Annotated in this window: 54 protein-coding genes and 1 pseudogene (2 of these 55 only partly in view); 18 read left to right on the forward strand and 37 right to left on the reverse strand. The window is 59.4% G+C overall.

The window, feature by feature from the left end:
• The 22 genes from nuoN to AC1UK9_RS11130 form a co-directional block, all read right to left on the reverse strand.
• Positions 1-441, reverse strand: partial view of an NADH-quinone oxidoreductase subunit NuoN gene (gene nuoN, locus AC1UK9_RS11025; RefSeq protein ID WP_007920173.1) — the 5' portion only. 1,023 nt of this gene lie to the left of the window's left edge; the window shows 441 of its 1,464 coding nt (coding positions 1-441); its start codon is at positions 439-441; its stop codon lies beyond the left edge, outside the window.
• A 7-nt stretch (positions 442-448) separates the two neighbouring features.
• Positions 449-1,981 carry an NADH-quinone oxidoreductase subunit M gene (gene nuoM, locus AC1UK9_RS11030; protein ID WP_025108989.1) on the reverse strand — a complete coding sequence of 511 codons (1,533 nt, stop codon included), beginning with the start codon at positions 1,979-1,981 and terminating at the stop codon, positions 449-451.
• A 39-nt stretch (positions 1,982-2,020) separates the two neighbouring features.
• A complete protein-coding gene (gene nuoL, locus AC1UK9_RS11035; protein ID WP_473015220.1) occupies positions 2,021-3,874 on the reverse strand; it encodes an NADH-quinone oxidoreductase subunit L in 1,854 nt (617 codons plus the stop codon).
• Positions 3,871-4,179 carry an NADH-quinone oxidoreductase subunit NuoK gene (nuoK, locus tag AC1UK9_RS11040; RefSeq protein ID WP_003180046.1) on the reverse strand — a complete coding sequence of 103 codons (309 nt, stop codon included), beginning with the start codon at positions 4,177-4,179 and terminating at the stop codon, positions 3,871-3,873. Before nuoK ends, nuoL begins: the two co-directional genes overlap by 4 nt.
• Positions 4,180-4,182: 3 nt before the next feature.
• Positions 4,183-4,683 (reverse strand): NADH-quinone oxidoreductase subunit J, encoded by a 501-nt coding sequence (nuoJ, locus tag AC1UK9_RS11045; RefSeq protein ID WP_025108991.1) that lies wholly within the window; start codon positions 4,681-4,683, stop codon positions 4,183-4,185.
• Positions 4,684-4,692: 9 nt separating this feature from the next.
• Positions 4,693-5,241, reverse strand: a complete 549-nt coding sequence (gene nuoI, locus AC1UK9_RS11050; RefSeq protein ID WP_007920177.1) for an NADH-quinone oxidoreductase subunit NuoI — start codon at positions 5,239-5,241, stop codon at positions 4,693-4,695.
• Positions 5,242-5,252: 11 nt separating this feature from the next.
• On the reverse strand, positions 5,253-6,260 hold the full coding sequence (nuoH, locus tag AC1UK9_RS11055) for an NADH-quinone oxidoreductase subunit NuoH (RefSeq protein WP_007964859.1): 1,008 nt from the start codon (positions 6,258-6,260) through the stop codon (positions 5,253-5,255).
• On the reverse strand, positions 6,257-8,971 hold the full coding sequence (nuoG, locus tag AC1UK9_RS11060; RefSeq protein WP_482580053.1) for an NADH-quinone oxidoreductase subunit NuoG: 2,715 nt from the start codon (positions 8,969-8,971) through the stop codon (positions 6,257-6,259). Before nuoG ends, nuoH begins: the two co-directional genes overlap by 4 nt.
• A 136-nt stretch (positions 8,972-9,107) precedes the next feature.
• Positions 9,108-10,463: an NADH-quinone oxidoreductase subunit NuoF gene (nuoF, locus tag AC1UK9_RS11065; protein WP_025108993.1), complete on the reverse strand. Its 1,356-nt coding sequence runs from the start codon at positions 10,461-10,463 to the stop codon at positions 9,108-9,110.
• Complete coding sequence (nuoE, locus tag AC1UK9_RS11070) at positions 10,460-10,957, reverse strand: NADH-quinone oxidoreductase subunit NuoE (protein WP_003223804.1); 498 nt, start codon at positions 10,955-10,957, stop codon at positions 10,460-10,462. The genes nuoF and nuoE overlap by 4 nt, the downstream gene beginning before the upstream one ends.
• Positions 10,958-10,959: 2 nt before the next feature.
• Positions 10,960-12,744, reverse strand: a complete 1,785-nt coding sequence (gene nuoC / locus AC1UK9_RS11075; protein WP_482580056.1) for an NADH-quinone oxidoreductase subunit C/D — start codon at positions 12,742-12,744, stop codon at positions 10,960-10,962.
• Between the two features lie 72 nt (positions 12,745-12,816).
• A complete protein-coding gene (locus tag AC1UK9_RS11080) occupies positions 12,817-13,491 on the reverse strand; it encodes a NuoB/complex I 20 kDa subunit family protein (RefSeq protein WP_003223809.1) in 675 nt (224 codons plus the stop codon).
• 10 nt (positions 13,492-13,501) lie between these two features.
• The gene (locus tag AC1UK9_RS11085) at positions 13,502-13,915 is read right to left on the reverse strand and encodes an NADH-quinone oxidoreductase subunit A (RefSeq protein WP_003223812.1); all 414 of its coding nucleotides are present in this window, start codon (positions 13,913-13,915) and stop codon (positions 13,502-13,504) included.
• A gap of 645 nt (positions 13,916-14,560) precedes the next feature.
• Positions 14,561-15,886 (reverse strand): isocitrate lyase, encoded by a 1,326-nt coding sequence (gene aceA / locus AC1UK9_RS11090; protein WP_016775277.1) that lies wholly within the window; start codon positions 15,884-15,886, stop codon positions 14,561-14,563.
• Positions 15,887-16,361: 475 nt separating this feature from the next.
• Positions 16,362-17,099 carry a secretin N-terminal domain-containing protein gene (locus AC1UK9_RS11095; RefSeq protein ID WP_482580059.1) on the reverse strand — a complete coding sequence of 246 codons (738 nt, stop codon included), beginning with the start codon at positions 17,097-17,099 and terminating at the stop codon, positions 16,362-16,364.
• 213 nt (positions 17,100-17,312) lie between these two features.
• Positions 17,313-17,738 (reverse strand): GNAT family N-acetyltransferase, encoded by a 426-nt coding sequence (locus AC1UK9_RS11100; protein WP_473015224.1) that lies wholly within the window; start codon positions 17,736-17,738, stop codon positions 17,313-17,315.
• Entirely contained in the window at positions 17,731-18,900 is a 1,170-nt protein-coding gene (locus AC1UK9_RS11105) for a ribosomal protein uL16 3-hydroxylase (protein WP_482580060.1), read from the reverse strand. Before AC1UK9_RS11105 ends, AC1UK9_RS11100 begins: the two co-directional genes overlap by 8 nt.
• An 86-nt stretch (positions 18,901-18,986) precedes the next feature.
• The gene (gene purB, locus AC1UK9_RS11110) at positions 18,987-20,357 is read right to left on the reverse strand and encodes an adenylosuccinate lyase (RefSeq protein ID WP_473015226.1); all 1,371 of its coding nucleotides are present in this window, start codon (positions 20,355-20,357) and stop codon (positions 18,987-18,989) included.
• A gap of 127 nt (positions 20,358-20,484) precedes the next feature.
• Complete coding sequence (gene hflD, locus AC1UK9_RS11115) at positions 20,485-21,108, reverse strand: high frequency lysogenization protein HflD (RefSeq protein ID WP_025108999.1); 624 nt, start codon at positions 21,106-21,108, stop codon at positions 20,485-20,487.
• Positions 21,105-22,229, reverse strand: a complete 1,125-nt coding sequence (gene mnmA / locus AC1UK9_RS11120; protein WP_025109000.1) for a tRNA 2-thiouridine(34) synthase MnmA — start codon at positions 22,227-22,229, stop codon at positions 21,105-21,107. The genes hflD and mnmA overlap by 4 nt, the downstream gene beginning before the upstream one ends.
• A gap of 59 nt (positions 22,230-22,288) precedes the next feature.
• Positions 22,289-22,735: an NUDIX hydrolase gene (locus tag AC1UK9_RS11125; protein WP_482580062.1), complete on the reverse strand. Its 447-nt coding sequence runs from the start codon at positions 22,733-22,735 to the stop codon at positions 22,289-22,291.
• 197 nt (positions 22,736-22,932) lie between these two features.
• Positions 22,933-25,158, reverse strand: a complete 2,226-nt coding sequence (locus AC1UK9_RS11130; RefSeq protein WP_473015227.1) for an NADP-dependent isocitrate dehydrogenase — start codon at positions 25,156-25,158, stop codon at positions 22,933-22,935.
• A gap of 481 nt (positions 25,159-25,639) precedes the next feature.
• On the opposite strand from AC1UK9_RS11130, the gene icd reads away from it, so the two are divergent.
• Positions 25,640-26,896: an NADP-dependent isocitrate dehydrogenase gene (icd, locus tag AC1UK9_RS11135; protein WP_482580063.1), complete on the forward strand. Its 1,257-nt coding sequence runs from the start codon at positions 25,640-25,642 to the stop codon at positions 26,894-26,896.
• 62 nt (positions 26,897-26,958) lie between these two features.
• Here icd and AC1UK9_RS11140 read toward each other — a convergent pair whose 3' ends face one another.
• Positions 26,959-27,240, reverse strand: coding sequence for a cold shock domain-containing protein (locus AC1UK9_RS11140; protein ID WP_473015229.1), 282 nt, complete (start codon positions 27,238-27,240; stop codon positions 26,959-26,961).
• Between the two features lie 225 nt (positions 27,241-27,465).
• Here AC1UK9_RS11140 and clpS point away from each other — a divergent pair, with 225 nt between their 5' ends.
• Together clpS and clpA are read left to right on the forward strand one after the other, a co-directional pair.
• A complete protein-coding gene (gene clpS / locus AC1UK9_RS11145) occupies positions 27,466-27,849 on the forward strand; it encodes an ATP-dependent Clp protease adapter ClpS (RefSeq protein ID WP_011334948.1) in 384 nt (127 codons plus the stop codon).
• A gap of 30 nt (positions 27,850-27,879) precedes the next feature.
• Complete coding sequence (clpA, locus tag AC1UK9_RS11150; protein ID WP_025109005.1) at positions 27,880-30,150, forward strand: ATP-dependent Clp protease ATP-binding subunit ClpA; 2,271 nt, start codon at positions 27,880-27,882, stop codon at positions 30,148-30,150.
• 863 nt (positions 30,151-31,013) lie between these two features.
• Here clpA and infA read toward each other — a convergent pair.
• The 4 genes from infA to trxB form a co-directional block, all read right to left on the reverse strand.
• Positions 31,014-31,232, reverse strand: coding sequence for a translation initiation factor IF-1 (infA, locus tag AC1UK9_RS11155; protein ID WP_002553999.1), 219 nt, complete (start codon positions 31,230-31,232; stop codon positions 31,014-31,016).
• A gap of 112 nt (positions 31,233-31,344) precedes the next feature.
• Entirely contained in the window at positions 31,345-32,052 is a 708-nt protein-coding gene (locus AC1UK9_RS11160; RefSeq protein ID WP_025109006.1) for an arginyltransferase, read from the reverse strand.
• A gap of 57 nt (positions 32,053-32,109) precedes the next feature.
• Positions 32,110-32,790: a leucyl/phenylalanyl-tRNA--protein transferase gene (gene aat / locus AC1UK9_RS11165; RefSeq protein WP_025109007.1), complete on the reverse strand. Its 681-nt coding sequence runs from the start codon at positions 32,788-32,790 to the stop codon at positions 32,110-32,112.
• Between the two features lie 62 nt (positions 32,791-32,852).
• On the reverse strand, positions 32,853-33,812 hold the full coding sequence (trxB, locus tag AC1UK9_RS11170; RefSeq protein WP_482580064.1) for a thioredoxin-disulfide reductase: 960 nt from the start codon (positions 33,810-33,812) through the stop codon (positions 32,853-32,855).
• Positions 33,813-34,121: 309 nt separating this feature from the next.
• On the opposite strand from trxB, the gene AC1UK9_RS11175 reads away from it, so the two are divergent.
• The 6 genes from AC1UK9_RS11175 to cysG all read left to right on the forward strand — a co-directional run bounded on the left by AC1UK9_RS11175 (position 34,122) and on the right by cysG (position 41,757).
• A complete protein-coding gene (locus tag AC1UK9_RS11175; protein ID WP_025109009.1) occupies positions 34,122-36,530 on the forward strand; it encodes a DNA translocase FtsK in 2,409 nt (802 codons plus the stop codon).
• A 67-nt stretch (positions 36,531-36,597) separates the two neighbouring features.
• Entirely contained in the window at positions 36,598-37,218 is a 621-nt protein-coding gene (gene lolA, locus AC1UK9_RS11180; protein ID WP_473015234.1) for an outer membrane lipoprotein periplasmic chaperone LolA, read from the forward strand.
• 151 nt (positions 37,219-37,369) lie between these two features.
• On the forward strand, positions 37,370-38,692 hold the full coding sequence (locus tag AC1UK9_RS11185) for a replication-associated recombination protein A (RefSeq protein WP_025109011.1): 1,323 nt from the start codon (positions 37,370-37,372) through the stop codon (positions 38,690-38,692).
• Entirely contained in the window at positions 38,692-39,066 is a 375-nt protein-coding gene (gene crcB, locus AC1UK9_RS11190; RefSeq protein ID WP_025109012.1) for a fluoride efflux transporter CrcB, read from the forward strand. Before AC1UK9_RS11185 ends, crcB begins: the two co-directional genes overlap by 1 nt.
• A gap of 15 nt (positions 39,067-39,081) precedes the next feature.
• Positions 39,082-40,362 carry a serine--tRNA ligase gene (gene serS / locus AC1UK9_RS11195; protein ID WP_454565878.1) on the forward strand — a complete coding sequence of 427 codons (1,281 nt, stop codon included), beginning with the start codon at positions 39,082-39,084 and terminating at the stop codon, positions 40,360-40,362.
• Complete coding sequence (cysG, locus tag AC1UK9_RS11200; protein WP_482580065.1) at positions 40,363-41,757, forward strand: siroheme synthase CysG; 1,395 nt, start codon at positions 40,363-40,365, stop codon at positions 41,755-41,757.
• A gap of 118 nt (positions 41,758-41,875) precedes the next feature.
• On the opposite strand, the gene AC1UK9_RS11205 is transcribed toward cysG, so the two are convergent.
• The 8 genes from AC1UK9_RS11205 to AC1UK9_RS11240 all read right to left on the reverse strand — a co-directional run bounded on the left by AC1UK9_RS11205 (position 41,876) and on the right by AC1UK9_RS11240 (position 46,558).
• Positions 41,876-42,877, reverse strand: coding sequence for a glutathione S-transferase family protein (locus tag AC1UK9_RS11205; RefSeq protein ID WP_482580066.1), 1,002 nt, complete (start codon positions 42,875-42,877; stop codon positions 41,876-41,878).
• A gap of 91 nt (positions 42,878-42,968) precedes the next feature.
• The gene (locus AC1UK9_RS11210; protein WP_482580067.1) at positions 42,969-43,970 is read right to left on the reverse strand and encodes a glycosyl transferase family protein; all 1,002 of its coding nucleotides are present in this window, start codon (positions 43,968-43,970) and stop codon (positions 42,969-42,971) included.
• A complete protein-coding gene (locus AC1UK9_RS11215) occupies positions 43,967-44,302 on the reverse strand; it encodes a TusE/DsrC/DsvC family sulfur relay protein (RefSeq protein WP_482580068.1) in 336 nt (111 codons plus the stop codon). Before AC1UK9_RS11215 ends, AC1UK9_RS11210 begins: the two co-directional genes overlap by 4 nt.
• Positions 44,299-44,592 carry a sulfurtransferase complex subunit TusB gene (tusB, locus tag AC1UK9_RS11220; protein ID WP_482580070.1) on the reverse strand — a complete coding sequence of 98 codons (294 nt, stop codon included), beginning with the start codon at positions 44,590-44,592 and terminating at the stop codon, positions 44,299-44,301. The genes AC1UK9_RS11215 and tusB overlap by 4 nt, the downstream gene beginning before the upstream one ends.
• On the reverse strand, positions 44,592-44,948 hold the full coding sequence (tusC, locus tag AC1UK9_RS11225) for a sulfurtransferase complex subunit TusC (RefSeq protein ID WP_482580071.1): 357 nt from the start codon (positions 44,946-44,948) through the stop codon (positions 44,592-44,594). Before tusC ends, tusB begins: the two co-directional genes overlap by 1 nt.
• 1 nt (position 44,949) lies before the next feature.
• Complete coding sequence (tusD, locus tag AC1UK9_RS11230; protein WP_482580073.1) at positions 44,950-45,342, reverse strand: sulfurtransferase complex subunit TusD; 393 nt, start codon at positions 45,340-45,342, stop codon at positions 44,950-44,952.
• A 162-nt stretch (positions 45,343-45,504) separates the two neighbouring features.
• Entirely contained in the window at positions 45,505-46,209 is a 705-nt protein-coding gene (locus AC1UK9_RS11235) for a YoaK family protein (RefSeq protein ID WP_025109021.1), read from the reverse strand.
• 19 nt (positions 46,210-46,228) lie between these two features.
• Complete coding sequence (locus AC1UK9_RS11240; RefSeq protein WP_025109022.1) at positions 46,229-46,558, reverse strand: DUF6388 family protein; 330 nt, start codon at positions 46,556-46,558, stop codon at positions 46,229-46,231.
• 134 nt (positions 46,559-46,692) lie between these two features.
• Here AC1UK9_RS11240 and AC1UK9_RS11245 point away from each other — a divergent pair, with 134 nt between their 5' ends.
• Entirely contained in the window at positions 46,693-47,043 is a 351-nt protein-coding gene (locus AC1UK9_RS11245; protein ID WP_473015243.1) for a hypothetical protein, read from the forward strand.
• A 108-nt stretch (positions 47,044-47,151) separates the two neighbouring features.
• Here the strand turns inward: AC1UK9_RS11245 and AC1UK9_RS11250 are convergent, their stop codons facing one another.
• Complete coding sequence (locus AC1UK9_RS11250; RefSeq protein WP_025109024.1) at positions 47,152-47,577, reverse strand: GNAT family N-acetyltransferase; 426 nt, start codon at positions 47,575-47,577, stop codon at positions 47,152-47,154.
• 148 nt (positions 47,578-47,725) lie between these two features.
• Here AC1UK9_RS11250 and AC1UK9_RS11255 point away from each other — a divergent pair, with 148 nt between their 5' ends.
• The 3 genes and pseudogenes from AC1UK9_RS11255 to AC1UK9_RS11265 form a co-directional block, all read left to right on the forward strand.
• Entirely contained in the window at positions 47,726-48,163 is a 438-nt protein-coding gene (locus AC1UK9_RS11255; protein ID WP_025109025.1) for a hemerythrin domain-containing protein, read from the forward strand.
• Between the two features lie 222 nt (positions 48,164-48,385).
• Complete coding sequence (locus tag AC1UK9_RS11260; RefSeq protein WP_025109026.1) at positions 48,386-49,021, forward strand: lytic polysaccharide monooxygenase auxiliary activity family 9 protein; 636 nt, start codon at positions 48,386-48,388, stop codon at positions 49,019-49,021.
• 43 nt (positions 49,022-49,064) lie between these two features.
• Positions 49,065-50,099 (forward strand): annotated as a pseudogene (locus tag AC1UK9_RS11265) (chitinase); the annotation flags it as partial.
• Between the two features lie 120 nt (positions 50,100-50,219).
• On the opposite strand, the gene pdxR reads toward AC1UK9_RS11265, so the two are convergent.
• Entirely contained in the window at positions 50,220-51,659 is a 1,440-nt protein-coding gene (gene pdxR / locus AC1UK9_RS11270; RefSeq protein WP_482580077.1) for a MocR-like pyridoxine biosynthesis transcription factor PdxR, read from the reverse strand.
• A 188-nt stretch (positions 51,660-51,847) separates the two neighbouring features.
• Between pdxR and AC1UK9_RS11275 the strand changes: the two genes are divergently transcribed.
• The 5 genes from AC1UK9_RS11275 to AC1UK9_RS11295 all read left to right on the forward strand — a co-directional run.
• Positions 51,848-53,389 (forward strand): FAD/NAD(P)-binding protein, encoded by a 1,542-nt coding sequence (locus AC1UK9_RS11275; protein WP_081794839.1) that lies wholly within the window; start codon positions 51,848-51,850, stop codon positions 53,387-53,389.
• On the forward strand, positions 53,386-54,597 hold the full coding sequence (locus AC1UK9_RS11280) for an MFS transporter (protein ID WP_482580079.1): 1,212 nt from the start codon (positions 53,386-53,388) through the stop codon (positions 54,595-54,597). The genes AC1UK9_RS11275 and AC1UK9_RS11280 overlap by 4 nt, the downstream gene beginning before the upstream one ends.
• 48 nt (positions 54,598-54,645) lie before the next feature.
• Positions 54,646-55,914, forward strand: coding sequence for a pyridoxal phosphate-dependent aminotransferase (locus AC1UK9_RS11285; RefSeq protein WP_482580080.1), 1,269 nt, complete (start codon positions 54,646-54,648; stop codon positions 55,912-55,914).
• 132 nt (positions 55,915-56,046) lie between these two features.
• Positions 56,047-56,826: a YqcI/YcgG family protein gene (locus tag AC1UK9_RS11290; RefSeq protein WP_025109032.1), complete on the forward strand. Its 780-nt coding sequence runs from the start codon at positions 56,047-56,049 to the stop codon at positions 56,824-56,826.
• A protein-coding gene (locus AC1UK9_RS11295) for an arginase family protein (RefSeq protein WP_482580081.1) crosses the window boundary here: on the forward strand, positions 56,826-57,067 show its start. It continues 598 nt past the right edge of the window; the window shows 242 of its 840 coding nt (coding positions 1-242); the start codon lies at positions 56,826-56,828; its stop codon lies beyond the right edge, outside the window. The genes AC1UK9_RS11290 and AC1UK9_RS11295 overlap by 1 nt, the downstream gene beginning before the upstream one ends.

A 57,067-nucleotide genomic window follows, 5' to 3' on the forward strand; every position in this document is an offset into this window, starting at 1 on the left:
CACCAGACCGTAGACCGGTACCGAGAGCAGTTCCAGACCGATGAACAAACCGGCCAGGTGCTGCGCGCTGACCAGAACCAGACCGCCGGCGGCGGCCATCAGGATCAGCAGGTAGAGTTCTTCTCGGTTGCCCGGGTAACCCGAACCGCCATCGCCCAGATAGGCGTGGGCGAGGGTGACGCAGGCGAGGGTGGCGACCAGGATCAGCGCCATGTACAGGCAGGCGAAGGTGTCGATCTGCAGCAACGGGGTCACGGCCAGAGGCGCGACTTTCAGTGCAGGCAGGATCGACAGCAAGGCCAGGTTCAGACCGGCGACCGAGATCAGGAAGGTCTGCGAGTGGTTGCGGCGCCAGGCGATTGCCAGCATCACCACGATAATGGTGAGGCTGGTGATCAACAGTGGCGCAAGCGCAATAAAGTGTTGAATCGTGAATTCCATAGCGCTCTTACCGGGCCGAAGCGAGTTGAGTGAAGGCGGTGCCGAGCCACTGCTGCACGCCATGCATCGTGGCGGCGGAAGTGTCGAGGAACGGCTGCGGGTAGACGCCGAGGTAAACCAGCAACGCCGCAAGGCCCAGCACCATGATCAGTTCGCGACCGTCCATACCGTGCAGGATCGAATCCGATTTGGCCGGGCCGAAGTAGGCGCGGTGGATCATGATCAACGAGTAGACCGAACCGAACACCAGACCGGACGTGGCAATCGCAGTGATCCATGGCGCACTGGCGAACGTGCCGATCAGGATCAGGAATTCGCCGACGAAGTTACCGGTCCCCGGCAAGCCCAAGGATGCGGCGGCGAAGAACAGGCTGATTGCCGGCAGGTAAGCGATACGCGACCACAGACCGCCCATCTCACGCATGTCACGAGTGTGCAGACGCTCGTACAGCTGACCGCTGAGGATAAACAGTGCCGCCGCCGACAGACCGTGCGCCAGCATCTGGATCACAGCGCCTTGCAGCGCCAGTTGGCTGCCGGAGTAGATGCCGATCAGTACGAAACCCATGTGGGAAACGGACGAGAAGGCGATCAGACGCTTGATGTCGGTTTGGGCGAACGCCAGGAATGCACCGTAGAAAATCCCGATCAGACCGAGGGTCATGGCGATCGGCGCAAACTCGGCCGAGGCGTTCGGGAACAGCGGCAGGGCGAAACGCAGCAGACCGTAGGCCGCGGTTTTCAGCAAGATACCGGCGAGGTCGACGGAACCTGCGGTCGGTGCCTGGGCGTGAGCGTCAGGCAGCCACGAATGGAACGGCACCACTGGCAGCTTGACCGCGAAGGCGATGAAGAAGCCGAGCATCAGAATGTACTCGGTGGTCATCGACATCTTGGTTTTCAACAGGTCGGCGTAGTTGAAGGTAATCACGCCGGTGTTGTTGAAGTTGACCAGCACCAGACCCAGGATCGCCACCAGCATGATCAGGCCGGAAGCCTGAGTGAAGATGAAGAACTTGGTTGCTGCGTAGATCCGGGTTTTCTTGCCGTCCGAAGAACTGTGACCCCAGAGCGCGATGAGGAAGTACATCGGCACCAGCATCATTTCCCAGAAGAAGAAGAACATGAACAGGTCGAGGGCGAGGAACACGCCGACAACGCCGCCCAGGATCCACATCAGGTTCAGGTGGAAGAAGCCAACGTGACGTTGAATCTCTTTCCACGAGCAGAGTACCGAGAGGATACCCAGCAGGCCGGTCAGCAGGATCATCAACAGCGACAGGCCGTCGAGGGCCAGGTGCACGTTGATGCCGAAGCGCTGGATCCAGACATGCTTGAACTCAAGCGCCCAGGTCGGATCGGCGCCAGGCGCCGGAGCAAATGAATAGTCACCGTGGGCCCACAGCCAGAGGCCGAGGGCGAGTTCCAGGGTCATGGTCAACAGCGCAATCCAGCGGGGGAGGGTAGCGCCGAAGCGCTCACCCATCCAGCACAGCAGGCCGCCGATGAAGGGGATCAGGATTAGCCAAGGCAGAATCATGACGGGCTCGTTTCCTTTCGCAAATTCGCAAGGTTCATATCAGACCGCTACCAGCACGATGGCGCCAATGACCAGCACGGCACCAGCAGCCATCGAAGCAGCGTACCAACGCAGTTGACCGGTCTCAGTGCGGCTCAGGGCGGTGTGACCACCCTTGGCCATACGCGGGATCAGACCGATGGTCTGGTCGAGCGGGTCTTTGCGCAGCATGTGGCTGATCGCAAGGTACGGCTTGACGAACAGTTTGTCGTAGATCCAGTCGAAGCCCCAGGCAGCGAACCACCAGGCCGAGAGGAAACGGCCGATGCCGCTGTTGGCGATTGCCGTCACGAAGCGACGCTTGCCGAGGAACAGCAGGGCCGCCAGCAGGATACCGGCCAGGGCGATGGCGCCCGAAGCGATTTCCAGACTGTGCTTGGCTTCGCCACCGGCATGCCCAACGCTTTGCGGCAGTACGCCGTGCAGCGGTGGAACGATCATGGCGCCGACGAAGGTCGACAGCACGATCAGCACCGACAGTGGCAGCCAGTGAGCGATGCCGTGACCGGCGTGGGCTTCAGTCTTGGCTTCACCGTGGAACGTGATGAAGATCAGGCGGAAGGTGTACAGCGACGTCATGAACGCGCCGACCAGACCTGCGTAGAGCAGACCGTGGTTGCCGCTGGCGAACGCTTCCCAAAGGATTTCGTCCTTGGAGTAGAAGCCCGCGGTGACCAGTGGCAGAGCGGCCAGCGCAGCACCACCGACGATGAAGCTGGCGTAGGCCAGTGGCAGTTTTTTCCACAGGCCGCCCATCTTGAAGATGTTCTGCTCATGGTGGCAGGCAACGATCACCGCACCGGAAGCAAGGAACAGCAGGGCCTTGAAGAAGGCGTGGGTCATCAGGTGGAAAATCGCGCCATCCCATGCGCCAACGCCCAGCGCCAGGAACATGTAGCCGATCTGGCTCATGGTCGAGTAGGCGAGGATACGTTTGATGTCGGTTTGTACCAGTGCCGCGAAGCCTGCGAGAACCAGAGTCACACCACCGACGATGCCGACCAGGTGCAGGATTTCCGGTGCCAGGGTGAACAGACCGTGGGTACGGGCGATCAGGTAGACACCGGCGGTCACCATGGTCGCGGCGTGGATCAGTGCCGAAACCGGGGTCGGACCGGCCATCGCATCCGCAAGCCAGGTTTGCAGTGGCAGTTGCGCCGATTTACCGACTGCGCCACCCAGCAGCATCAGGGTTGCCAGAGTGATCCAGAAGTCACCGACCTGGAATTTCTGCGGTGCCAGCACCAGCAGTTCCTGGATGTTCAACGTGCCCACTTGCTGGAACAGGATGAACAGGCCGATGGCCATGAACACGTCGCCGATCCGGGTCACGATGAAGGCCTTGAGTGCGGCGTTACCGTTGTTGCGGTTGCTGTAGTAGAAACCGATCAACAGGTACGAGCACAGGCCCACGCCTTCCCAGCCGAAGTACAGGAACAACAGGTTATCGCCGAGCACCAGGAACAGCATGCTGGCGATAAACAGGTTGGTGTACGAGAAGAAGCGCGAGTAACCCGCTTCGCCGCGCATGTACCAGGACGCAAACAGGTGGATCAGGAAACCTACGCCCACCACCACGCCGAGCATGGTGACCGACAGGCCGTCGACGTAGAGGGCGAAGTCAGGCTTGAAGCCTTCCACCGCCATCCACTTCCAGAGCACCAGGGTGTAGTGACCGCCTTCGGGTGGCGCGACGTTGAATTGCCAGATGACGTAGGCGGCAACAATCGCCGACAAGCCAATGGAACCCACGCCGATCAGCGCCGAGAGGTTTTCCGACCAGCGTCCACGGGAGAACGACAGCAGCAGGAAACCGATCAGGGGGAATACAAAAGTCAGAAAGATTAGGTTCATCCGCGCATCTCACTGGCAGCGTCGATATCGAGCGTGTGGAAGCGGCGATACAGTTGCAGCAGGATCGCCAGACCAATACTGGCCTCGGCGGCTGCAAGGCTGATCACCAGAATGAACATGATCTGTCCATCCGGTTGCGCCCAGCGAGCGCCCGCCACGATGAAGGCCAGTGCAGAGGCGTTCATCATCACTTCCAGGCTCATCAACACGAACAAAATGTTGCGGCGGACCATCAGGCCGACCAGACCAAGGCAGAACAGGATGCCGGCAACGGCCAATCCATGCTCGAGAGGGATAGCAGGCATGTCTTACTCCTTCGCCTCGTTACGGCCCAAATGGAACGCCGTGACGGCTGCGGCGAGCAGCAGCATCGAGGCGAGTTCGACCACCAGCAGGTACGGGCCGAACAGGCTGATGCCCACGGCTTTCGCGTCCACGGTGGTGTGGCCGATGGCCTGACCGCTCTGGTGAGCGAACAGTACATACAGCAGTTCGGCGAGCAGCAGGGCGGCGAGAATCACCGGCCCCGCCCAGATACCGGGCTTGAGCCAGCTGCGTTCCTGCTGAACCGAGGCTGGGCCCAGGTTCAGCATCATCACCACGAACACGAACAGCACCATGATGGCGCCAGCGTAGGCGATCACTTCCAGCACGCCGGCGAACGGTGCGCCGAGTGCGAAGAAGGTCATGGCCACGGCGATCAACGAGATGATCAGGTAGAGCAGGGCATGCACAGGGTTGGTGTTGGTGACCACACGTAGCGTGGACACAACCGCGATACCCGATGCGAAATAGAAAGCGAATTCCATCGTTCTTCCTTAAGGCAGCAAGCTCTTCACGTTGATCGGTTCGGCTTCGTTCTGCGCAGAGCCTTTCGGCTTGCCAGCGATTGCCATACCTGCAACACGATAGAAGTTGTAATCAGGGTTTTTGCCGGGGCCGGAGATCAGCAGATCTTCTTTCTCGTACACCAGGTCCTGACGTTTGAACTCGGCCATCTCGAAATCCGGGGTCAGCTGGATTGCGGTGGTCGGACAGGCTTCCTCGCAGAGACCGCAGAAAATGCAGCGCGAGAAGTTGATACGGAAGAAGTCCGGGTACCAGCGACCGTCTTCGGTTTCAGCTTTTTGCAGCGAGATGCAACCGACCGGGCAAGCCACGGCGCACAGGTTGCAGGCTACGCAACGCTCTTCGCCATCGGGGTCGCGGGTCAGGACAATACGGCCACGGTAGCGTGGCGGCAGATAGACCGCTTCTTCCGGGTATTGCAGGGTGTCGCGCTTGCGAAAGCCATGGCCGAAGACCATGACCAGGCTGCGCAACTGGGTACCGGTACCCTTAACGATGTCGCCAATATATTTGAACATGGGTCAAATCCTCACTGAACCGCAACCGCAGGTGTGTTCCACAACACAACCGCAGCGGTTATCAGCAAATTGATCAGGGTCAGTGGCAGGCAGAATTTCCAGCTGAAATCCATCACCTGGTCATAACGCGGACGCGGGATGGAAGCGCGCAGCAGGATGAACAGCATGATGAAGAACGCGGTCTTCAGTGCGAACCAGACGAAGGACAGTTGCGGCAGGATGCCGAACGGACCGTGCCAGCCACCGAAGAACAGGGTGACCAGCAGCGCCGAGATCAGGATGATGCCGATGTATTCACCGACGAAGAACATGCCCCATTTCATACCGGCGTATTCAATGTGGTAACCGTCGGCCAGTTCCTGTTCCGCTTCCGGCTGGTCGAACGGGTGACGGTGAGTCACAGCCACGCCAGCGATGAAGAAGGTACAGAAGCCGAAGAACTGCGGAATGATGAACCACAGGTTCTGCGCCTGGTACTCGACGATGTCGCGCATGTTGAACGAGCCGACCTGCACCACGATGCCCATCAGGGCCAGGCCCATGAACACTTCGTAGGACACGGTCTGCGCCGAGGCACGCAAGCTGCCGAGCAGGGCGAACTTGTTGTTACTCGACCAGCCGGCGAACAGCACCGCGTAGACCGACAGGCCGGCCATGGCGAAGAAGAACAGCAGGCCGATGTTCAGATCCGCCACGCCCCAGGTCGGGGTGATCGGGATGATCGCGAAGGCGATCAGCAGGGCGGACATGGCCACCACCGGCGCCAAAGTGAAGATCACTTTATCGGCAAACGGCGGGGTCCAGTCTTCCTTGAAGAACATCTTGAGCATGTCGGCGGCGATCTGGAACATGCCGAACGGACCAACGCGGTTCGGGCCGTAACGGTCCTGCCACCAGCCCAGCAGGCGACGTTCGACAAAGCTGAGCAACGCGCCTGCGACCACAACGGCCAGCAGAATCACGATGGCTTTGATGACCGTCAGGATCACATCGATCACTTCAGGGGTGAACCAGGTCATTGCGCTGCCTCCTGCAGACCGTCGACGGACACGCCGGCGAATGCCGGTGGAATGCCGGCGATGCCCGCAGGCAAGGCCACCAGACCAGCGCCCAGTTCTTCATTGATGCGCAGCGGCAGACGCAGGGTCTGACCGGCCACGTTCAGGCTCAGCAGGGCACCGTCGTTGACGCCCAGGCGATCTGCTTCGGATTTCGCCAGAGCAACATAAGCAGCCGGGATGCGCTCTTGAACCGGCGCGGCTTTCGACGAGTTTTCGTCGCTGCCGAACAGGTGGTAGAACGGCACGGCTTGCCAGGTGCCCGGCGCCGGGTTGAACGCACGCGGAGCGGCAGCGAACCAGCTCAGCGAGTCGCCAGTGCTTTCGATCAGGCGAGTGCCCGGATCGCCAGCGCGCAGGTGACCACCGACTTCGTCCTGGAACTTGTTCCAGGCTTGCGGCGAGTTCCAGCCTGGCGACCAGGCGAAAGGAACCTGCTGACGCGGCTCAACCGAACCCGAGTAACCTTCCATGGAGAAGGCGAACGCGGTGTCTTTGTCCTGCGGAGTGCGTGGTTCGTGAACGCTGATGTCGGCGCGCATTGCGGTGCGACCGGAGTAGCGCAGCGGCTCACGCGCCAGTTTCAGACCCTTGATGCGGAACGCGGCAGACGGAGCGGCATCAACGATACGCGCCAGTTGCTCAGTGCTCGAGGCCACGGCAGCGGTAACGTGGTCGAGTTGCGTCCAGTCGATTGGCTGGTTCAGCAGGGTCGCGCGCAGGGCGTGCAGCCAGCGCCAGCCTTCGTGAACCAGGATGCTCGCATCCATGTACTGCGGATCGAAAACCTGGAAGAAGCGCTGGGCGCGACCTTCCTGGCTGACCAGCGTACCGTCGCCTTCAGCAAAGCTTGCCGCTGGCAGAACCAGTTGAGCGCGATCGGTGGTGGCGGTCTTCTGGTGGTCGGCAACGATCACGACTTTCGCCGCGTTCAATGCCGCATCGACCTTGGCTTTCGAGGTGCGGGTGTACAGATCGTTTTCCAGCACGACGATGGCGTCTGCTTTGCCGTCGATGACCGCTTGCAGCGCCGCGTCGACCGATTCGCCACCGAGCATGGCCAGGCCGAGGCTGTTGGCTTCCGGCACGATCAGGCTGATCGAACCGTTCTTCTCGCGCAGCTTCAGGGCCTTGGCGATGTTCGCGGCGGCTTCGATCAAGGCTTTGGAACCCAGCGAAGTACCGGCGATGATCAGCGGACGTTTTGCCGCGAGCAGGGCATCAGCAATGCGCTTGGCCAGTTCCAGTGCTTCGGCGTCCAGACCTTCAACGGCTGGTGCGCTGGCGTCCAGGGCGTGAGCCACGGCGAAACCGATGCGCGCCAGATCGTCAGGCGCTGCGTGTACGCATTCTTCAGCGATGTCGTCGAGCTTGGTTTCAGCCAGGCTGGCGATGAACAGCGGGTTCAGCGCGTGCTGACCGATGTTCTTCACTGCCGCGTCGAGCCAAGGCTGAACGCGCATGGCTTCGGCCATGTCTTCGGCTTTGCCCTTGACCGATTGACGCAGGGCCAGGGCCATACGGGCAGCGGTCTGGGTCAGGTCTTCACCGAGCACGAATACCGCGTCGTGGTCTTCGATGTCGCGCATGTTCGGCACAGGCAGCGGGCTGTCTTTCAACACTTGCAGAACCAGGCGGATACGCTCCAGTTCGGATGCTTCGATACCGGAGTAGAAGTGCTCGGCGCCGACCAGTTCACGCAACGCGTAGTTGCTTTCGAGGCTGGCACGCGGCGAACCGATACCGACGATGTTGCGGCCGCGCAGCAGATCAGCGGCTTTATCCAGCGCAGCGTCGAGGCCCAGCTTGGTGCCGTCGGCCAGCAGCGGCTGACGTGGACGGTCGGTGCGGTTGACGTAGCCATAACCGAAACGGCCACGGTCGCACAGGAAGTACTGGTTCACCGAACCGTTGAAACGGTTTTCGATGCGACGCAGTTCGCCGTAACGCTCGCCCGGAGAAATGTTGCAACCGCTGGAGCAGCCATGGCAGATGCTCGGCGAGAACTGCATGTCCCACTTGCGGTTGTAGCGCTCGGAGTGAGTCTTGTCGGTGAACACGCCGGTCGGGCAGACCTCGGTGAGGTTGCCGGAGAACTCGCTTTCGAGGGTGCCGTCTTCAACGCGACCGAAGTACACGTTGTCGTGGGCGCCGAATACACCGAGGTCGGTGCCGCCGGCGTAATCCTTGTAGAAACGCACGCAGCGGTAGCAGGCGATGCAGCGGTTCATTTCGTGGGAAATGAACGGGCCCAGTTGCTGGTTCTGGTGGGTGCGTTTGGTGAAGCGATAACGGCGCTCGTTGTGGCCGGTCATCACGGTCATGTCTTGCAGGTGGCAGTGACCGCCTTCTTCGCACACTGGGCAGTCGTGCGGGTGGTTGGTCATCAGCCATTCGACAACACTGGCGCGGAACGCCTTGGACTCATCGTCGTCGATGGAGATCCAGGTGTTGTCGGTGGCAGGCGTCATGCAGGACATGACGATGCGACCACGGGTGTCGTTCTCGTCGGTGTACTGCTTGACCGCGCACTGGCGGCAGGCCCCGACGCTACCAAGCGCGGGGTGCCAGCAGAAATAAGGGATGTCGAGGCCCAGCGACAGACATGCCTGTAACAGGTTGTCTGCCCCGTCGACTTCGAGCGCTTTGCCGTCTACGTGGATAGTGGCCATGGTTCAAAGGTCTTCGTTGGCCCGGTGTCAGCGGGCGTGGCTAATGGAATCTTGTTATTCGTCCGAATCCAGTCAGCCCCGAAAGGCGTCATCGGACGAAAGGCGAAGGGCACGGACCCTTCGCCTTTTTAAGCGTTTACGCGCCGACTACAATCGGCCTTGCCAGAGGCGGGACGGCGGCGCTTGCAGGCGCGATACCGGCTTCGAACTCTGGACGGAAGTATTTGATGGCACTGCCCAACGGCTCCACGGCACCCGGTGCGTGAGCACAGAAGGTCTTGCCTGGGCCGAGGAAGTTGACCAGACCCAGCAAGGTCTCGATGTCACCTGGCTGACCGCGGCCTTGTTCGATGGCCATCAAGAGCTTGACGCTCCATGGCAAACCATCGCGGCACGGGGTGCAGAAGCCGCACGACTCGCGAGCGAAGAACTGCTCCATGTTGCGCAGCAGGGAGACCATGTTGACGCTGTCGTCCACCGCCATGGCCAGGCCGGTACCCATCCGGGTGCCCACTTTGGCGATGCCGCCGGCGTACATTTGTGCGTCGAGGTGCTCCGGCAACAGGAAACCGGTACCGGCCCCACCTGGCTGCCAGGCCTTGAGCTTGAAGCCGTCGCGCATGCCGCCGGCGTAATCTTCGAACAGCTCGCGACCGGTGACGCCGAATGGCAGTTCCCACAGGCCAGGGTTCTTGACCTTGCCGGAGAAGCCCATGAGCTTGGTGCCCATGTCTTCACTGCCTTCGCGAGCCAACGATTTGTACCAGTCAACACCGTCGGCAATGATTGCCGGCACGTTGCACAGGGTTTCTACGTTGTTCACGCACGTCGGCTTGCCCCACACGCCCACGGCGGCAGGGAAGGGCGGCTTGGAGCGCGGGTTGGCGCGGCGGCCTTCAAGGGAGTTGATCAGTGCGGTTTCTTCACCGCAGATGTAACGCCCGGCGCCGGTGTGGACGAACAGCTCGAAATCGAAGCCGCTGCCCAGGATGTTCTTGCCCAGCAGGCCGGCTGCCTTGGCTTCTTCCACGGCACGGTTGAGGTGCTTGGCGGCGGTGGTGTACTCGCCACGCAGGAAGATGTAGCCACGGTAGGTTTTCAGTGCGCGGGCACTGATCAGCATGCCTTCGATCAGCAGATGGGGCAGTTGCTCCATCAGCATGCGGTCTTTCCAGGTGTTCGGTTCCATTTCATCCGCGTTGCACAGCAGGTAGCGGATGTTGATGGATTCGTCTTTGGGCATCAGGCCCCACTTCACGCCCGTGGGGAAGCCTGCACCGCCGCGACCTTTGAGGCCAGCGTCTTTCACGGTCTGGACGATGGCGTCCTGATCCATGTCGGCGAAGGCTTTGCGCGCAGCGGCGTAACCGTTCTTGGCCTGGTATTCGTCGAGCCACACGGCTTCGCCGTCGTCACGCAGACGCCAGGTCAGCGGGTGAGTCTCGGCCGAACGCTGGATGCGGTTGGCAGGACCGAAAGATGTCAGGGTCATACGTAGCCCTCGAGCAGTTTGGCCACGCCAGCAGGCTGCACGTCGCCAAAGGTGTCGTCGTCGATCATCAGCGCCGGTGCCTTGTCGCAGTTGCCGAGGCAGCAGACAGGCAGCAGGGTGAAACGACCGTCGGCGGTGGTCTGACCCAGGCCGATGCCCAGATTGTTCTGGATTTCGCTGACCACCGACTCGTGGCCACCGATGTAGCAGACCATGCTGTCGCAGACGCGAATGATGTGACGGCCAACCGGCTGACGGAAGATCTGGCTGTAGAATGTCGCCACACCTTCAACGTCGCTGGCCGGGATGCCGAGGATCTCGCCGATCGCGTACAGGGCGCCATCCGGCACCCAGCCGCGTTCTTTCTGAACGATCTTCAGGGCCTCGATCGACGCCGCGCGCGGGTCTTCGTAGTGATGCAGCTCGTGCTCGATGGCCGAGCGCTCGGTTTCACTCAAGGTGAAACGGTCTGTCTGGATAAGCGTGCTGTTCATGCTTAGCGGTCCACGTCGGCCATAACGAAGTCGATACTACCCAGGTACGCAATCAAGTCCGCGACCATGCTGCCTTTGATCACCGAAGGGATCTGTTGCAGATGCGGGAAGCTCGGAGTGCGGATCCGGGTACGGTAGCTCATGGTGCCGCCGTCGCTCGTCAGGTAATAACTGTTGATGCCCTTGGTCGCTTCGATCATCTGGAAGGATTCGTTGGCCGGCATGACCGGGCCCCACGAAACTTGCAGGAAGTGCGTGATCAGGGTTTCGATGTGCTGCAGCGTGCGCTCTTTCGGCGGCGGCGTGGTCAGCGGGTGATCCGCCTTGTACGGGCCTTCCGGCATGTTGCGCAGGCACTGGTCGATGATCTTGATGCTCTGGCGCATCTCTTCGACGCGGACCATGCAGCGGTCGTAGGCATCGCCGTTGGCAGCCAGCGGAACTTCGAACTCGAAGTTCTCGTAGCCGGAGTACGGACGCGCTTTACGCAGGTCGAAGTCGCAACCGGTCGAACGCAGGCCGGCACCGGTGACGCCCCATTCCAGGGCCTCTTTGGTGTTGTACTGGGCGACGCCGATGGTACGGCCCTTGAGGATGCTGTTCTGCAGGGCAGCCTTGGTGTATTCGTCGAGGCGCTTTGGCAGCCATTCAACGAAGTCTTTCACCAGTTTGTCCCAGCCGCGCGGCAGGTCGTGGGCAACACCGCCAATGCGGTACCAGGCCGGGTGCAGACGGAAACCGGTAATGGCTTCAATCACCGTGTACGCCTTCTGGCGGTCGGTGAAGGTGAAGAACACCGGAGTCATGGCGCCGACGTCCTGGATGTAAGTCCCCAGGAACAGCAGGTGGCTGGTGATCCGGAAGAACTCGGCCATCATGATGCGGATGACGTCGACCTTCTCGGGCACCTTGATGCCGGCCAGCTTCTCGACCGAGAGCACGTACGGCAGGTTGTTCATCACGCCGCCGAGGTAGTCGATACGGTCGGTGTAAGGGATGAAACTGTGCCAGGACTGACGCTCGGCCATCTTCTCGGCACCACGGTGGTGGTAACCGATGTCCGGCACGCAGTCGACGATCTCTTCACCGTCCAGTTGCAGAATGATGCGGAAAGCACCGTGCGCGGAAGGGTGGTTCGGGCCGAGGTTGAGGAACATGTAGTCCTCGTTGGCACCGGAACGCTTCATGCCCCAGTCTTCAGGACGGAAGCGCGCGGCTTCTTCCTCAAGCTGTTGCTTGGCGAGGTTGAGGCTGTACGGATCGAATTCGGTGGCGCGCGCCGGGAAGTCCTTGCGCAACGGGTGACCTTCCCAGGTCGGCGGCATCATGATGCGCGACAGGTGCGGGTGGCCTTTGAAGTCGATGCCGTACATGTCCCAGACTTCACGCTCGTACCAGTTGGCGTTCGGCCAGATGCTGGTGACGGTCGGCAAGCTCAGGTCGCTTTCGGACAAGGCGACTTTGATCATCACGTCACTATTACGCTCAAGCGACATGAGGTGATAGAACACGGTGAAGTCGGCGCCCGACGGCAGCCCTTGACGCTTGGTGCGCAGACGCTCGTCCACGCCGTGCAGGTCATAGAGCATGACGTACGGCTTGGGCAGGTTGCGCAGGAAGGTCAGGACTTCGACAAGTTTGGCGCGAGCCACCCACAGCACCGGCATGCCGGTGCGGGTCGACTGAGCGGTGAACGCTTCGGCGCCAAAACGGTTGTTCAATTCGACGACCACATCCTGGTCGTCTGCCTTATAAGGCGGGATGTACAGAGCGCTGCCTGTAGTCATGGTTATTTTTTCGCTTTCGGTCAACGTAAAGAATGAAGCCAGCTTCTCGTTTCTTTGTAAGAACAGACTGGATCAGACTTCGTCAGGGCTGCGCAGGTTGGTGACTGCGATTCGCTGTTCGCGGCGCTGTTCTTTCTGCGAAGGCATGTCGGCGCGATAAACGCCTTGATCACCAACGACCCAGGACAGTGGGCGACGCTCCTGGCCAATCGATTCCTGCAACAGCATCAAGCCTTGCAGAAATGCTTCTGGACGGGGCGGGCAGCCAGGTACGTAGACGTCCACGGGCAGGAACTTGTCCACCCCTTGAACCACGGAGTAGATGTCGTACATGCCACCGGAGTTGGCGCACGAGCCCATGGAAATCACCCACTTCGGCTCGAGCATTTGCTCGTAGAGACGCTGAATGATCGGCGCCATCTTGATGAAGCAGGTGCCGGCGATAACCATGAAGTCGGCCTGACGCGGTGATGCCCGGATAACTTCGGCGCCAAAGCGCGCGATGTCGTGGGGCGCCGTGAAGGCGGTGGTCATTTCCACATAGCAGCACGAAAGGCCGAAGTTGTACGGCCACAGGGAGTTTTTACGCCCCCAGTTGACCGCGCCACTCAGCACGTCTTCGAGCTTGCCCATGAAAATGTTTTTGTGGACTTGATCTTCTAACGGATCGGAAACAGTTTCCCGTTCGCCAATCGGATATTGCTCGTTAGGAGCATCGGGGTCGATTCTGGTGAGATTGTATTGCATTGCCAAAGCCTCATTGTTTCAGCTTCGCCTGCCGCTTGCGACGAGCTTCCGGAGCCCAGTCAAGGGCGCCCACTCGGAACAGGTAGACAAGACCTGCCAACAGAATTGCTATGAAAACGAGAGCTTCGACGAATCCGGTCCAGCCGCTTTCGCGGACGGACACAGACCATGCAAAGAGAAAGAGGGCTTCGATATCGAAGATCACGAACAGCATCGCGACCAGATAGAATTTGGCTGAGAGCCGCAAGCGGGCGCCACCGGTAGGTAGCATGCCGGACTCGAACGGTTCGTTTTTGCTGCGGCCCCAGGCTTTTGACCCGAGGAGGCTGGAGACGCCGAGCATGAAGGCACACAGGCCGACTACACCCAGAAGGAAAATGGCAAAGCCCCAGTTGTGGGCCATGAGTCCTGTCGCTTCGGGCATGCTGGTAATCCTTAACAGAGAGCAAAGGTCTCTGAGCTTGATAAAGAAATAAGGCAGTGACGATATGTCGCAGCAATCAATCGGGCTGATTTTATGGCTAAACACCCAGCAAGTAAAATTCCTATAGCGAAATTATTTATTGGAATAAGGACATAGCGCACCTCCAATGCCCTGCAGCCCATGCGTTGCGGGCATTAGCCGGGTTTACGCGAATTATGTTTTGTGGGAAATGTAACGAACATAGTTGCTGCTAAATGATAATTGATATCGTTTGGAGTGGTTTTGTAACTGTTTAGCGGTGCAGTAATCGGAAAGTTGTCTTATATGCCCGTTACTGCAAGTAGCGGTGGCGAGCGTTTTACCGGTTTTTTGTGACGCGGGTACCGCTCTGGATCAATGTTTTTTGTCGCGGCTGACGCTTTTCCTGTGGGAGCGAGCCTGCTCGCGAAAGCGGTGGATCAGTCACTGCATATGCAAGCTCACACAGCGCCTTCGCGAGCAGGCTCGCTCCCACAAGGGATTTGCGGTGCCGGTGAGGTTTTCAAAGGCAAAAAAACGCCCCGAACCAGTCGGGGCGTCAGTCGTGCAGCTCTGCGGTTAGCTTTTTATCCGATCCGCAAAGGCCGTTTGCTCAGCGAAGCCGAATCAGTGGAACTGTTCTTCTTCGGTCGAACCGGTCAGTGCGGTGACCGAGGACGAGCCACCCTGGATCACGGTGGTCATGTCGTCGAAGTAGCCAGTGCCCACTTCCTGCTGGTGAGCCACGAAGGTGTAACCCTTGGCGGCGTCAGCGAATTCCTGCTCCTGCAGCTTCACGTAGGCAGTCATGTCGTTGCGGGCGTAGTCGTGCGCCAGGTTGAACATGCTGTGCCACATGTTGTGAATGCCGGCCAGGGTGATGAACTGGTGCTTGTAACCCATGGCGGACAGTTCGCGCTGGAACTTGGCGATGGTCGCGTCGTCCAGGTTTTTCTTCCAGTTGAAGGAAGGCGAGCAGTTGTACGACAGCAGTTGGTCCGGGTATTCCTTCTTGATCGCCTCGGCGAAGCGACGGGCTTCTTCCAGATCCGGCTTGGCGGTTTCGCACCAGATCAGGTCGGCGTACGGCGCGTAAGCCAGGCCACGGGCGATTGCCTGATCCAGACCGGCACGTACCTTGTAGAAGCCTTCCTGAGTACGCTCGCCAGTTACGAACGGCTGGTCGTACGGATCGCAGTCGGACGTCAGCAGGTCAGCAGCGTTGGCGTCGGTACGGGCCAGGATGATGGTTGGCGTGCCGGCAACGTCAGCCGCCAGGCGTGCAGCGGTCAGCTTCTGCACGGCTTCCTGAGTTGGAACCAGTACTTTGCCGCCCATGTGGCCGCATTTTTTCACGGAAGCCAGTTGGTCTTCGAAGTGAACGCCGGCGGCACCTGCTTCGATCATGCTCTTCATCAACTCGTACGCGTTCAGCACGCCGCCGAAACCGGCTTCAGCGTCAGCCACGATTGGCGCGAAGTAGTCGATGTAGCCGTCGTCACCCGGGTTCTTGCCGGCTTTCCACTGGATCTGGTCAGCACGACGGAACGAGTTGTTGATGCGCTTGACCACGGTCGGAACCGAATCCACCGGGTACAGCGACTGGTCCGGGTACATCGATTCTGCGGAGTTGTTGTCCGCAGCCACCTGCCAGCCCGACAGGTAGATTGCCTGGATACCGGCTTTAACCTGCTGAACAGCCTGGCCGCCGGTCAGGGCGCCCATGCAGTTGACGAAATCTTTCTCTGGGCGGAAGGACGGCTTGGCACCCTGGGTCACCAGGTTCCACAGCTTCTCGGCGCCCATTTTCGCAAAGGTGTGCTCAGGTTGAACCGAGCCACGCAGACGGACGACGTCAGCAGCGGAGTAAGTGCGAGTCACGCCTTTCCAGCGCGGGTTTTCAGCCCAGTCTTTTTCAAGGGCTGCAATTTGCTGTTCGCGTGTCAGTGCCATGGAGATAAACCTCGTCGCGTCTTTATGAAAAGTTGTTCTGCGGTGGAAAATTCCTGCGCTCGCTGACCAGAAGCTTAGGTGGTCAAGTCGGATTCGGCGGGGTAGGCGACGGGATGAACGATGGGCTCGAGGGGAAGTGAGCAGGTAGTGGCGCACTGCGGAGCGCATTCGGGCGTCGTGGGCCTTTATACGAACTACAGCGTGAAGCCGGGTTACCTAATTACGCTTCCGTCCCTCGGGACAACTTCGTTCCAGTCGGCAACCTCGTCAAACACACCTTGTGGGCGGTACAGACACGAAGCGGTTCGCGGGGTAGGTGCGAAACATCGCTTCGAAGGCCCTTGCCAGGGCCTCTGATTAGCGGGAGCGAGGCCATCATGCCTTCGCTTTTTTGCCTCGTCAAACGTTTTGTAGTGCTTTTTTTCAAGCACTACATCTTTCGTCTAATACGACTAATCAGTCAGTTTTCGGTGCTTTAGTCCAGCGTGTCGACTTTCACCCTTAAAGTCATGTCATCCCGGCCTTGAGTAGAGTAGCTGCGGGTCTGGCTCTGTTTGTCGGCCTGGGTTTCGCGGTTTATGCCGGCGAGGGTGATCCACTCTCCCAGCCGGCCGCTGACGGTTGTGTCGGTACTTTGCACGTTCACTACATCGGGACGTTCCTGGCTCATGCGGTCACGGTTGGTACTGATTGCCAGGTGAACGATGTCGCCGGTGACGCTGGCGGTGACGTAGAAGCCCTGGGTGACGTTGCGGTATTGGGTCTGGCTGCTGTAATCGCCGTAGGAGTTGGTCTGGCTGCTGGTGATCGGCACGCTCTGGCCGACCTGGATCAGTGCCGGTGCGCCTTCGCTGGCCTGTACCTGCTGGATGCCGCCATCACGGCTGGCGGTGCTGTAGTTGATGATCCTGGTCTGTTGGTCGCCGGTGTTCTGCTGGTTGTTCTCGTTGGTGTCGACGGTGATCAGCAGGCGCTTGGGCGCGGTGTCGAGCTGAGTGATCAGGGCTTTGAGTTCCTGGATCTTGTCTGGCTCGGCCTTGATGATCAGCTGGTTGCCATAGGCGCTGACCTGGCCGTCCCTGCCGATGAAGTCTTGCGCCATCGGCAGCATGTCGGCGCTGGTGCGGTACTTGAGGGGCACGATTTCAGTGGCTGCCATCACCGAAAAACTGCAGGCGAGCAGCAGGGTGGTGAGCAGGGTGCGTAGGGACATGTCCGTTATCTCCGCTTTCGAAAGGCTTGATATTGCCAGTTTGTCGGCCCGGGGTGGGGCAAGTTGAATCGTAGACAGCAAAACGCCCCGGCATCGTGAGATGGCGGGGCGTTTTGAGTGTTCTTGACGCCGCTATCGCGAGCGGGCTCGCTCCCACAGGTTCAGTGCAAATCCTGTGGGAGCGAGCCTGCTCGCGAAAGGAGCGCCTCGGTCTTACGCCGAATGCCGAACCATATCGACATGCGGAATCCCGGCTTCGAGGAATTCCTCACTGACCAGTTTGAAGCCCAGACGCTCATAGAACGCCGTGGCTTGCACCTGCGCGCTGAGCATCTGCTGCTTCAGCCCGCGGGCTTCAGCTTCGGCGATCACTGCTTGCATCAGCGCATCGCCCACCTTCATCCCGCGCCAGTCTTTGAGCACTGAAACGCGACCGATGTGCCCATCAGGCAACAGGCGCGCAGTGCCGATCGGAAAGTCGCCTTCGAACGCCAGAAAATGCACGGCGGTCGCGTCATCCGCGTCCCATTCCAACTCAGGTGGCACCGATTGTTCGGCAATGAACACCGTTTCACGAATGCGCCGGATCTCGGCGATGTCCTTCTGCCAGTCTGCGACACGTACGCGAATCTTATTCATCGGCGAATCCCAGGCTGCCCTGTTTGACCAACTCGCACAGCAGGCCGCGGCCGTCTTCGTCGTTCAGCCACTCGCCGAGGTTGTCGGCGTGCAGCGCGTCGGCGGCGCAGATCATCTTCAGCAGCTCGCGCAGCTTGCCCGGCAGGTAACGGCTCTGGCCGCTGGCGAACAGCAGCAGGTCGTCATCGACTTCCGACCAGGCCAGGCGCGCGCTCGGGTTGCGGATCAGCACGGCACCGTCTTGCAGGGCAGCGAGGAAGTCATCTTCTTCGACGTCTTCCGGACCGACCACCAGTTCCGGGTAGCGCGGCTCGGTCATGTACTGGCCGAACCAGGTCAGCAGCAGGCGCTCATCGCTCATGTGCTCGGCGAGCAGGCTTTTCAGGCGATCCAGTGCATCGTGCTGAATCTGATGCGGATCGACGGCTGGCTTGGCGTCGGCATCGGTGTAGCGCTCTTCGTCAGTCAGGAACTGGCTGAGGAAATCGGTGAAGTGAGTCAGTACTTCGGAAGCGCTCGGCGCACGGAAGCCGACCGAGTAGGTCATGCAGTTGTCCACGGCTACACCGCAGTGGGCCAGGCGCGGCGGCAGGTAAAGCATGTCGCCCGGTTCCAGAACCCACTCTTCGGTCTCGTGGAATTCGGCGAGGATGCGCAGGTCGGCGTGTTGCAGCAGCGGGCTTTCGGAGTCGCACATCTGGCCGATTTTCCAGTTGCGCTTGCCGTGGCCTTGCAGCAGGAACACGTCGTAGTTGTCAAAGTGCGGACCGACGCTGCCGCCTGGGGCGGCAAAGCTGATCATCACGTCGTCAACGCGCCAGCTCGGCAGGAAACGGAAGTTTTCCAGCAGCTCGCTGACTTCCGGGACGAACTGGTCAACTGCTTGCACCAGCAGGGTCCACTCTGTTTCCGGCAGTTTGCTGAACTCGTCTTCAGCGAACGGGCCGCGACGCAGTTCCCATGGGCGCTCGCCGTGTTCGATCACCAGGCGCGATTCGACTTCTTCTTCCAGGGCCAGGCCGGCCAGTTCGTCGGCGTCGATCGGGCTTTCGAAGTCAGGAATCGCCTGGCGGATCAGCAATGGCTTTTTCTGCCAGTAGTCGCGCAGGAACTCGCGCGCCGTGATGCCACCCAGAAGTTGAAGATGAATATCGGGATTCATATGTAACCTATTGAAAAAAAGCACTTTTCAGACGGGAATAAAAACGCCCGGCGCGGCCGGGCGTCTCAAACGGGTCAAGCGGTCGATCAGATGCGTTTGGCTTGTGCTACAGCGTTGCCGATGTAGTTGGCCGGAGTCAGCTGTTTCAGCTCGGCTTTCGCTTCGGCTGGCATGTCCAGGCCGTCGATGAAAGTCTGCAGCGCTTGCGGGCTGATGCCTTTGCCGCGCGTCAGTTCTTTCAGTTTCTCGTACGGGTTTTCAATGTTGTAGCGGCGCATTACGGTCTGGATCGGCTCAGCCAGGACTTCCCAGCAAGCGTCGAGGTCAGCGGCAATCTTCTGCTCGTTGAGCTCCAGTTTGCTGATGCCTTTGAGGCTGGCTTCGTAGGCGATCACGCTGTGGGCAAAGCCGACACCGAGGTTACGCAGTACGGTGGAGTCAGTCAGGTCGCGCTGCCAGCGGGAGATCGGCAGTTTGCTCGCCAGGTGCTGGAACAGCGCGTTGGCGATGCCCAGGTTGCCTTCGGAGTTTTCGAAGTCGATCGGGTTGACCTTGTGCGGCATGGTCGACGAACCGATTTCGCCAGCGATGGTGCGCTGCTTGAAGTAACCCAGGGAAATGTAGCCCCAGATGTCACGGTCGAAGTCGATCAGGATGGTATTGAAGCGCGCAATCGCGTCGAACAGCTCGGCGATGTAGTCGTGCGGTTCGATCTGCGTGGTGTACGGGTTGAAGCCCAGGCCCAGCTCGTCTTCGATGAAGGCGCGGGCGTTGGCTTCCCAGTCGATCTGCGGGTAGGCCGACAGGTGCGCGTTGTAGTTGCCGACAGCGCCGTTGATCTTGCCCAGCAGCGGAACGGCAGCGACCTGAGCGATCTGACGCTCGAGACGGTAAACCACGTTCGCCAGCTCTTTACCCAAGGTGGTCGGCGAGGCCGGTTGACCGTGGGTGCGCGACAGCATCGGCACGTCAGCGAAGCGGATCGCCAGTTCGCGGATGGCGTTGGCGGTCTGGCGCATCAGCGGCAGCATTACGTCGTCACGGCCTTCGCGCAGCATCAGGGCGTGGGACAGGTTGTTGATGTCTTCGCTGGTGCAGGCAAAGTGGATGAACTCGCTGACCTTGGCCAGCTCCGGCAGCTTGGCCGCCTGCTCCTTGAGCAGGTATTCGATCGCCTTGACGTCGTGGTTGGTGGTGCGTTCGATCTCTTTGACGCGCTCGGCGTGCTCCAGCGAGAAGTTTTCAGCCAGTTCATTCAGAACGGCGTTGGCCTCGGCGGAGAAGGCTGGCACTTCCGGGATACCGGCGTGGGCGGCCAGGCGCTGGAGCCAGCGCACTTCAACCAGAACGCGGGCACGGATCAGGCCGTACTCGCTGAAAATCGGGCGCAGGGCCTGGGTTTTGCCGGCGTAGCGGCCGTCAACAGGGGAAACCGCAGTGAGCGAAGAGAGCTGCATGGGGTGTTCTCGGACAGTCGGGCAACGAAATGGGGCGCGTATCATACATGAAAAAATCCGCCGGTCCGTTGCCAACTGACCGGCGTATTACGCGCTACAGACTACAAAACTTTTATTGCGCGACGATTTACTCGCTGCGCATCAACGGATACAGCTCTTTGAGCAGCTTGCGCCGGCTGATCACCAACTGCCAGCGGTGGCCGCCGAGCTGTCGCCACAGGCGTGCCGAGCGGATGCCGGCCAGCAGCAGGGCGCGGATCTTCGAAGCGTTGCTCGGTTGCTGCAGGTTGCGCATGTCGCCATGCACCTGAATGCGTTGGCGCAGGGTGCTCAGGGTGTCCTGATACAGCGCGCCACAGGCAGCGACCACGTTTTCGTGGGCCGGGCCGAAGTGTTCGACCTGCGACTGGATCTGCGGCAGGCGCTTGCCGATGGTGTCGAGCATGTCGTTACGTTTGGCCAGTTGCCGCTCGAGGCCAAGCATCGACAGGGCGTAGCGCAATGGCTCGCGCTGCAGGGTGCTCGGGTCGCGTTCGAGCGCGCCGATCAAGGCCCGGTAACCTTCGCGCAGATTGATGTCGTCGCCGCCGTACACGTCCAGTGTGTCCTTCGGGTCGCGCACCAGCAGGCTGCCGAGCATGCAGCTCAGGCCCGCCTCGCTGGTCTGGCCGGTCTTGGCGATCCGGTCGACCAGCACGGCGGCGAGAAACACGCCGCCCAGCGCCGTCAGTTGCTCCTGAGTCGGGCTCATGCCTGGCCGCTCCACGGCTCGGCGACTTCGATCACGCCGCCGCCAAGGCAGATTTCACCGTCGTAGAACACCACGGACTGGCCCGGAGTGACCGCGCGTTGCGGTTCGTCGAACACGGCGCGGTAGCCGCTGGCGGTTTTTTCCAGGGTGCAGGCCTGATCGCTCTGGCGATAGCGAACCTTGGCAGTCAGGCGCAGCGGCTGGCTCAGGTCGATCGGGTTGACCCAATAGATTTCCGAAGCGAGCAGGGCGCTGGAGAACAGCCATGGATGATTGTTGCCCTGGCCGACGATCAGTTCGTTGGTGTCCAGATCCTTGCGCAGCACGTACCACGGTTCGTCGCCGGCATCTTTCAGGCCGCCGATGCCCAGACCCTGACGCTGGCCGATGGTGTGGTACATCAAGCCGTGGTGACGGCCGATGACTTCGCCTTCGGTGGTTTTGATTTCGCCCGGTTGTGCCGGCAGGTATTGCTTGAGGAAGTCGCTGAAACGACGTTCACCGATGAAGCAGATCCCGGTGGAATCCTTCTTCTTGGCGGTCGCCAGCTCGTATTTCTCGGCAATTGCGCGTACTTCCGGTTTTTCCAGTTCGCCGACCGGGAACAGGGTCTTGGCGATCTGTTCGCCGCCGACGGCGTGCAGGAAGTAGCTCTGGTCCTTGTTCGGATCCAGGCCCTTGAGCAGTTCGGTGCGGCCCTCGATGTCACGGCGACGCACGTAGTGGCCGGTGGCAATCAGGTCGGCGCCGAGCATCATGGCGTAATCGAGGAACGCCTTGAACTTGATCTCGCGGTTGCAGAGGATGTCAGGGTTCGGCGTGCGCCCGGCCTTGTATTCGGCCAGGAAGTGCTCGAACACGTTGTCCCAGTACTCGGCGGCGAAGTTGGCGGTGTGCAGCTTGATACCGATTTTGTCGCACACAGCCTGAGCATCCGCCAGGTCGTCCATGGCGGTGCAGTATTCCGTTCCGTCGTCTTCTTCCCAGTTCTTCATGAACAGGCCTTCCACCTCGTAACCCTGCTCGATCAGCAGGAGAGCGGAAACGGAAGAGTCCACGCCGCCGGACATGCCGACAATGACGCGCTTCTTGGATGTGTCAGAAGGGGCTGGATCACGCATAGGGATTCAATGAGTGTCTTGAAAAAGGACGCGATTCTATCAGGCTCACGGCCTCAAGGCTAAAGAGAAGGGCGGATCAGTTCGAGACTGAAGTGATGACCGGCCAGATAATCGTCGATGCAGCGGATGATCAGCTCGCTGCGCCAGTTATCGCGCTGGGCGATTAATTCGTCGCGGGTCAGCCACTTGGCGCCGACGATGCCGTCATCGAGTTGATAGTCGGGGTGGTGTTGCACGGCTTTGGCGCTGAAGCACACGCGCTGGTAAGTCACGCCGTTGCTCGGAGCGGTATACAGGTAAATGCCGATCACGCCGGTGGGTTCGACGTCCCAGCCGGTTTCCTCGAGGGTTTCGCGCACGGCGGCTTCGATCAGGGTTTCGTCGGGGTCGAGATGGCCGGCGGGCTGGTTAAGCACATTACGTCCGGCCTTGTGCTCTTCGACCATCAGGAAGCGGCCGTTCTCCTCGACGATGGTGGCGACGGTGATGTGGGGGAGCCATTCCATAAAACTTCCTCAATCTCTTGGTTAAAACCCGATCCCTTGTGGGAGCGAGCCTGCTCGCGAAAGCGGTGGGTCAGTCAATGAAGATGTTGAATGATAAACCGCATTCGCGAGCAGGCTCGCTCCCACAGGGGGGGGGTATTGCAGGCAGAAACACAAACCCCGGCACGGGGCCGGGGTTTGTTTACCGCGCTACAACCTTATACCAGCGCAGCAATCGCCGCGTTGAAGGTTGCGCTTGGGCGCATGGCCTTGCTGATCAGCTCGGCATCAGCGTGGTAGTAACCACCGATGTCCACTGGCTTGCCCTGAACGGCGTTGAGTTCGGCAACGATGGTCGCCTCGTTCTCGGTCAGGGTTTTGGCCAGGGTCGCGAACTGCGCTTGAAGTGCAGCGTCTTCGGTCTGGGCGGCCAGGGCCTGAGCCCAGTACAGCGCCAGGTAGAAGTGGCTGCCGCGGTTGTCGATGTTGCCGACTTTGCGCGATGGCGACTTGTTGTTGTCGAGGAACTGGCCGGTAGCCTGATCCAGGGTCTTGGACAGCACCAGCGCTTTCGGGTTGTTGTAGTTCACACCCAGATGCTCGAGGGACGCTGCCAGTGCAAGGAATTCACCCAGCGAATCCCAGCGCAGGAAGTTCTCTTCAACCAGTTGCTGCACGTGCTTCGGAGCCGAGCCGCCGGCGCCGGTTTCGAACAGACCACCGCCGTTCATCAGCGGCACGATCGACAGCATCTTGGCGCTGGTGCCCAGTTCCATGATCGGGAACAGGTCGGTCAGGTAGTCACGCAGAACGTTACCGGTGACCGAAATGGTGTCCTTGCCTTCGCGGGTGCGCTGCAGGGTGTACTTCATCGCGTCGACCGGGGCCATGATCTGGATGTCCAGACCGGTGGTGTCGTGATCCTTCAGGTAAGCCTGAACTTTTTCGATCACTACGCCGTCGTGGGCGCGCATCGGGTCCAGCCAGAAGATTGCCGGGGTGCTGCTTGCGCGAGCGCGGTTGACGGCCAGTTTGACCCAGTCCTGGATCGGGGCGTCTTTGGTCTGGCACATGCGGAAGATGTCGCCGGCTTCAACAGCCTGTTCCATCAGCAGGGTGCCTTTGCTGTCGGTCACGCGAACCACGCCGTCAGCCTTGATCTGGAAGGTCTTGTCGTGCGAGCCGTACTCTTCGGCTTTCTTCGCCATCAGGCCAACGTTTGGCACGCTGCCCATAGTGGTCGGGTCGAAAGCGCCATTGGCTTTGCAATCTTCGATCACGGCCTGGTAGATGGTCGCGTAGCAACGATCCGGGATCACAGCCTTGGTGTCGTGCAGTTGGCCGTCGGTGCCCCACATTTTGCCGGAGTCACGGATCATCGCCGGCATCGAGGCGTCGACGATAACGTCGCTTGGCACGTGCAGGTTGGTGATGCCCTTGTCGGAGTTGACCATCGCCAGCGATGGGCGAGCGGCGTAGACCGCTGCCATGTCGGCTTCAATCTGAGCTTGTTGCTCGGCTGGCAGGGCCTTGATGCGCGCGTACAGATCGCCGATGCCGTTGTTGAGGTTGAAGCCGATCTGGGCCAGCACGTCAGCGTGCTTGGTCAGGGCGTCTTTATAGAACTCGGCAACGATCTGGCCGAACATGATCGGGTCGGAGACCTTCATCATGGTCGCTTTCAGGTGAACCGACAGCAGCACGCCTTGTGCCTTGGCGCTGTCGATTTCAGCGGCGATGAACGCACGCAGGGCGTTTTTGCTCATCACGGCGCAGTCGAGGATCTCGCCGGCCTGAACAGTGGTTTTTTCTTTCAGGACGGTAGCGGTACCGTCTTTGGCGATCAGCTCGATCTTCACAGCGTCAGCGGCGTCGATCAGGGCAGCTTTTTCGCTGCCGTAGAAATCGCCGGTGCTCATGTGAGCGACGTGGGACTTGGAGTCCTTGGCCCAGGCGCCCATTTTGTGCGGGTGCTTGCGCGCGTAGTTCTTGACCGACAGCGGAGCGCGGCGGTCGGAGTTGCCTTCACGCAGAACCGGGTTCACGGCGCTGCCCTTGACCTTGTCGTAACGCGCCTTGGCGTCTTTGTCGGCGTCGCTGGTCACGGTTTCCGGGTAGTCCGGCAGGTTGTAACCCTGGGCTTGCAGCTCTTTGATCGCCGCTTGCAGCTGAGGAACCGAAGCACTGATGTTCGGCAGCTTGATGATGTTGGCTTCAGGCGTAACGGCCAGAGCGCCCAGTTCGGCGAGGTGGTCGGCTACGGCTTTGTCGCCCAGTTGCTCGGGGAAGCTGGCCAGGATGCGTGCTGCAAGAGAGATATCGCGGGTTTCCACGGCGATATCGGCCGAGGCGGTGTAAGCCTCGATGATCGGCAGCAGGGAATAGGTGGCGAGGGCTGGAGCTTCGTCGGTGAAGGTATAGATGATCTTCGAGCGGGTGGGCATATTCGGATTAACTCTCTCTTCTTTGCTAAAGCGTGCGCAGAAACTCGAGGGGCGCCGGGTAAGCGCGTTCGTTCAAAGTCATCCATGAACCGAATGTCGAGATTCTTCGCGGTGATGTTGGGTGCATCAGTAGAGCGTCAAGCAGTCGGACTGCGGTAACAACCCGACCAATCAGGCGGAAAGTCTCGTGCTAGAGAGGCCAGCCGTCGTGACCCTTTGGTCAGCGGGCGGCATTATACATAGGTAGCTGGCAATCTGCCGATGGTTCATATGCAACGATTCTCGTCCATTGGTCTAAAGGTCGCAGGGCAGGGTGGCGCGTAGAGTCGCTGTGAATGCTTGAGTTTGGCGCTTTTCCCTTTGCTTTCAGGCTTGTACGAAGCCAGATGTGCCCGCGCCGTGAACAGAGGGTTTGCGTGTTGATTTAACTGGGTTACGCTCGAACCAAGCCAGATGTTCAATCCAAACAATGGAGTTCAGCATGGGTTACAAGAAGATTCAGGTTCCAGCCGTCGGCGACAAAATCACCGTCAATGCAGACCATTCTCTCAATGTTCCTGATAACCCGATCATCCCCTTCATCGAAGGTGACGGCATTGGTGTCGACATCAGCCCGGTGATGATCAAGGTTGTCGATGCTGCTGTTCAGAAGGCCTACGGCGGCAAGCGCAAGATTTCCTGGATGGAAGTCTATGCCGGCGAAAAAGCCACTCAGGTTTACGACCAGGACACCTGGCTGCCCCAGGAAACCCTGGACGCGGTCAAGGATTACGTGGTTTCCATCAAAGGCCCGCTGACCACGCCGGTCGGTGGCGGCATCCGTTCGCTGAACGTGGCCCTGCGTCAGCAACTCGACCTGTACGTCTGCCTGCGCCCGGTGCGCTGGTTCGAAGGTGTGCCAAGCCCGGTGAAAAAGCCTGGCGACGTCGACATGACCATCTTTCGCGAGAACTCCGAAGACATCTACGCCGGCATCGAGTGGAAGGCCGGTTCGCCGGAGGCCACCAAGGTCATCAAATTCCTTAAAGAAGAAATGGGCGTCACCAAGATCCGTTTCGACCAAAACTGCGGCATCGGCGTCAAGCCGGTTTCGCTCGAAGGTACCAAGCGTCTGGCGCGCAAGGCCCTGCAATATGTGGTCGACAACGATCGCGACTCGCTGACCATCGTGCACAAAGGCAACATCATGAAGTTCACCGAAGGTGCCTTCAAGGAATGGGCCTATGAAGTGGCGGCCGAGGAGTTTGGCGCGACCTTGCTCGACGGCGGTCCGTGGATGCAGTTCAAGAACCCGAAAACCGGCAAGAACGTCATCGTGAAAGATGCCATCGCCGACGCCATGCTCCAGCAGATCCTGCTGCGCCCGGCCGAGTACGACGTGATCGCGACCCTTAACCTCAACGGCGACTACCTCTCTGACGCTCTGGCGGCGGAAGTGGGCGGTATCGGTATCGCGCCGGGCGCCAACCTGTCCGACACCGTGGCGATGTTCGAAGCGACTCACGGTACTGCGCCGAAGTACGCCGGCAAGGATCAGGTCAACCCGGGTTCGCTGATTCTCTCGGCCGAGATGATGCTGCGCCACATGGGCTGGATCGAAGCGGCGGAGCTGATCATCAAGGGCACCAACGGCGCCATCGGTGCCAAGACCGTGACTTATGACTTCGAACGTCTGATGGATGGGGCCAAGCTGGTTTCGTCTTCGGGCTTCGGAGATGCGCTGATTTCGCACATGTAAGCGATGCGGGTACAAAAAAACCGCCTTCGGGCGGTTTTTTCATGGCTGAGTGACGGGTAGCGTCAGCTCGACACCTTTTCGGTATGGTGCGCAGGCACGGCCGGCTCGCTGGCAGCTGTCGCAGCTTTGATCTTGACGGCGTGCAGGCCTTTGGGGCCTTGAACGATGTCGAAGCTCACGGCCTGTCCGGCCTTGAGGGTTTTATACCCGTCCATCTCAATGGCGGAGTAGTGCGCAAAGAAATCAATGTCTTTGCCATCCTCGTCGCGTCCTTCGCGGGCATCGGTGTTGATGAAGCCGAATCCCTTGGCATTGTTGAACCACTTGACCTTGCCGACAGCCATGCTCAAATCCCTCTGCAACAGACTCCATCGCTGGAGTATCATCCAGGACATCCGCAATCGAATTCGGTTAAATGAATTGACTCCGCGGATCTTTTTTACCCACTGTGGGCTCTATTGGTTGTAACACCGTTTTCCCGATAGTCAAGGTGACCGGGCAGTCGGAGTTGAAAAGGTGCACAACCGCCCCCACCACTGTATTTGCACAACTGACGAACCTTTCTTTCCATGCATGCAATCAGCCAGATTCGACTAACATTCAATCAGGATCGCCCGCTTCTCCAAAAGGATCTTCCACAGGAGCACGACGACGATTCGGCAGGCGTTGCTGTTCAGGAAGCAAAGCCTGCGTTACAGGCGCCGCCGATGTACAAGGTGGTTTTGTTCAACGATGACTACACACCGATGGATTTCGTCGTCGAAGTGCTCGAGGTGTTTTTTAACCTGAATCGCGAGCTGGCGACCAAGGTCATGCTGGCCGTCCACACAGAAGGACGGGCAGTATGTGGAGTGTTTACCCGCGACATCGCCGAGACAAAGGCCATGCAGGTCAACCAGTACGCCAGGGAAAGCCAGCATCCGCTACTCTGTGAAATCGAGAAGGACGGTTAATCGCCGACCACTTGGGTATGAGGTGAAGCTATGTTAAACCGCGAGCTCGAAGTCACCCTCAATCTTGCCTTCAAGGAGGCTCGTTCGAAGCGTCATGAATTCATGACCGTCGAACACCTGCTGCTGGCCCTATTGGACAATGAGGCTGCCGCCACCGTATTGCGTGCCTGCGGCGCAAACCTCGACAAACTCAAGCACGACCTGCAGGAGTTCATCGACTCCACCACGCCATTGATCCCCGTCCATGACGAAGATCGCGAAACCCAGCCAACCCTGGGCTTCCAGCGTGTACTGCAACGTGCTGTTTTTCACGTACAGAGCTCGGGCAAACGCGAAGTGACTGGCGCCAACGTGCTGGTTGCAATCTTCAGTGAGCAAGAGAGTCAGGCCGTGTTTCTGCTGAAACAGCAGAGCGTTGCGCGCATTGATGTCGTCAATTACATCGCCCACGGCATTTCAAAGGTGCCTGGGCACGGCGATCACTCTGAAGGTGAACAAGATATGCAGGACGACGAGGGCGGTGAGTCTTCTTCCTCAGGCAATCCTCTGGATGCTTATGCCAGCAACCTGAACGAACTCGCGCGCCAGGGTCGCATTGACCCGTTGGTCGGCCGCGAAATGGAAGTCGAGCGTGTCGCGCAGATTCTTGCGCGTCGGCGCAAGAACAATCCGCTGTTGGTGGGTGAGGCTGGCGTGGGTAAAACCGCGATTGCCGAAGGCCTGGCCAAGCGTATTGTCGACAACCAGGTGCCGGATCTGCTGGCCAACAGCGTCGTCTACTCGCTCGATCTCGGCGCTCTGCTCGCGGGCACCAAGTATCGCGGTGATTTCGAGAAGCGCTTCAAGGCGCTGCTCAATGAACTGAAAAAACGTCCGCAGGCGATTCTGTTCATCGACGAAATCCACACCATCATTGGTGCGGGTGCTGCGTCCGGTGGCGTCATGGATGCCTCGAACCTGCTCAAGCCATTGCTGTCGTCTGGCGACATTCGCTGCATCGGCTCGACCACGTTCCAGGAATTTCGCGGCATCTTCGAGAAGGACCGTGCTCTGGCGCGGCGCTTCCAGAAGGTCGATGTCGTCGAGCCATCGGTGGAAGACACCATCGGTATCCTGCGCGGCCTGAAAGGGCGTTTCGAACAGCATCACAACATCGAATACAGCGATGAGTCGTTGCGCGCCGCTGCTGAACTGGCATCGCGCTACATCAATGACCGGCATATGCCGGACAAGGCCATCGATGTGATCGACGAGGCGGGCGCCTATCAGCGTCTGCAGCCGGTCGAGAAGCGCGTGAAGCGCATTGACGTGCCGCAGGTTGAAGACATCGTGGCGAAAATCGCGCGGATTCCGCCGAAACACGTCACCAGTTCCGACAAGGAGCTTCTGCGTAACCTGGAGCGCGACCTGAAGCTGACGGTGTTTGGTCAGGACGCAGCGATCGATTCGCTGTCGACCGCGATCAAGCTGTCCCGTGCCGGCCTGAAGTCGCCTGACAAACCGGTCGGTTCGTTCCTGTTCGCAGGGCCTACCGGTGTCGGTAAAACCGAGGCTGCGCGGCAGCTGGCCAAGGCATTGGGGATCGAACTGGTGCGCTTCGACATGTCCGAGTACATGGAGCGCCACACCGTGTCGCGTCTGATCGGTGCGCCTCCGGGCTATGTCGGTTTCGATCAGGGCGGTCTGTTGACCGAAGCGATCACCAAGCAGCCGCACTGCGTATTGCTGCTCGATGAAATCGAGAAGGCGCATCCGGAAGTCTTCAACTTGCTGCTGCAGGTGATGGATCACGGTACGCTCACCGACAACAACGGGCGCAAGGCGGACTTCCGCAACGTGATCATCATCATGACCACCAACGCCGGTGCCGAGACCGCAGCGCGTGCTTCGATCGGTTTCACCCATCAGGACCACTCGTCTGATGCGATGGAAGTGATCAAGAAGAGCTTTACGCCTGAATTCCGTAACCGCCTGGACACCATCATCCAGTTTGGTCGCCTCAGCCATGAGGTCATCAAAAGTGTGGTGGACAAGTTCCTTACCGAACTGCAGGCGCAACTGGAAGACAAGCGTGTGTTGCTGGAGGTTACCGACGCGGCGCGCAGTTGGCTGGCGGCCGGTGGTTACGATTCGGCCATGGGCGCACGTCCGATGGCGCGCTTGATCCAGGACAAGATCAAGCGTCCGTTGGCGGAGGAGATTCTGTTTGGCGAGCTGGCCGAGCATGGCGGTGTGGTTCACATCGACATCAAGGATGGTGAGCTGACGTTTGACTTCGAGACTACGGCTGAGATGGCCTGACGGCTTGGTTGTGGCTTTGGAAGGCGCCTTCGGGCGCCTTTTTTGTTATCTGGAGTTTTTGGGTTTTGGGTGTATATCCGTTGCTGCGGTAACGGCTTGTTAGGGTTCCGCCCTTACGGCGGGTCACTTTTTCCAGACGCCGAAAAAGTAACCAAAAAGGCTTTGCCCTGACGTTCGGCCCTCGCCTAGGCTCGGGTTCCTTCGCTGCGGGATTGATCCGGGGGCATCGCCTACGGTTTGCTTCGCTGCACCTCCTCTCGATGTGTTTGGCTGCGCCAAACGGTCGCTGCGCTCCCACCCCCGGATAACCCCCTCCACTCAGCCTGCCGACGGGCCTTGAGATCAAAAGCTTTACTCGAGCTAACGCTCATCGTGTTGAGTGGTGAAAAGCACAGCGTGCCTGGCTTTGGGGTTGTGGTGGATTTGCCCCTCACCCCAGCCCTCTCCCTCTGGGAGAGGGCTGGGGTGAGGGGCTTTTGATCTTGTTTTGGCTTTCGCTTTGGCTTTGGCTTTGGCTCTTGATCTTTTGCCCCTTCGGCAGGCCGAGCGTAGGTGTTCATCAGGGGGTAGGCGCGCAGCGCCGTGCGGCGAAGCCGCATACATCGAGAGGAGGTGCAGCGAAGCAAACCGTAGGCGATGCCCCCTGATGGACACCGTAGGGGGGGAACACTGAGCCTCAGCGAAGTGCCGTACGCCGGGGCAAAGCCTTTTGGTTCCTTTTTGGCGTTTGAAAAAGGGACTCGCTGTAAAAGCGAAACCGCCAGCCGCAACACCCGCAGCAACGGATATACACCCAAAACCAAAACCCAAATCGCAGACAAACAAAAACGCCCGGCATAGCCGGGCGTCTTGTATTGACTTGATTAGCGAGCGCGGTAAGTGATGCGCCCTTTGCTCAAGTCATAGGGCGTCAGCTCGACGCGCACTTTGTCACCGGTAAGAATACGAATGTAGTTCTTGCGCATCTTGCCGGAAATATGCGCGGTTACGACGTGCCCATTTTCCAACTCCACACGAAACATGGTGTTGGGCAGGGTGTCGACGACAGTGCCTTCCATTTCGAAGCTGTCTTCTTTCGACATGCAGTAAAGCCCTCGGTGTCCAATGAATGGCCCGGTGCAACTGCGCCAGGCAAAAGCGGCGTGCATTGTGCCCGAAAAAGGGGGTTTAAGCCAAGGGGTTTAGGGCCTGCGATTAGTTCAGGATCACCCAGCGCTGATTAATCAGCAATTCGATAGGGCGATACTGGGTTTTGTAGTTCATCTTTTTGCAGTTCTTGATCCAATAACCGAGATACACCGCTTCCAGCCCCAGCCGCTGGCTTTCGGCGATTTGCCACAGGATCGCGAAACGTCCCAGGCTGCGGCGCTCCTCGTCAGGTTCGTAAAAGGTGTAGACCGCCGACAGGCCGTTGGGCAGCAAATCGGTCACCGCAACGGCGAGCAACCGTCCGTCGAGACGAAACTCATAGAAGCGCGAGAAGGGCAGGTCACGTACCAGAAAGGTCGAGAACTGGTCACGACTGGGTGGGTACATGTCGCCGTCGGCATGCCGCTGCTCGATGTAGCGCTGGTACAGGTCGAAATATTCTTCACTGAAATGCGGTTTTATCGGGCGCACCTGCAGATCGGCATTGCGTTTGAAAATACGTTTCTGCTGACGGTTTGGGTTGAACTGCGCCACCGGAATGCGCGCAGGCACGCACGCATTGCAATTCTGGCAATGGGGCCGATACAGGTGATCGCCGCTGCGACGAAAGCCCATTTCCGAGAGATCTGCGTAGACGTGCACATCCATGGGCTGACTCGGGTCGAGAAACAGCGTCGTCGCCTGCTCCTCGGGCAGATAACTGCAGGAATGAGGCTGAGTGGCATAGAACTTCAAGCGCGCCAACTCGGTCATGATCAACCCTCGGGATAAGCTGGTGAATTAAGTGTAAGCCACGCGCGCAAAAGTCGCTCAGCAAACCCAGGTGGCACGACTGGGTTGATCCAGATGGCGGGCCAGATAGTCGGCGAATTCGTGGCGAGGGATCGCCCTGGCGCCGAGACTGTGCAGATGATCGGTCGGCATCTGGCAGTCAATCAGGACGAATCCGGCGTCTTTCAGGTGCTGCACCAGGGTGGCAAAGCCATATTTGGACGCATTGTCGGCGCGGCTGAACATGGATTCGCCGAAAAACAGCTGCCCCATCGCCAGGCCATACAGGCCGCCGACCAGTTGGCCTTGATCCCAGACCTCGACGGAGTGGGCGAAACCGCGGCGGTGCAGTTCCAGGTAGGCGTCCTGCATGGCTTCGGTGATCCAGGTGCCGTCAGCGTAATCCCGGGGCGCGGCGCAGGCGCGAATCACGGCGTCGAAATCCTGATCGAAGGTCACCTGATAGCGTTCCTTGCGCAGCAGTTTGCCGAGGCTGCGCGAGACGTGCAGTTCGTCGGGAAACAGCACGGTACGCGGATCCGGCGACCACCAGAGAATCGGCTGGCCTTCGGAAAACCACGGAAAACAGCCGTGCCGGTAAGCCTGCACCAAGCGGTCGGCGGACAGATCGCCACCCGCAGCCAGCAATCCATTGGGATCGCGCATGGCCTTTTCCAGGGGCGGGAAGGTCAGGGAGTTGCGTTGTAACCAAGTCAGCATGGCGTCCAGGCTTGCAGAAGGGGAGGGCGGTGCGGGCTTAGGGCCCGCGATAAAGTGTGCCGTTAAATGACAGGAATGTCGTCCAGATACTTCTCCGCGTCCAGTGCCGCCATGCAACCGGCCCCGGCCGAGGTCACGGCTTGGCGGTAGACGTGGTCGGCCACGTCGCCGGCAGCGAAGACGCCGGGGATTTCAGTGGACGTCGCGTCACCGTCACTGCCGCCTTTGATCAGCAGATAGCCGTCGCGCATCGGCAACTGGCCCTGAAACAGATCGGTGTTGGGTTTGTGGCCGATGGCGATGAATACGCCAGCCAGTGCCAGTTCACTGGTTTGCCCGGTGTGGCTGTCGCGCAAACGTGCCCCGGTCACGCCACTGGCGTCGCCCAGCACTTCGTCCAGATTCTGGTTCCAGTGCAGGCGAACGTTGCCATTGGCGGCTTTTTCGAACAGTTTGTCCTGGAGGATTTTCTCCGAGCGCAATTTGTCGCGCCGGTGGATCAAATGCACCTCCCTGGCGATGTTCGACAGGTACAGCGCCTCTTCGACGGCGGTGTTGCCGCCACCCACCACGGCGACGACCTGGTTGCGGTAGAAAAAACCATCGCAGGTCGCGCAGGCTGATACCCCCTTGCCGGCGAAGGCATCTTCCGAGGGCAGGCCCAGGTATTGCGCCGAAGCGCCGGTGGCGATGATCAGCGCGTCGCAGGTGTAGGTGCCGCTGTCACCGATGAGCTCGAACGGACGCTGCTGCAACTTGGCGGTGTGGATGTGGTCGTAAACGATCTCTGTGGCAAAGCGTTCGGCGTGTTTTTGCATGCGCTCCATCAGTACCGGGCCGGTGAGGCCTTCGACGTCACCGGGCCAGTTGTCGACCTCGACGGTGGTGGTGAGCTGGCCACCGGCCTGTAGCCCGGTAATGACCACCGGTTTGAGGTTGGCGCGGGCGGCGTACACGGCGGCACTGTAACCGGCGGGGCCGGAGCCAAGAATGATCAGGCGTGAATGCTTCGCTGCGTTCATCAAATACACCTCATAAGCCTTTGTCACAAAAGACAATGCATGCTCAAATTGAGCCGCAGGATTTGTGGGGTTGGCTATGCTCTGCTATGGGGTTTGAAGCATGGCATCAGCCGCACAAACCCGTACAATGCCGGGCTGTTACAAAATATTCGCCGTGAGCCGTGTTTATAGCCGTGTTTATAAAAGCTGCGGCACAGTGTTAAAAGTAGTCTCAGATGTGCCGGTTCACTTTTTTACCTGCCTGGATTGGGCAGTTTTTTATCGTCATTCAATAGATGGACGCGCCCCGGGCGCAGGAAAAGAAGCGTTTTGAAGAAATCCACCGCAGCACCAAAAACAGTCGTTCCGCTCTGGCGTCAGCAATTGCACTACCGGCTCAAGGAAGGTGCACTGATCGCCATCGGTGCCTTGTGCCTGTTCCTGATGATGGCCTTGCTGACCTACGGCAAGGACGATCCGGGCTGGAGCCATAACAGCAAGATCGACGACGTGCAGAACTTCGGCGGCCCGGCCGGCTCATACAGCGCCGACATCCTGTTCATGGTGCTGGGTTACTTCGCGTACATCTTTCCGCTGCTGCTGGCGATCAAGGCGTATCAGATCTTCCGTCAACGCCACGAACCGTGGCAGTGGAGCGGCTGGCTGTTTTCCTGGCGCCTGATCGGTCTGGTGTTCCTGGTGCTCTCCGGTGCTGCGCTGGCGCATATCCATTTCCACGCCGCCACCGGTCTGCCGGCGGGTGCGGGCGGGGCGCTGGGGGAGAGTCTTGGCGATCTGGCGCGCAACGCCCTGAATATCCAGGGCAGCACGCTGTTGTTCATCGCGCTGTTCCTGTTTGGCCTGACGGTGTTCACCGACCTGTCGTGGTTCAAGGTGATGGACGTCACCGGCAAGATCACCCTCGACCTGTTCGAACTGTTCCAGGGCGCGATAAACCGCTGGTGGTCGGCCCGTACCGAGCGCAAGCAACTGGTCGCGCAACTGCGTGAAGTCGATGACCGCGTCCATGATGTGGTCGCGCCGACCGTCACCGACAAGCGCGAACAGGCCAAGGTCAAGGAGCGCCTGATCGAACGCGAGCAGGCCCTGAGCAAACACATGTCCGATCGCGAGAAGCAGGTGCCGCCGGTCATCGCTCCGGCACCGGTCAAGGCGCCCGAGCCGAGCAAGCGCGTGCAGAAAGAGAAACAGGTGCCGTTGTTTGTCGACAGCGCCGTGGAAGGCACCTTGCCACCGATCTCGATTCTCGATCCTGCGGAAAAGAAACAACTCAATTATTCGCCTGAATCCCTGGCAGCGGTCGGCCACTTGCTGGAGATCAAGCTCAAGGAATTCGGCGTCGAGGTCACAGTGGACTCGATCCACCCGGGGCCGGTGATTACCCGTTACGAAATCCAGCCTGCCGCCGGCGTCAAAGTCAGCCGCATCGCCAACCTGGCGAAAGACCTGGCGCGTTCGCTGGCGGTGACCAGTGTGCGGGTGGTCGAGGTGATTCCGGGCAAGACCACGGTCGGTATCGAGATTCCCAACGAAGACCGGCAGATCGTGCGTTTCTCCGAAGTGCTGTCGACCCCCGAGTACGACAACTTCAAGTCGCCCGTCACCCTCGCTCTGGGCCACGACATTGGCGGCAAGCCGGTCATCACCGACCTGGCGAAGATGCCGCACCTGCTGGTGGCCGGTACTACCGGCTCCGGTAAGTCGGTGGGTGTGAACGCGATGATCCTGTCGATCCTGTTCAAGTCCGGCCCGGAAGACGCCAAGCTGATCATGATCGACCCGAAGATGCTCGAACTGTCGATCTACGAAGGCATTCCGCACCTGCTGTGCCCGGTAGTCACCGACATGAAGGACGCCGCCAATGCCCTGCGCTGGAGCGTTGCCGAGATGGAGCGCCGTTACAAGCTGATGGCGAAGATGGGCGTGCGCAACCTGTCCGGCTTCAACGCCAAGGTCAAGGAAGCCCAGGACGCCGGCGAGCCGTTGAGCGATCCGCTGTACAAGCGCGAAAGCATTCACGACGAAGCGCCGTTGCTGCAGAAGCTGCCGACCATTGTCGTGGTCGTGGACGAATTCGCCGACATGATGATGATCGTCGGCAAGAAAGTCGAAGAGCTGATCGCCCGCATCGCGCAGAAGGCGCGTGCCGCCGGTATCCATTTGATTCTTGCGACCCAGCGTCCTTCGGTGGACGTGATCACCGGTCTGATCAAGGCCAACATTCCGACCCGTATGGCGTTTCAGGTGTCGAGCAAGATCGACTCGCGGACCATTATCGACCAGGGCGGCGCCGAGCAACTGCTGGGCCACGGCGACATGCTCTACATGCCGCCGGGCACCAGCCTGCCGATCCGGGTTCACGGCGCGTTCGTCTCCGACGATGAAGTCCACCGTGTGGTGGAAGCATGGAAGCTGCGTGGTGCACCTGAATACAATGACGACATCCTCAACGGTGTCGAAGAGGCGGGCAGCGGTTTTGAAGGCAGCAGCGGTGGTGGCGACGGCGATGATCCTGAAGCCGACGCGCTGTATGACGAAGCCGTGCAGTTCGTCCTGGAAAGCCGCCGTGCTTCTATTTCCGCGGTACAGCGCAAGCTGAAGATCGGCTACAACCGTGCCGCACGGATGATCGAAGCCATGGAAATGGCCGGGGTCGTCACCTCCATGAACACCAACGGTTCGCGTGAAGTTCTGGCTCCGGGCCCGGTACGCGACTGATTGCAAAAGCAAGAGGCGGGACAATGATGTGCCGCCGCTCTCCCAACGAGTATTCACGAGGACTCCCATGCGTCTTATCCGCATGCTGTTGCCAGTACTGGCGCTGACCACGCTCACGGCCCACGCCGATGACAAGGACGTGGCGCGTCTGACCCAACTGCTGGAAACATCGAAAACCCTGACCGCGAACTTTTCCCAGCTGACCCTCGACGGCAGCGGTACCCAGTTGCAGGAAACCACCGGTGAGATGACCCTGCAGCGTCCAGGTCTGTTCTACTGGCACACCAATGCGCCGAACGAGCAGACCATGGTCTCCGACGGCAAAAAGGTCACCCTGTGGGACCCTGATCTGGAACAGGCGACCATCAAGAAGCTCGACGAGCGCCTGACTCAGACTCCGGCACTGCTGCTGTCCGGTGACGTATCGAAGATCAGCCAGAGCTTCGACATCACCGCGAAAGAAGCGGGCGGCGTGATCGACTTCACTCTCAAGCCGAAAACCAAGGACACCCTGTTCGACAACCTGCGTCTGTCGTTCCGCAATGGCCTGGTCAATGACATGCAACTGATCGACAGCGTCGGCCAGCGCACCAACATCCTATTCACCGGGGTCAAGGCCAACGAAGCGGTACCGGCGTCGAAGTTCAAGTTCGACATCCCCAAAGGTGCCGACGTGATCCAGGAATAAACCCATAACCTTTGTGGGAGGGGGCTTGCTCCCGAACGCGGTGGATCAGCCGCCATCGATGTCGAATGGCACACCGCTTTCGCGAGCAAGCCCGCTCCCACAGGGGTAAATGATCGATCTTGAGATCAAATAGAGGTTTCAACGCTACGTGATGGATCTGTTTCGCAGTGCACCGATTGCCCAGCCACTGGCCGCGCGTTTGCGTGCGACCAATCTGGATGAGTATGTCGGTCAGGAGCACGTGCTCGCTCGCGGTAAACCTCTGCGTGAGGCGCTGGAGCAGGGTGCGCTGCATTCGATGATCTTCTGGGGCCCGCCGGGCGTGGGCAAGACCACACTGGCGCGGTTGCTCGCGGAAGTCTCGGATGCGCACTTCGAAACGGTCTCGGCGGTGCTTGCCGGGGTCAAGGAGATCCGTCAGGCGGTTGAAATCGCCAAGCAGCAGGCCGGCCAGTACGGCAAGCGCACGATCCTGTTCGTCGATGAAGTGCACCGCTTCAACAAGTCGCAGCAGGATGCGTTCCTGCCGTACGTTGAGGACGGTACGTTGATCTTCATCGGCGCCACCACCGAAAACCCTTCGTTCGAACTCAATAACGCCCTGTTGTCGCGGGCGCGCGTTTACGTGCTGAAAAGCCTCGACGAAACGGCGCTGCGCAAGCTGGTGCACCGCGCGCTCACCGAAGAGCGTGGCTTGGGCAAGCGTAATCTGACGTTGAACGATGAAGGCTTCCAGATGTTGCTGTCGGCCGCCGATGGCGATGGTCGGCGTCTGCTCAATTTGCTGGAAAACGCCTCGGACCTGGCCGAAGACAACAGCGAGATCGGCACTGAGCTGCTGCAAAGCCTGCTCGGCGACACCCGTCGGCGTTTCGACAAGGGCGGTGAAGCGTTCTACGACCAGATTTCCGCGCTGCACAAATCGGTACGCGGCTCCAATCCCGACGGCGCCCTGTACTGGTTCGCGCGGATGATCGATGGCGGATGCGATCCGCTGTACCTGGCCCGACGTGTGGTGCGCATGGCCAGCGAAGACATCGGCAATGCCGACCCGCGCGCGTTGAGCCTGTGCCTGGCGGCGTGGGAAGTGCAGGAGCGCCTCGGCAGCCCGGAAGGTGAGTTGGCAGTGGCGCAGGCCATTACCTATCTGGCCTGCGCGCCAAAAAGCAACGCGGTGTACATGGGTTTCAAAACCGCCCTGCGCGCCGCCGCCGAACACGGCTCGCTGGAAGTGCCGCTGCACCTGCGCAACGCGCCGACCAAGCTGATGAAGCAATTGGGTTACGGTGACGAATACCGTTATGCCCACGACGAGCCGGATGCGTATGCCGCCGGCGAAGATTATTTCCCGGAAGAACTCGACCCGATCCCGTTCTATCAACCGGTGCCCCGTGGCCTGGAATTGAAGATCGGCGAGAAGCTCAACCACCTCGCCCAACTCGACCGTTTAAGCCCAAGGCAGCGGAGAAAATAGTGCTTCCATTGATCGTTGCGGTCTCCGCCGGCGGAGTCGCTGGCACCTTGTTGCGCTTCGCAACGGCCAATTGGGTCAATGCCAATTGGCCGCGGCACTTCTATACCGCGACGCTGGCCGTTAATATCGTGGGCTGTCTGTTGATTGGCGTGTTGTACGGCCTGTTTTTGATACGCCCGGAAGTACCGATCGAGGTGCGTGCCGGGTTGATGGTCGGCTTCCTCGGGGGGCTGACGACTTTTTCATCCTTTTCACTGGATACGGTGCGCCTGCTGGAAAGCGGGCAAGTGCCGCTGGCCCTGGGCTATGCGGCACTCAGCGTATTCGGCGGGCTGCTCGCAACGTGGGCTGGCCTGTCTTTGACCAAACTTTGATAACGAGAAACCGACATGCTCGATTCCAAACTGTTACGTAGCAACCTTCAGGACGTAGCGGACCGCCTGGCTTCCCGTGGCTTTGCCCTGGATACCGCGCGCATCGAAGCGCTGGAAGAACAGCGCAAGACCGTCCAGACCCGCACCGAAGCACTGCAGGCTGAGCGTAACGCGCGTTCCAAATCCATCGGTCAGGCCAAGCAGCGCGGCGAAGACATCGCGCCGCTGATGGCGGATGTCGAGCGCATGGCGGGCGAACTGAGCGCCGGTAAAGTCGAGCTGGACGCGATCCAGACCGAACTGGACTCGATCCTGCTCGGCATCCCGAACCTGCCGCACGAATCCGTTCCGGTCGGTAAAGACGAAGACGACAACGTCGAAGTGCGCCGCTGGGGCACGCCGACCGCGTTCGACTTCGAGGTCAAAGACCACGTCGCCCTGGGCGAGAAGTTCGGCTGGCTGGATTTCGAAACTGCCGCCAAGCTGTCCGGCGCCCGTTTCGCCCTGCTGCGCGGCCCGATCGCCCGTCTGCACCGCGCGCTGGCGCAGTTCATGATCAACCTGCACGTCAACGAGCACGGCTACGAAGAGGCTTACACGCCTTATCTGGTTCAGGCCCCGGCGCTGCAAGGCACCGGTCAGCTGCCGAAATTCGAAGAAGACCTGTTCAAGATCGCTCGCGAAGGCGAAGCGGATCTGTACCTGATCCCGACTGCCGAAGTGTCGCTGACCAACATCGTGGCCGGTGAAATCGTCGACTCGAAACTGCTGCCGATCAAGTTCGTCGCTCATACCCCGTGCTTTCGCAGCGAAGCTGGCGCATCGGGTCGCGACACTCGCGGCATGATCCGTCAGCACCAGTTCGACAAAGTCGAGATGGTCCAGATCGTTGAGCCGTCGACGTCGATGGACGCGCTGGAAGGCCTGACCGCTAACGCCGAGAAAGTGCTGCAACTGCTGGGCCTGCCTTACCGCACCCTGGCACTGTGCACCGGCGACATGGGCTTCAGCGCCGTGAAGACCTACGACCTGGAAGTGTGGATCCCGAGCCAGGACAAATACCGTGAAATCTCGTCGTGCTCCAACTGCGGCGACTTCCAGGCCCGCCGCATGCAGGCGCGTTTCCGCAACCCGGAAACCGGCAAGCCTGAGCTGGTGCACACTCTGAACGGTTCCGGTCTGGCGGTCGGTCGTACCCTGGTTGCCGTGCTGGAGAACTACCAGCAGGCCGACGGTTCGATCCGTGTGCCGGACGTGCTGAAACCGTACATGGGTGGCCTTGAGGTCATCGGCTAAATGAAATATCTGCCGCTGTTTCACAACCTGCGCGGCAGTCGTGTGTTGGTCGTCGGTGGGGGGGAAATTGCCTTGCGCAAATCCCGCCTGCTGGCCGATGCCGGTGCGCTGCTGCGGGTGGTCGCACCTGAGATCGAAAGCCAACTGCGTGAACTGGTCACTGCCAGCGGTGGCGAGTGCCTGTTGCGTGGGTACGTGGAAGCGGACCTGGACGGTTGCGGGCTGATCATCGCCGCCACCGACGATGAAGCGCTGAATGCGCAAGTGTCCAGCGATGCTCATCGGCGCTGTGTGCCGGTCAACGTGGTCGACGCGCCGCAGTTGTGCAGCGTGATCTTCCCAGCGATCGTCGATCGTTCGCCATTGATCATTGCGGTGTCCAGCGGCGGCGATGCGCCGGTGCTGGCCCGTTTGATTCGCGCCAAGATCGAAACCTGGATTCCTTCGACCTACGGCCAGCTGGCCGGACTGGCTGCGCGTTTCCGTCATCAGGTGAAAAACCTGTTTCCGGATGTTCAGCAACGTCGCGGTTTCTGGGAAGACGTGTTTCAAGGCCCGATTGCCGACCGCCAACTGGCCGGGCAGGGCGCCGAGGCCGAACGACTGCTGCAAGCCAAGATCGATGGTGAAGCCGATATCACCACCGGCGAGGTGTATCTGGTGGGCGCCGGGCCGGGTGATCCGGACCTGCTGACCTTCCGCGCCTTGCGCCTGATGCAGCAAGCCGACGTGGTGCTGTACGACCGTCTGGTCGCGCCGGCGATTCTTGAGCTGTGCCGTCGCGATGCCGAACGCATTTACGTCGGCAAGCGTCGCGCCGATCACGCGGTGCCGCAGGATCAGATCAACCAGCAATTGGTCGACCTGGCCAAGGCTGGCAAGCGTGTGGTGCGGTTGAAGGGCGGTGATCCGTTCATCTTCGGCCGTGGCGGTGAAGAGATTGAAGAGCTGGCGGCCCACGGGATTCCGTTCCAGGTGGTGCCGGGTATTACGGCGGCCAGCGGATGCGCGGCGTATGCCGGAATTCCGCTGACCCATCGCGATTACGCGCAGTCGGTGCGGTTCGTTACCGGGCATCTGAAGGACGGTTCCACCGATCTGCCGTGGGCCGACCTCGTCGCGCCGGCACAGACGCTGGTGTTCTACATGGGCCTGGTGGGCTTGCCGATCATCTGCGAGCAGTTGATCAAACACGGCCGCTCGGCGGCTACCCCGGCGGCGTTGATTCAGCAGGGCACCACGGTCAATCAGCGGGTCTTTACTGGCACGCTGGCCGACCTGCCGCGTCTGGTGGCGGAGCATGAAGTGCATGCGCCGACATTGGTGATCGTAGGGGAAGTGGTGCAACTGCGCGAGAAACTGGCGTGGTTCGAAGGGGCTCAGGCGCAAGTCTGACAACCGAGCAGTCCTCATTCGCGAGCAAGCCCGCTCCCACACTGGATTTGTGCATGACACAGATCCAGTGTGGGAGCGGGCTTGCTCGCGAAGGGGACCCTCAAAAATCGCACAGATATCAGCCCCTGCGCCAAACTCCTTTCCCGTTTAGCCGCGCCCGATCGTGCGCCACGCTGAAATCCTGCTCCGGCCCCTTCGGTACTATCCCCGTCGGGTTAATGGTCTTGTGACTGCCGTAGTAGTGATGCTTGATGTGCTGAAAATCCACCGTCTCGCCAATGCCCGGCATCTGATACAGCTCACGCAACCAGTTCGACAGGTTCGGATAATCGGCAATCCGTCGCAGGTTGCACTTGAAGTGCCCGTGGTACACCGCATCGAAGCGAATCATCGTGGTGAACAAGCGCACGTCGGCTTCGGTCAGGTACTCGCCAGTCAGATAACGGTTGGCGCCCAGCACCCGTTCCAGGTGATCGAGCTCGGCAAACACCTCGTCGAAGGCTTGTTCATAGGCCGACTGTGACGTGGCGAAGCCTGCGCGATACACGCCGTTGTTTACCGCCGGGTAGATCCGCTCGTTCAGCGCGTCGATCTCGCCACGCAAGGGCGCGGGGTAGAAGTCCAGTTCGTTGCCTGTCAGGTCATCGAAGACGCTGTTGAACATGCGGATGATTTCCGCCGATTCATTGCTGACGATGCGCTTGAGTTTCTTGTCCCACAGCACCGGAACGGTGACGCGGCCGGTGTAGTCCGGTGTGTCGGCGGTGTAGCGCTGGTGCATGAAATCGAAGTGATCGAGCTTGTCGCCGGTCGAGCCGTGGGCCTTGTCGAAGGTCCAGCCGTTTTCCAGCATCAGCCAACTGACCACGGACACGTCGATCAGGTTTTCCAGGCCTTTGAGTTTGCGCAAAATCAGCGTGCGGTGCGCCCAGGGGCAGGCGAGGGAGACATAGAGATGATAACGACCGGCTTCGGCGGCAAAACCACCTTCACCGCTCGGCCCGGGCTGGCCGTCAGCGGTGACCCAGTGGCGGCGTTGTGCCTGTTCGCGCTGGAACGCGCCGTCCTTGCTGCTTTCGTACCACTTGTCCTGCCAGCGGCCATCGACGAGTAAACCCATGATCAAGACTCCACAATCCAATAAGCGTTGGAGCCGAGTCTATTCCGATGAGTTCGAACAAAAAGCGCAAAGATCGGGCGTCAATGATCGGTTAAATCGATTTGTTGCGTGCTGCCCAGTACTGTTCGGCCGTTTCGAACGCTTGCTCGCGGCTTTGACCAAGGCCGCGCAGGGCCAGGGCCATGGTCGAGATCAGGGCCATTTGCGGATAGCTGTCGAGCGCCGCGCCGCGCCACACGGCCTTGAGGTGTTCCACGTCCAGCGTGGCTGGCTTGACGTGGCGCTGGCTCGACAGTTGCGGCCATTCCTCGTCCCAGCTCTCGCCGCCAGTGGTGCCGTACAGGTGGCTGTCGGCATCCGGGTTGATCTCGATTTCGCCGCCATCGCCCTTGACCACGATCGCTGTGTCACCGAGCAGGCCGCTGGCATCGCGATGCACCGCTTGATAGCCCGGGTGGAAAATACTTTGCAGGCCACACCGCGCGCGCAGCGGATTGAGAATCCGGGCCAGCGAATGGATTGGCGAGCGCAGGCCCATGGTGTTGCGCAGGTCGATCATCTTCTGCAACGGCGGCGCCCAGTCCATCAGCGGCATGAACGCCAGGCCGCCATTGTCCAGCGCACTGCCGACTTGCTGCCAGGTGCGGCACAGCGGGATGTTCAGCTCGCCGAGCAGTTGTTCGGTGTACAGGCGCCCGGCAGTGTGTGCGCCGCCGCCATGCATGAAAATGCGCACGCCGTTTTGCGCCAGGCATTTGGCCGCCAGCAGGTACCACGGCAGATGACGTTTCTTGCCGGCGTAGGTCGGCCAGTCCAGATCGACGTTCAACGCCGGCGCCTGCAAGCGCTCGCGCAAGGCTTCGGTGAAACCGGCCATCTCCTCGGCGCTTTCTTCCTTGTGCCGCAGCAGCATCAGGAAGGCCCCGAGCTGGGTGTCTTCGACCTTGTCGTCGAGCACCATGCCCATGGCTTCCCGGGCTTCTTCACGGGTCAGGTCGCGGGCGCCGCGCTTGCCCTTGCCGAGGATCCGCACGAATTGAGCGAACGGGTGTTCGGCGGGCGTTTCGAGGGTCAGCGCTGGAAAGTCGGTCATAAGCAATTCGTCGGTTTGGGCAGGCCCGCCAGTTTCGCGGCGAGTTTGGCAGGGGTGCCTTTGAACAGTCGGTTCAGGTGCAGGCTGTTGCCTTTGTCCGGGCCGAGTTTCAGTGCGGTGTACTTGATCAGTGGACGCGTGGCCGGCGACAACTGGAATTGCGCGTAGAAGTTGCGCAGCAGTTCGAGGACTTCCCAGTGTTCGACGGTCAGTTCGATGCCTTCGGCGGCGGCGAGGGCGCCGGCGACATCACGGGACCAGTCGCTGAGGTCGACCAGAAAGCCGTCCTTGTCCAGTTCGATGGCGCGGGCGCCGACGGTCAAAGAATTCATAGCCAGCTGTTGACCTTGTCGTGGTGAATCGACAGCTCGACAAAGCCCGGGTAATCGATGGCTTTGGCCCAGTCCGGCAACTGCACGGCACGCGCCTGTGCATCTTCGGCCAACACCCAGAGTTTCACCTGACGGCTTTGCAGCGCAGTGAACGGCGCGGTGCCGGGTTGCAGGGCATACACCGCGTCGCCGGTCAGCAGCAAGGCATCCTTGGCGCCGATCACGCGCAGGCAACTGGTCAGGCGCTCGTCGCCGAACGGGGAATGAGACAACACATGCAAAGTCGACATCAGAGGGTGATCACCTGGTGGTAACGGTCAATAAGGGCGGTGATTTGCTCGGCGCCAAGTGGCTGCGCTTCGTCCAGCGACAGATCGCTCAGGCCACGCACGCTGGCGCTGTCGGCGCAATAGAACAGCTCTTCAACGCCGAACATCGGCAGCGCCTGCAGGTTGGCGCTCAGGTCTTTCTGCTGCAAGGCCTTGGCGTTTTGCCCGGCGGCCAGTTGCAGCACGCCGTCATCGAGAAACAGCAGGCCGATCGGCAGGTCGAACGCGCCACCGGCCAGCACGATGTCCAGCGCCTCGCGGGCGCCGGGGCCAGACCACGGCGACTGGCGGCTAATGATCAACAGGGATTTGGCCATGTTACGCGCCTCCGAAACAGATCAGTCGATCGGCGTCCTGCACCGCATCGTGCAACTGGCCGAGGCCGGACAGTTCCCACGGGGCGCTGACCGAGACCGCCTCACGCTGGTAGCGCTTGGCTTCTTCGCCGTTCAATGCGCCACGGCGCAAAGCGGCGGCGATGCACACCACGCCGTCCAGTTGCTGCTCGGTGATAAATGCGCGCCATTGTTTGGGCAGGTCCAGTTCGTCCTGCGGGGTAACTACCGCGTCGGAGGCGTTGTAGACGCCGTCCTGATAGAAAAACAGCCGGACAATCTCATGCCCACCGGCCAGCGCTGCCTGAGCGAACAGCAGGGCGCGGCGAGAGGAGGGCGCATGGGAGGCGGAAAACAGCGCAATGGCGAACTTCATGACAGACTCGATCAGCAAAACTGCGCTCATGATAAAGCTTTATGAAGTCATGCACATGCCCCCTGTGGGAGCGGGCTTGCTCGCGAAAGCGGCGGTTCAGTCAAAGATGTTTCGAATGACACGGCGCATTCGCGAGCAAGCCTGCTCCCGCAAGAGCGCATTTCAGCGTGGCATGTAGCCGAGTTGCCAGCGCCGCGGAATGCTCAGCGACAGCACGCCAAGCACCGCCGCCAGCAATCCGCTGGCGAACAATGCCCGAAGCCCGAAATGATGCTCCAGCACCGCGCCCAGGATCGCACCGATGAACATGCCGGTCCACGGCACCAGTTGCACCCGCCAGCCGTTCCGGCGTTCGCCGAGCATCCAGCGCCCAAGTCCTCGACCAAACCGCGATAGCGCCCCGGTCACGTAGGTCAGGCCGACCGGCAACCCGTTCACTTCCTCGACCGCGGCGTTGAGCATGCCCATCGCGACGATCGCCGCCAGCAGCGCCGGCAGTTGCGTGTCAGATGGCAACGCGGCGGCCACGCAGAGCAGGGTGGCGATGCATAGCAACAACGGCAGTGTGCGCCGCCCGCCCACACGCCCGATCACAATCCCCAGGGCATTGCCGAGCACAAACGTGGCGACAAGGATGACCAGGCGCAATGTCAGCCCCAGATCGCCGACACTGATCGCCACTGCCAGCCGTGTGGTGTTGCCGCTCATGAACGAGACGAAATCGCCGCTGGCCATGAAGCCGATGGCGTCGGTCATCCCGGCCAGTACCGAAAGGCTGGCCACCAGTGCCAGACCGATGCGCCCGCGCCATTTCTGCCGATGCAGATGCCCGGAAGTGGCGCGGTGAGTGGAGGTGGAGGGCAGCATCGATATCCTTGAGCGGTGGTTAGGGTTCCAGCCCGTACAGGTCGCAATAATCCGCCCAGCTCATGTGCGCCATTTCCGCCACTTCGCGATGCACCTCCATGCGCTGGGCCTGATACTCCTCGGGCGTTGCCGCCGTCAGCAGCAAGGTCAATTCCCAGGCGAACAGGCCTTGATTCTCAGCCTCGGCCTCGAAAGCCTCGTGCAGGCGCTCTTCACGGTATTGCGCCGCCGTTTCACCTTTGGCCTGGGCCAGCAGCGGGTTGAGATGATCGAGGGTTTCGCGCAGTTCGGGGCGTGCGTCGAGAAACAGTTTCAGGGCTTGTTCATGTCGCTGATCGGTGGGCGCCATGTGCGTTCCTTGTGAGGCTGATGACCCTAGGGTGCCGGAGCGGCCCGTGCGTGTCGCGCTATTAATGCAGTAAAGCAGAACGATTTTGCCTGTTGCGGTGATACAGTCCGCTTTTTTCTGAATGAGCGAATGCAATGCGAATTCTGATGGTAGCGCTGGCCGCGACGGTGTTGGCCGGCTGCGCGGGATCGGTAATGGACGATTCTCGCACCAAAGCCCCCTACAAGGTCCTGACCTCGGACAAACCCGAGAAAGTCGTGGCCCAGTGCGTGCAATTCGGCTGGCAGGACGAAGCGGTGTTCGGCGTGGATGCCGGGGCGTATCTGCAACCGGGCAAGAAGGGCGGGTCGACGGTTTATACCCGTTCGGCGGAATCGTTTGTTGACGTATCCACCGATGCTTCCGGGACCGTGCTCAATTACTACGCGCAGAAGGATGACTTTGTTGCCAAGCGGCGGTTGGCGGCGTTGGCGACCTGTCTCTGATCAGGCGTTGAGGCAACTGCCGTCATCGCGAGCAGGCTCACTCCTACGTTGGATTTGCGTTTGCCACCATCCTGTAGGTGTGATCCTGCTCGCGAGGAGTCCTGCGGATCAGCCGATCAACCGCTTCTGGAAATAATGGCGGCTGTGCCCCGGCGGGTAATCGATGATCTCGCCAAACTGGCTGAATCCCAGCTTCTTGTAGAATTCCGGCGCCTGAAAATCAAAGGTGTCCAGCCAGATCCCCAGGCAACGCTTCTCGTTGGCCAGTTCTTCGGCCATGGCCATCAGTCTTGAGCCAATGCCTTGGCCGCGCCCCTGTTCCGGCACTGAAAGCAACTCGATGTACATCCACTGGAAAATCACCCGGCCGTACAAACCGCCGAGAATCGCGTCGTGTTCATCCCGCACCATCAGCGCGAAAGGTTCCGACGTGGAGCCGCCGGTCTTGGCGTCGTTATAGGCAATCAGTGGCTCGAGAATGGCTTTGCGTTGTTCTTCGGTGGGGTTCTGCGACAACTCGATTCGCAACGTCATGTGCAACTTCCTTGTGAGATGAACTCGCAGCCTATCCTGTCCGGAGGGCGTGTTCCAAGTCCTTCCTCAACCCTTTGGAACCGTCGTTGATGCGCTGGGGTCTAGCCTTTACAGCGTCATTTTCGAACGCGGTTGATGAGGACCCTCCATGAACATTTTCGAAGCCCTTCGCGAAAGCCACGACCGCCAGCGCAGTTACGCCAGGATTCTGGTGCAAACCAGCGGCGACACCCCCGAACGGGTTGAGGCCTACCAGCAGCTCAAGGCTGAGCTGCAGGCCCACGAAACGGCCGAGGAGCGCCACTTCTACATCCCGCTGATGGAGTTCGACAACGGTGTCGACCTCAGTCGCCATGCCATCGCCGAGCACCATGAAATGGATGAAATGATGGAAGAACTGGACGAGACCGAGATGTCCAGCCCGGCGTGGCTGGCAATCGCGAAGAAGCTCTCGGACAAGGTCCATCACCATCTCAAGGAAGAGGAGCAGAAGTTCTTCCAGATGGCCGGCAAGTTGCTCGACGACAAGCAAAAGGAACAGCTCGCGGGCCAATACGAAAAGGAATACCAGGCACAACTGCCGTGAGCGGTGAATGGCGGTTTTTGCAGCGTTGGCGTGTAGTCTTTTAGCCATGCGTCGGGTGGGTTTTGTCGTAATAAACTGTATATGCATCCAGTATTTTCGGCGTTTTCAGCCATCAAGGGTGAATGCCTGTGACAAAACCGCCGATGGACAAAAAATCCACCTCCGTTAGCTTGAAGGCCTCTCCTCGGGAAGGAGAGTTCTTAAATCAACGGAGTGAACAACATGAATCAAGCAAATCCTGAAACCCAACTGCGACACGGTCGCGTCACCTCCCCAGCCAGCCGTGGCTCGGTCGCCATCGACCTTGGTCTGCTGGCCGGCTGGCAAGTCAACGAAATGGAAGGCGGCAAGAATTTCCCGGCACTGGCGGCCGGGCCGTTCCCGGCGCCGTATGGCTCCGACAGTGACAGCGTCACGCCGCCGGCCGATGGCTACGTCCTCAGTGGCGGCAAGGCCGATGCCCGTGATTGCGTGAACTTCACCAGCGCCGAAATGAGCAAGAAGCTCAATCGCCCATTCGAGTGGCCGCTGCTCAACGTCACCCCGGGCCAGACTCTCAAGGTCAACTGGGTGTACACCGCGCCGCACACCACCCGTGGTTATCGCTGGCTGATCACCAAGGATGGCTGGGATCCGCAGCAGCGCATCAGCCGTGCGCAACTGGAAGCACAGCCGTTCTTCGAGGATTTCTACACCCAAGTGCCGTACTACAGTCATGCGGGTGAGATGAAGGCCAAGGTCGATCACGAAGTGAAACTGCCGGCCAACAAGAAGGGGCATCACGTCATCGTGCTGATGTGGATCGTCGCCAACACGGGCAACGCGTTCTATCAGGCGTTCGACGTCGACTTCAAATAACGGCGCAACGTCGCCAAATTCACAGGTTCTGAAGGATTAGAACATGTCAAAAATCGACTTTTCATTGATGCAAAACGCGGCGGGTGACGCTGCTTCGTTAATGCCGAGCATCGCCGGCAAGAAGATCCTTATGGGCTTCTGGCACAACTGGCCGGCCGGTCCGAGTGACGGCTACCGTCAGGGCCGGTTCGCCGAAATGCCTCTGGAGGCAGTGCCCAAGGAGTACAACGTGGTCGCGGTGGCGTTCATGAAGGGCAGCGGAATTCCGACCTTCAAGCCATACAACGTCTCCGATGCCGAGTTTCGTCGTCAGGTCGGCGTGCTCAACAGTCAGGGGCGGGCGGTACTGATCTCCCTGGGTGGTGCCGATGCGCACATCGAACTGCGTGCCGGACAAGAACAGCCGCTGGCCAATGAAATCATCCGCCTGGTGGAGACCTATGGCTTCGATGGACTGGACATCGATCTTGAACAGAGCGCGATTGATTTCGCTGCCAACAAGACCGTGCTCCCGGCCGCACTGAAACTGGTCAAGGATCACTACGCAGGCCAGGGCAAGCACTTCATTATCAGCATGGCCCCGGAGTTTCCGTACCTGAACACCAATGGCAAGTACGTCGGTTACCTGCAGGCGCTCGAAGGCTACTACGACTTCATCGCCCCGCAGTTCTATAACCAGGGCGGCGACGGGGTCTGGGTGCCGGAAGCCAACAACGGCAACGGTGCGTGGATCGCGCAGAACAACGACGCGCTGAAAGAGGACTTCCTCTATTACCTGACCGAAAGTCTGGTGACCGGTACCCGTGGCTTCACCAAAATCCCGGCAGACAAATTCGTGATCGGCCTGCCGGCAAACGTTGACGCCGCCGCTACCGGTTATGTGATCGACAGCACCGCAGTGGGCAATGCGCTCAAGCGCCTGGCGATCAAAGGTCTGCCGATCAAGGGGCTGATGACCTGGTCGGTGAACTGGGACAACGGCGCCAGCAAGGACCGCGTGCCGTACAACTGGGAATTCAGTCGGCGTTATGGACCGCTGATTCACGGAGCCCGTACAGCGGCGCAGGAGACGGATGCCGCGTTGTCGCGCCTCGCCCGTTAAACGCAAATAAAGAAGCCCGGTAGCGCTGCCGGGCTTTTTTGTGCAGCCAGAGTGCTGAAGGGGCTGAGGTGAATGGCCATCGTGCGGGTCGTTTATTCAAGCGTGGTGTTCGGCGCCTTGAGTGAATGAGTTGATAAGATCCAGCAGGCAGGCAGCAGCATGGTTTATCTGCTCATCAGTGAGGGCTGCGTAGCCAATCAATACGCCCGGTTTGACCGTGTGGCTGCTGGTAAACGCCGAGACGGGTTGCAGGCAGAGGTTGAAGAGGGTCGCGCGTGCGCAGAACTCTTCTTCATCAATGCCGGCCGGGAGTGACAGCACAAAGTGCAGCCCGGATTGCTCGCCGGAAATTTCCAGATCAGGGTTTTCTCGCAGTTTGGCGATCAACAAATCTCTTCGATGCTGATACGTCTGCCGGGAAATCCGCAGGTGTCGGACATATTTTCCGGTGCAAAGAAACTGGTTGAGCGCGAGCTGGCCGAGTATGCCTGGGGTCTGCCCGGTGTCTTCGATAAGGTTGATTATTTTCTTCTGCAAGTGCCTGGGAATAACCATGAAGCCCAGGCGAAAGTTGCTGAACAGGGTTTTATTGAAGCTGCCGCAGAAAATAACCCGGTCATGTTTATCTATCGATTTGATGGCGGGAAGGGGAGCACTGCCGTAGTTGTACTCGCTGTCATAGTCGTCTTCGATAACGATCGCATTCATTTCTTTCGCCGAGGCCAGTAGTGCCTGGCGTCTTTCCATGCTCATGCAAACGCCCAATGGGGCCTGATGTGAAGGCGTTACATAAACAGCATGGACTTGCTTGATTCGAGACAATGCTTCAACGATCAAACCCGCATTGTCGACTGGAATATCGATGATGGTGTTGGCGGAGCAATTGAATATTCGCCTTGCCCAGTAATAACCAGGGTCTTCCATTGCAACTACTGCATCTTTTCCCAGTACCCGACTGATCAAGTCAAGGCAGTGTCTGATGCCGTGAGTGATCACGATGTCCTGAGGCGAACAATCAATGCCCCGATAGATCTGGATATGATCACAAATAGACTTGCGCAAGTTCTCATCGCCTCCCAGCGACGAAGCCGATACTGCGGTGGCGAGGTCTTTGGCCGAAGGTGTGCAGAGCGACTTCACATCTTTCTCTTCAAGCAAACCGGGATCGGCCAGCCTGGAAATAAACGGTACATAAGGCTGTAAGTAGGTGATTGGCGCAGGTGTTTCAGATGACCGGTCGGTATTAGACCTGACTTGCAGTTCTGGGGTTTTGGCTGCCGCGAGCAAATTGTCCGGCAATGTCGCGCAGACAATCGAACCGGCACCTCGTTTGCGAAGGATGAAACCTTCTTCGCGTAATTGATCGAAAACCGTCTCCAGAGTACCTCGGGAAACGCCCCATCTTTGTGAGAGTGTGCGGGTTGAGGGCAGTGCTTCGCCGGGCGCAAGCCGCCGCGAGCTGATGAGGTGTTCAAGGAAACGATACAAAAGCTGGTGTTTGGTGGACAGCGAATGTGAGGTCAATTCGAACGGCAAGACTAGATCGAGGCCAATTGGCCGCTTACCTCTGGTCATAGTGGTACACACCAAAATCCATTTAATGGATCTTCATCTTATCGCGGCATACAAATACGCTCAACGCCGCTCAAGCTAACGCGTTGAGAGGCGACGCGCGAGTCATTGGGGTCAAGAAAAACTGGATTGGTATAGGGATATCGTCGGCAATGACTGCTTTTGAAAAACTGTCAACACTCAATAAGACTAATCATCGCGAGCCGCAACTAAAGATTGCGATAGTCGGTGGTGGAGCAACAGCGATTAGTGTAATTGATGCGTTGCAGCGAGACGCAAAGCTGAACAATATGGATGTTGCAATTACCCTCTATGAACCCGACAAGAAAATCGGGCCTGGTCGCGCCTATCAAAACGATGGTGATTATGGCTTGATCAATCGTCAGGCCAGATTCATGTCCGTTAAAAGTGATGACCCCAAGCACTTTGTCGGATGGGTTACCCATAAATATGGCAGCGCGTTGGCGCAGCATGATTTTCTGCCACGCCATTATTTCGGTGAGTACCTGTCCGATTGTTTTGCCGAGCAAGTTGCTCTGGCACGAGAACTGAAACGTCCGATTCGCGTTATCGGGCAAAAGGTCACCAGTTTGTCGATGCATGATGATAAAGCGGTCGTGGGCATCGAAAACGGGCCGCAGCAGGTGTTTGACCGTGTGATTCTGTGTATCGGTACAGCGGAGCCGGCGGATATCTTCTCGTTGGCCTGTTCCCAGAACTACATTGGCAACCCTTATCCGATGTGGACAAAGTTTTCCGCCATTGGTGTTGAAGACCAGGTGTCGATCATTGGTTCCAGTCTGTCCGCAGTCGATGCCGTCCTGGCTCTGAACGCCCAGGGGCATCGAGGGAAGATCGTCATGTTGTCGCGCAATGCATTGCTGCCGGCGGTCCGCATGCCGCATCACGACTTCTCCTACAAGGTCATCACCCGAGATCGAATCGAAGAGCTTCGCGATGACGAAGGGCTGATTTCCTGGTCGAAGTGGCTTGGCCTGATCACCTTCGAAATGACGGCGCAAGGCGTCGATCTGGAAAAACTCAAGGCCGAACTGGCACCCGGCCAACTGCCGTTCGAGCGGCTTGAGCGCCATCTGCAAGCCTCGACCAATGGCGACAAGTGGTTGTCCATCCTGATCGATATCGCCAACGATTACGTCGAACTGGCCTGGGACAGTCTGAGTGCCGCTGACCGCCGCTTTTACATGGCCAACTATCACTCGATCTTCATGAGCCTGTGCAATCCGATGCCACCGGCCACAGCCAACAAGTTGCGCAACATGCTCGAAGCCGGGCAACTGGTTATTCGTCCGGGCCTGAAAGAAGTGGAACTGTGCCCTGATGGCGGTTTCGTTCTGAATTACCAGGCAGGGGCCTGTCATTCGGACTGGGTCATCAACGCCACGCGATCTGAAACAGGTGGAGTAGGCCAGGCCGGGACCGAGCTGGTGTCGTCGATGGTCAACAATGGCGTTGCTCAACACCACCCGTTTGGCGGCCTGCATGTGTCTTTCGGTTCGCACAAGGTGATCGACCGCAGCGGCAAGGCCAGCGATGTCATTTATGCCCTGGGACAACTGGCGGCAGGCAACCACTACTACACCAGCTCGTTGGCGATGATCACGCGTCAGATCGACCGGGTTCTGCCGCACTTGTTGACGAGTGATCAATACCTCAAGGAGCTTTCTGCGTGAAATCCAGCAGTCCCGGAATCCTGTTGCCTGCCGCACTGTTGGCAGCTGTAATTGTGCCGCAGCTTGGGCTCGGCCTGATGACTCCCACCGTTGCAAAACTGGCCGAGGAGTTTCGAGTTCCCCAAGAAGCCATTCAGGAAACATTCGTTGTTTACATGGTCGGGTATGCGTTGTCCGTGGTATTGGCAGGAATTCTTGCCGATCGTATCGGCCCCCGCCGCGTACAACTTTCGGGGTTGCTGATTTGCGCTGCCGGTTGCGTGCTTGCCGCGTTCTCGGATTCTTTCTACCTGTTTGCGATCGCGCGTTTCATGCAGGCCCTGGGCGGCTGTGTGGGGACGGTAACCACGCGGCTGATTGTGAAATCGAACTACCCGGAAAGCGGGCGGCTTCGAATACTCACGACCCTGGCCTCGGCCATCGCCCTCACACCGTGTATCGCACCGTTGTTAGGCGGCTTGTTACTGCCGACGATGGGATGGCGCTGGATGATGGGCGGCGTGGCGGTCTTCAATCTTGGCGCGTTGCTGCTCTTCTGGCGCGTCGAGACATCCCCGGGCGCGAGCGATTCGACGGGACGGAGCATCATTGCCGTCTACGCCGATAACTTCAAAAACACCGATTATCTGATTTATGCAGCCGGCATCAGTCTGGTGTGGATGAGTTACTTCGTCTTTTTGTCGTGTTCGACTTACGCGCTGCAGACCGAACTGGGAATGTCCAGCATCGGCTACGGTGCGGTGATCTCCCTGTGTGCGGTCGGTTATGTCGTTGGCAGTACGCTGGCGCGTGCATTGAGTACCCGGTGGGCGTTGAACGAAATCCTGTTGCTGGGGAGCCGGGTGGGCATGGTCGGTTGTATTTTGCTGGCCATTTTGTTGTCGGTGTTTGGCAGTGTGTTGCCAGCGCTGCTGCTTCCGATGGTGTTCATTCTGTTGTCGGTCGGCATGGTGATTCCTGCGACTCAGGCTGGGCTGTTGAAGAGTGTCAGCCGCGATATCGGTATTTCCTCGGGACAGTTTTTCTTTTTCCAGATGGCGGCCGGCGCGGGTTACGGGTTGTTCGTCAGTTCGTTTCCTGAACTGGGTGTTCGTGCCCTGGCACTGTTTATCGCGATTCCCATCGTCGTGCTGTTTGTCTTCCTGAATATGTCGCGGGCGCTGTCGAAGTCTGCGCCCAAGGAATTGAAAACAGTCTCTCGGACCTGATGATTGTTGTTGCCGCGGTCCTGATAAAAACAACAAGGAAGTTTGATCGTGCAGTATCTGAAATCGCTGAAACTGAACAGTGTGTGTTATGACATTCGTGGCCTGGCACTCGAGCAGGCCAAAAAGATGGAGGAGGATGGCCAGCGCATTCTCAAGTTGAACATTGGCAATCCGGCCCCCTTTGGTTTCGAGGCACCCGACGAAATTCTCCAGGACGTGATCCGCAATCTGCCGACAGCGCAAGGCTACAGTGACTCAAAAGGCTTGTTCAGCGCGCGCAAGGCGGTCATGCAGTACTGTCAGCAGAAACAGATCGAGGGTGTCGGCATCGACGACATCTATCTGGGTAATGGCGTCTCCGAACTGATTGTCATGTCGCTGCAGGCGTTGCTCAACAACCGGGATGAAGTCCTGGTGCCTGCACCGGATTATCCGTTATGGACCGCCGCGGTCAGTCTTGCCGGTGGCAACGCGGTGCACTACAGGTGCGACGAGCAGCAGGACTGGTGGCCAGACCTTGACGACATCCGCGCGAAAATCACCTCCAATACCCGCGCGCTGGTCATCATCAACCCCAACAATCCCACGGGCGCGGTGTACCCCAGAGAAGTACTGCTGGGGATGCTGGAGATTGCGCGCCAGCACAACCTGGTGGTGTTCTCCGATGAGATCTACGACAAGATTCTCTACGACGAGGCCGTGCACATCAGCACCGCCTCGCTCGCGCCGGACTTGCTGTGCCTGACCTTCAATGGTTTGTCCAAATCTTACCGGGTGGCCGGCTTTCGCTCCGGTTGGTTGATTATTTCGGGGCCTAAACACAACGCGGCCGGCTACATCGAAGGGATCGACATGCTGGCGAACATGCGCTTGTGCGCCAACGTGCCGGCACAGCACGCGATCCAGACCGCGCTGGGTGGCTATCAGAGCATCAATGACCTGGTGTTGCCCCAAGGCCGCTTGCTCGAACAGCGCAACCGGGTACATGCATTGCTCAACGATATTCCCGGCGTCAGTTGCGTCAAGCCGATGGGTGCGCTGTACGCGTTCCCGAAAATCGATCCCAAGGTCTGCCCGATCATGGATGACGAGAAGTTTGTCCTTGAGCTGCTGATGTCGGAACGCTTGCTGGTCGTTCAAGGCACCGCGTTCAACTGGCCCGAGCCGGACCATTTCCGTGTGGTGACGCTGGCAGCTGTTCCGGATCTGGAGGATGCCGTGGCGCGGATTCATCGATTCATCAGCCGTAAGTCGGTCAAAAACCTGAGTACTCGCCGTGCGTTGAATAGCGCCCGGGATCTGTGGCCAGTGTTCTGATTCAAACAGCAATCAAGTAATCAAGTTGTCGGTGCCAGACGCAAGTTTGTGGCAGGCGTGTCAGCGGCGCGCGTCAGGCTGGATGCCACGCTCGGCCATCTTTCCAGGTTGTGCAGCATAAAGGGAATTAGTATGCGGAACTTTGATGTGCAAGTTTCTTATCGAGTCATGCTCTCTCAGGATGATGTAAAACATCGCGGGGCCGATTGGGAGAAAGATGCCTTGGGCGAGTTGGCAGAGCGACTTGAGGCAGGCTCTGATTTTCCCTGCATCTTTTCGAAAAACGCGTTCAAGAAGTCGGCGATCAAGTTTGTGTTTGTCGAAACGCTGGATGCAACAGGCCTGGCAAAACTGGCCGAAGGTTTGAAAGAGTATGTAACGCTTTCCAGAACCTGGAGCGGTTCAATCGAAGACGCTTATCCGCTCATCGTGTTTTTCGCAACTGAGGCCATTAGCGCCGATACCGCCCAGGCCTATCACTCGGCCGGGTGGGGCGTGCTGCAGAGCCTGCATTGGCTGGACGAAAGTCCCTGGCCGGAAAGTGTCGATGTCGATCCGGAGTCTCCGTTCTGGTCGATGTGCTTCGCTGGCATGCAACTGTTTGTGAATATGAGTTCTCCGGCACATCAACAACGCAAGAGCAGAAACCTGGGGTCAAGATTTGCGCTGGTGATTAATCCGCGTGAACGCTTTGATGTGTTTGCCGGCGATACTGTGGGTGGACGTAATGTTCGGGCGAATATACGTAAACGCATCCTTAAATATGATTCGGCGCCCCACGCTTTGCAATTAGGCGGTTTTGGATCTGGCGCCAAAGAGTGGTGGCAATACGGTTTGATTGAAGAAAATGCAGAACGCACGGATGTTTGTCCATTCAAACATTCCAGCCATAAAAATAAAGAGGAAGCCTGATGTTCAAGTTGATTGTATCCAACGGCAGGGTAGCGGACCGAACTGCCTTTACACGCATCGGTGCATTGAAAGCCGCTTCGGCACTCGAAGAAAAGTACGCGGTAGCGCCGCTGTATGTCGGTAACGCAAAGTGCGAACCGGCAGCCGATGACTGGACGGTCAGTCTGCCAGCCGGGCGTGAGCAGATTGATTCACTGCACCGCGCCGTGGCCTGCGCGCTGGAGCAAGAGCAGCTCACTGT

It is taken from the genome of Pseudomonas sp. AK-TSAG1-1 (assembly GCF_056821665.1).

Coding starts and splice junctions, on each gene's coding strand:
- AC1UK9_RS11215 (WP_482580068.1), bottom strand. CDS start 44,302: ATGAATTCTTTGACCGTCGGCGCCCGCGCCATCGAACTGGACAAGGAC.
- AC1UK9_RS11205 (WP_482580066.1), bottom strand. CDS start 42,877: ATGGGTTTACTCGTCGATGGCCGCTGGCAGGACAAGTGGTACGAAAGC.
- AC1UK9_RS11125 (WP_482580062.1), bottom strand. CDS start 22,735: ATGGAATGGCTCCCCCACATCACCGTCGCCACCATCGTCGAGGAGAAC.
- AC1UK9_RS11290 (WP_025109032.1), top strand. CDS start 56,047: ATGCGGAACTTTGATGTGCAAGTTTCTTATCGAGTCATGCTCTCTCAG.
- AC1UK9_RS11095 (WP_482580059.1), bottom strand. CDS start 17,099: ATGTCCCTACGCACCCTGCTCACCACCCTGCTGCTCGCCTGCAGTTTT.
- nuoE (WP_003223804.1), bottom strand. CDS start 10,957: ATGAACAGCACGCTTATCCAGACAGACCGTTTCACCTTGAGTGAAACC.
- AC1UK9_RS11250 (WP_025109024.1), bottom strand. CDS start 47,577: ATGACGTTGCGAATCGAGTTGTCGCAGAACCCCACCGAAGAACAACGC.
- AC1UK9_RS11255 (WP_025109025.1), top strand. CDS start 47,726: ATGAACATTTTCGAAGCCCTTCGCGAAAGCCACGACCGCCAGCGCAGT.
- AC1UK9_RS11210 (WP_482580067.1), bottom strand. CDS start 43,970: ATGACCGACTTTCCAGCGCTGACCCTCGAAACGCCCGCCGAACACCCG.
- nuoK (WP_003180046.1), bottom strand. CDS start 4,179: ATGCCTGCTATCCCTCTCGAGCATGGATTGGCCGTTGCCGGCATCCTG.
- AC1UK9_RS11235 (WP_025109021.1), bottom strand. CDS start 46,209: ATGCTGCCCTCCACCTCCACTCACCGCGCCACTTCCGGGCATCTGCAT.
- icd (WP_482580063.1), top strand. CDS start 25,640: ATGGGTTACAAGAAGATTCAGGTTCCAGCCGTCGGCGACAAAATCACC.
- lolA (WP_473015234.1), top strand. CDS start 36,598: ATGCGTCTTATCCGCATGCTGTTGCCAGTACTGGCGCTGACCACGCTC.
- nuoC (WP_482580056.1), bottom strand. CDS start 12,744: ATGACTACAGGCAGCGCTCTGTACATCCCGCCTTATAAGGCAGACGAC.
- tusC (WP_482580071.1), bottom strand. CDS start 44,948: ATGGCCAAATCCCTGTTGATCATTAGCCGCCAGTCGCCGTGGTCTGGC.
- AC1UK9_RS11085 (WP_003223812.1), bottom strand. CDS start 13,915: ATGCCCGAAGCGACAGGACTCATGGCCCACAACTGGGGCTTTGCCATT.
- mnmA (WP_025109000.1), bottom strand. CDS start 22,229: ATGCGTGATCCAGCCCCTTCTGACACATCCAAGAAGCGCGTCATTGTC.
- nuoG (WP_482580053.1), bottom strand. CDS start 8,971: ATGGCCACTATCCACGTAGACGGCAAAGCGCTCGAAGTCGACGGGGCA.
- AC1UK9_RS11185 (WP_025109011.1), top strand. CDS start 37,370: ATGGATCTGTTTCGCAGTGCACCGATTGCCCAGCCACTGGCCGCGCGT.
- purB (WP_473015226.1), bottom strand. CDS start 20,357: ATGCAGCTCTCTTCGCTCACTGCGGTTTCCCCTGTTGACGGCCGCTAC.
- aat (WP_025109007.1), bottom strand. CDS start 32,790: ATGCTGACTTGGTTACAACGCAACTCCCTGACCTTCCCGCCCCTGGAA.
- nuoI (WP_007920177.1), bottom strand. CDS start 5,241: ATGTTCAAATATATTGGCGACATCGTTAAGGGTACCGGTACCCAGTTG.
- aceA (WP_016775277.1), bottom strand. CDS start 15,886: ATGGCACTGACACGCGAACAGCAAATTGCAGCCCTTGAAAAAGACTGG.
- AC1UK9_RS11260 (WP_025109026.1), top strand. CDS start 48,386: ATGAATCAAGCAAATCCTGAAACCCAACTGCGACACGGTCGCGTCACC.
- AC1UK9_RS11160 (WP_025109006.1), bottom strand. CDS start 32,052: ATGACCGAGTTGGCGCGCTTGAAGTTCTATGCCACTCAGCCTCATTCC.
- AC1UK9_RS11080 (WP_003223809.1), bottom strand. CDS start 13,491: ATGCAATACAATCTCACCAGAATCGACCCCGATGCTCCTAACGAGCAA.
- AC1UK9_RS11240 (WP_025109022.1), bottom strand. CDS start 46,558: ATGGCGCCCACCGATCAGCGACATGAACAAGCCCTGAAACTGTTTCTC.
- AC1UK9_RS11245 (WP_473015243.1), top strand. CDS start 46,693: ATGCGAATTCTGATGGTAGCGCTGGCCGCGACGGTGTTGGCCGGCTGC.
- tusD (WP_482580073.1), bottom strand. CDS start 45,342: ATGAAGTTCGCCATTGCGCTGTTTTCCGCCTCCCATGCGCCCTCCTCT.
- AC1UK9_RS11105 (WP_482580060.1), bottom strand. CDS start 18,900: ATGAATCCCGATATTCATCTTCAACTTCTGGGTGGCATCACGGCGCGC.
- clpS (WP_011334948.1), top strand. CDS start 27,466: ATGCATGCAATCAGCCAGATTCGACTAACATTCAATCAGGATCGCCCG.
- hflD (WP_025108999.1), bottom strand. CDS start 21,108: ATGAGCCCGACTCAGGAGCAACTGACGGCGCTGGGCGGCGTGTTTCTC.
- nuoF (WP_025108993.1), bottom strand. CDS start 10,463: ATGACCCTGACATCTTTCGGTCCTGCCAACCGCATCCAGCGTTCGGCC.
- infA (WP_002553999.1), bottom strand. CDS start 31,232: ATGTCGAAAGAAGACAGCTTCGAAATGGAAGGCACTGTCGTCGACACC.
- nuoM (WP_025108989.1), bottom strand. CDS start 1,981: ATGATTCTGCCTTGGCTAATCCTGATCCCCTTCATCGGCGGCCTGCTG.
- nuoH (WP_007964859.1), bottom strand. CDS start 6,260: ATGACCTGGTTCACCCCTGAAGTGATCGATGTGATCCTGACGGTCATC.
- trxB (WP_482580064.1), bottom strand. CDS start 33,812: ATGAACGCAGCGAAGCATTCACGCCTGATCATTCTTGGCTCCGGCCCC.
- nuoJ (WP_025108991.1), bottom strand. CDS start 4,683: ATGGAATTCGCTTTCTATTTCGCATCGGGTATCGCGGTTGTGTCCACG.
- AC1UK9_RS11275 (WP_081794839.1), top strand. CDS start 51,848: ATGACTGCTTTTGAAAAACTGTCAACACTCAATAAGACTAATCATCGC.
- AC1UK9_RS11100 (WP_473015224.1), bottom strand. CDS start 17,738: ATGAATAAGATTCGCGTACGTGTCGCAGACTGGCAGAAGGACATCGCC.
- cysG (WP_482580065.1), top strand. CDS start 40,363: ATGAAATATCTGCCGCTGTTTCACAACCTGCGCGGCAGTCGTGTGTTG.
- tusB (WP_482580070.1), bottom strand. CDS start 44,592: ATGTCGACTTTGCATGTGTTGTCTCATTCCCCGTTCGGCGACGAGCGC.
- AC1UK9_RS11140 (WP_473015229.1), bottom strand. CDS start 27,240: ATGGCTGTCGGCAAGGTCAAGTGGTTCAACAATGCCAAGGGATTCGGC.
- AC1UK9_RS11130 (WP_473015227.1), bottom strand. CDS start 25,158: ATGCCCACCCGCTCGAAGATCATCTATACCTTCACCGACGAAGCTCCA.
- nuoL (WP_473015220.1), bottom strand. CDS start 3,874: ATGAACCTAATCTTTCTGACTTTTGTATTCCCCCTGATCGGTTTCCTG.
- clpA (WP_025109005.1), top strand. CDS start 27,880: ATGTTAAACCGCGAGCTCGAAGTCACCCTCAATCTTGCCTTCAAGGAG.
- serS (WP_454565878.1), top strand. CDS start 39,082: ATGCTCGATTCCAAACTGTTACGTAGCAACCTTCAGGACGTAGCGGAC.